The 40497-nt window shown below is 58.4% G+C and carries 34 protein-coding genes and 1 pseudogene (1 of these 35 cut by a window edge); 7 read left to right on the top strand and 28 right to left on the bottom strand.

The genetic code is table 11. The annotated features are described in order from the left end of the window. The 9 genes from P9230_RS22370 to P9230_RS22410 form a co-directional block, all read right to left on the bottom strand. Positions 1–902 carry the 5' portion of a branched-chain amino acid ABC transporter substrate-binding protein gene (locus P9230_RS22370; RefSeq protein ID WP_278055761.1) on the bottom strand. It extends 217 nt beyond the left edge of the window, so only the first 902 of its 1119 coding nucleotides appear in the window; the start codon lies at positions 900–902; the stop codon falls past the left edge of the window. A 31-nt stretch (positions 903–933) separates the two neighbouring features. After that, positions 934–2112 (bottom strand): ArgE/DapE family deacylase, encoded by a 1179-nt coding sequence (locus P9230_RS22375; RefSeq protein WP_278055762.1) that lies wholly within the window; start codon positions 2110–2112, stop codon positions 934–936. A gap of 239 nt (positions 2113–2351) precedes the next feature. Continuing rightward, positions 2352–4604, bottom strand: coding sequence for a xanthine dehydrogenase family protein molybdopterin-binding subunit (locus P9230_RS22380; RefSeq protein ID WP_278055764.1), 2253 nt, complete (start codon positions 4602–4604; stop codon positions 2352–2354). Beyond that, on the bottom strand, positions 4601–5092 hold the full coding sequence (locus P9230_RS22385) for a (2Fe-2S)-binding protein (RefSeq protein WP_278055765.1): 492 nt from the start codon (positions 5090–5092) through the stop codon (positions 4601–4603). The genes P9230_RS22380 and P9230_RS22385 overlap by 4 nt, the downstream gene beginning before the upstream one ends. Next, a complete protein-coding gene (locus tag P9230_RS22390) occupies positions 5089–5964 on the bottom strand; it encodes a xanthine dehydrogenase family protein subunit M (RefSeq protein WP_278055767.1) in 876 nt (291 codons plus the stop codon). Before P9230_RS22390 ends, P9230_RS22385 begins: the two co-directional genes overlap by 4 nt. Before the next feature lie 143 nt (positions 5965–6107). Then, positions 6108–6458, bottom strand: a complete 351-nt coding sequence (locus P9230_RS22395) for a RidA family protein (RefSeq protein WP_278055768.1) — start codon at positions 6456–6458, stop codon at positions 6108–6110. A gap of 225 nt (positions 6459–6683) precedes the next feature. Beyond that, on the bottom strand, positions 6684–7943 hold the full coding sequence (locus P9230_RS22400) for an FAD-binding oxidoreductase (protein WP_278055770.1): 1260 nt from the start codon (positions 7941–7943) through the stop codon (positions 6684–6686). Next, positions 7940–8437 (bottom strand): type II 3-dehydroquinate dehydratase, encoded by a 498-nt coding sequence (locus P9230_RS22405; RefSeq protein WP_278055771.1) that lies wholly within the window; start codon positions 8435–8437, stop codon positions 7940–7942. Before P9230_RS22405 ends, P9230_RS22400 begins: the two co-directional genes overlap by 4 nt. Before the next feature lie 23 nt (positions 8438–8460). Then, complete coding sequence (locus tag P9230_RS22410; RefSeq protein WP_278055773.1) at positions 8461–8958, bottom strand: type II 3-dehydroquinate dehydratase; 498 nt, start codon at positions 8956–8958, stop codon at positions 8461–8463. A gap of 211 nt (positions 8959–9169) precedes the next feature. Between P9230_RS22410 and P9230_RS22415 the strand changes: the two genes are divergently transcribed. From P9230_RS22415 to P9230_RS22425, 3 genes and pseudogenes are all read left to right on the top strand, one after another. Continuing rightward, positions 9170–9538 (top strand): hypothetical protein, encoded by a 369-nt coding sequence (locus tag P9230_RS22415; protein WP_278088325.1) that lies wholly within the window; start codon positions 9170–9172, stop codon positions 9536–9538. Between the two features lie 116 nt (positions 9539–9654). Next, positions 9655–11019, top strand: a pseudogene (locus P9230_RS22420) (NAD-dependent succinate-semialdehyde dehydrogenase); the annotation flags it as partial. A 30-nt stretch (positions 11020–11049) separates the two neighbouring features. Continuing rightward, positions 11050–11730 carry an aspartate/glutamate racemase family protein gene (locus tag P9230_RS22425; protein ID WP_278055777.1) on the top strand — a complete coding sequence of 227 codons (681 nt, stop codon included), beginning with the start codon at positions 11050–11052 and terminating at the stop codon, positions 11728–11730. Positions 11731–11769: 39 nt separating this feature from the next. Here P9230_RS22425 and P9230_RS22430 read toward each other — a convergent pair whose 3' ends face one another. Next, positions 11770–12444, bottom strand: coding sequence for a GntR family transcriptional regulator (locus P9230_RS22430; protein ID WP_278055779.1), 675 nt, complete (start codon positions 12442–12444; stop codon positions 11770–11772). A 98-nt stretch (positions 12445–12542) separates the two neighbouring features. Between P9230_RS22430 and P9230_RS22435 the strand changes: the two genes are divergently transcribed. Then, a complete protein-coding gene (locus P9230_RS22435; RefSeq protein WP_278055780.1) occupies positions 12543–13181 on the top strand; it encodes an amino acid synthesis family protein in 639 nt (212 codons plus the stop codon). 7 nt (positions 13182–13188) lie between these two features. Further along, positions 13189–14385 carry an amidohydrolase family protein gene (locus P9230_RS22440; RefSeq protein WP_278055782.1) on the top strand — a complete coding sequence of 399 codons (1197 nt, stop codon included), beginning with the start codon at positions 13189–13191 and terminating at the stop codon, positions 14383–14385. Between the two features lie 1083 nt (positions 14386–15468). Here the strand turns inward: P9230_RS22440 and P9230_RS22445 are convergent. From P9230_RS22445 to P9230_RS22530, 18 genes are all read right to left on the bottom strand, one after another. After that, positions 15469–16587 carry a branched-chain amino acid ABC transporter substrate-binding protein gene (locus P9230_RS22445; protein WP_278055783.1) on the bottom strand — a complete coding sequence of 373 codons (1119 nt, stop codon included), beginning with the start codon at positions 16585–16587 and terminating at the stop codon, positions 15469–15471. Positions 16588–17144: 557 nt separating this feature from the next. Beyond that, the gene (locus tag P9230_RS22450) at positions 17145–17489 is read right to left on the bottom strand and encodes a DUF6867 family protein (protein WP_278055784.1); all 345 of its coding nucleotides are present in this window, start codon (positions 17487–17489) and stop codon (positions 17145–17147) included. Between the two features lie 15 nt (positions 17490–17504). Next, a complete protein-coding gene (locus tag P9230_RS22455; protein WP_278055785.1) occupies positions 17505–18233 on the bottom strand; it encodes an ABC transporter ATP-binding protein in 729 nt (242 codons plus the stop codon). Then, positions 18233–19300, bottom strand: a complete 1068-nt coding sequence (locus P9230_RS22460; RefSeq protein WP_278055788.1) for an ABC transporter ATP-binding protein — start codon at positions 19298–19300, stop codon at positions 18233–18235. The genes P9230_RS22455 and P9230_RS22460 overlap by 1 nt, the downstream gene beginning before the upstream one ends. A gap of 29 nt (positions 19301–19329) precedes the next feature. Continuing rightward, positions 19330–20718: a high-affinity branched-chain amino acid ABC transporter permease LivM gene (livM, locus tag P9230_RS22465; protein WP_278055790.1), complete on the bottom strand. Its 1389-nt coding sequence runs from the start codon at positions 20716–20718 to the stop codon at positions 19330–19332. A 10-nt stretch (positions 20719–20728) separates the two neighbouring features. Beyond that, the gene (locus tag P9230_RS22470) at positions 20729–21634 is read right to left on the bottom strand and encodes a branched-chain amino acid ABC transporter permease LivH (protein ID WP_278055792.1); all 906 of its coding nucleotides are present in this window, start codon (positions 21632–21634) and stop codon (positions 20729–20731) included. Between the two features lie 513 nt (positions 21635–22147). Beyond that, the gene (locus P9230_RS22475) at positions 22148–23032 is read right to left on the bottom strand and encodes a carbohydrate ABC transporter permease (RefSeq protein ID WP_278055794.1); all 885 of its coding nucleotides are present in this window, start codon (positions 23030–23032) and stop codon (positions 22148–22150) included. A 20-nt stretch (positions 23033–23052) separates the two neighbouring features. Continuing rightward, on the bottom strand, positions 23053–23985 hold the full coding sequence (locus tag P9230_RS22480; protein WP_278055796.1) for a sugar ABC transporter permease: 933 nt from the start codon (positions 23983–23985) through the stop codon (positions 23053–23055). Positions 23986–24024: 39 nt separating this feature from the next. After that, the gene (locus tag P9230_RS22485; protein WP_278055798.1) at positions 24025–25398 is read right to left on the bottom strand and encodes an extracellular solute-binding protein; all 1374 of its coding nucleotides are present in this window, start codon (positions 25396–25398) and stop codon (positions 24025–24027) included. Between the two features lie 10 nt (positions 25399–25408). Continuing rightward, complete coding sequence (locus P9230_RS22490; RefSeq protein ID WP_278055800.1) at positions 25409–26578, bottom strand: ABC transporter ATP-binding protein; 1170 nt, start codon at positions 26576–26578, stop codon at positions 25409–25411. Between the two features lie 393 nt (positions 26579–26971). Further along, positions 26972–29161, bottom strand: a complete 2190-nt coding sequence (locus P9230_RS22495) for a N,N-dimethylformamidase beta subunit family domain-containing protein (protein ID WP_278055802.1) — start codon at positions 29159–29161, stop codon at positions 26972–26974. Between the two features lie 55 nt (positions 29162–29216). After that, on the bottom strand, positions 29217–30398 hold the full coding sequence (locus P9230_RS22500) for an extracellular solute-binding protein (RefSeq protein ID WP_278055803.1): 1182 nt from the start codon (positions 30396–30398) through the stop codon (positions 29217–29219). Between the two features lie 109 nt (positions 30399–30507). Then, entirely contained in the window at positions 30508–31893 is a 1386-nt protein-coding gene (locus P9230_RS22505; protein WP_278055805.1) for an aminotransferase, read from the bottom strand. A 39-nt stretch (positions 31894–31932) separates the two neighbouring features. Beyond that, entirely contained in the window at positions 31933–33510 is a 1578-nt protein-coding gene (gene gcvPB, locus P9230_RS22510; RefSeq protein WP_278055860.1) for an aminomethyl-transferring glycine dehydrogenase subunit GcvPB, read from the bottom strand. Continuing rightward, positions 33510–34997: an aminomethyl-transferring glycine dehydrogenase subunit GcvPA gene (gcvPA, locus tag P9230_RS22515; protein WP_278055807.1), complete on the bottom strand. Its 1488-nt coding sequence runs from the start codon at positions 34995–34997 to the stop codon at positions 33510–33512. Before gcvPA ends, gcvPB begins: the two co-directional genes overlap by 1 nt. Positions 34998–35026: 29 nt before the next feature. Next, complete coding sequence (locus P9230_RS22520; protein ID WP_278055809.1) at positions 35027–36166, bottom strand: ATP-NAD kinase family protein; 1140 nt, start codon at positions 36164–36166, stop codon at positions 35027–35029. A 24-nt stretch (positions 36167–36190) separates the two neighbouring features. Continuing rightward, positions 36191–36964, bottom strand: a complete 774-nt coding sequence (locus tag P9230_RS22525; RefSeq protein ID WP_278055811.1) for an SDR family NAD(P)-dependent oxidoreductase — start codon at positions 36962–36964, stop codon at positions 36191–36193. A gap of 3 nt (positions 36965–36967) precedes the next feature. After that, a complete protein-coding gene (locus tag P9230_RS22530; RefSeq protein WP_278055813.1) occupies positions 36968–38188 on the bottom strand; it encodes an aminotransferase class I/II-fold pyridoxal phosphate-dependent enzyme in 1221 nt (406 codons plus the stop codon). Positions 38189–38423: 235 nt separating this feature from the next. On the opposite strand from P9230_RS22530, the gene P9230_RS22535 reads away from it, so the two are divergent. After that, positions 38424–39626, top strand: a complete 1203-nt coding sequence (locus P9230_RS22535) for a Xaa-Pro peptidase family protein (RefSeq protein WP_278055815.1) — start codon at positions 38424–38426, stop codon at positions 39624–39626. A gap of 408 nt (positions 39627–40034) precedes the next feature. Next, positions 40035–40497: IclR family transcriptional regulator C-terminal domain-containing protein (locus P9230_RS22540; protein ID WP_278120819.1), on the top strand; the 463-nt coding region annotated here is incomplete at its 3' end.

The raw sequence follows: 40497 nt of genomic DNA on the forward strand, positions 1-40497 counted from the left end.
GAGTAAAGGGTGTAGGATTCCGGCTCGAACCCTGATTCACGAAATTTCTTGACGATTCCGGATGCAGCTGGATTTTGGCGCGGATCCGGCGGAAAAGTCATTAGCGTGCCGTCGGCGGCGTCGCCGACAATGGCGGCGAACTCGTCGGTGGCGATAGCGTCTCCCGCCATCAGGTTCGCCTTCATACCTTGATCAGCCATTTGTCGAGTTATCAAAGCGGCTTCGGTATGATCGCCGCCATAGTAGACAAGCGAAACGCCATCCTGCTTGAGCTTGGAAACAAGTGCCGAGAAATCCTTGTCCCCGACGTTGATTCCTTCGTAGGCGACGTCTTGCAATCCACCGGCATTTATCTGTTTTCTCACTGCATCGACCATCCCTTGTCCGACAGGCGTCTTATTGTGGACAAAGGCAATCTTTGCATCCTTGAAGTGTTTCAACAGATAGGAGCTGGCAACCGCTCCCTGCTGATCCGCACGGCCGCACGTACGAAATACATTCCAGAGGCCCCGGTCAGTAAGATCCGGGTTGATTGAGGACGGACTGACCTGGAGAATCCCGTTTTCCGCATAGACATCCGAAGCGGGAATTGAAACGCCGGAATTGTAATGGCCGACTACGAACTTAATGCCGTCGGCAACAAACTTGTTCGCCACAGAGATGCCCTGCTTGGGGTCAGCTACGTCATCACCAATTTCGAGGGTGATTTTCTCGCCGTTCATTCCGCCCGACGCATTGATGTCATCGACGGCTTGCTTGGCGCCTCTTTGCAATTGCGCGCCGAAAGCCGCTCCCGGACCAGTAATGGGACCGGCAACCCCCATAAGCACATCTGCCCAGGCACTACTGCCAAATCCGAAAACCGTAGCCATGGCTACCGCCACCAATAGAGATTTTTTCATTTTCGTTCCCCTTTTCGTTAGTGTAGTTTCGTTATTCGCAGAACTCGACGGCAGTATCTGTAAGAATATCGCAAAGACGTTCGACAGACTTGATATCAACCCATTCGGTCGGCGCATGCGCACCGCCTCCAGCCGCTCCAAACATCACGCTGGGGATGCCGGCAGCTTGTAGAATGGCGCAATCTGTCCAGAAGGGCTCACCTCGACGGATTGGCTTTTCGCCCATCACGCGTGTTGCGGCACGATCGAGCGTAACCACGACTGGTTCCGCCTCAGCTACCGCGAAGGGAGGACGGTCGAGGCCAACGGTCAATGCGGCGCGAAAATCGGGATCGATCGATGCAAGATTGTCCAGTATCTGCTGGAGCTCGGTCGTCACCGAAGCCGCGGTCTCGCCAGGAATCGTGCGACGCTCCAGGGACATGCGGCACTCAGCCGGGTAGCTGGAGATTTCTTTTCCACCCTCGATCAACGAGGCGTGCACGGATCCGGATTTCAGAGTTGGGTGCGTGGGTGCTGCTCGAAGGCGCTTATCGTAGTCCTCTAGTGCGGATAGGAATTTTCCGGCCTTGGCGATTGCGTCGATGCCCAAATCCGGGCGTGAGCCGTGGGCCGCGCGACCGTAGACTGTCACGTAGCACCACGTGAAACCACGATGCGCAACGGTGAGCTCCAAATGGCTGGGCTCGGTGACAATGGCCGCGTCTGCCGTAAACTTGGCAACGACTTGTTCCGTGCCGAAAGAGGCAAATTCCTCATCGGCGACACAGGCCACGAGGATATCCCCCCGCAGGCCGCTCGCCTTCGCGCGCACCGCCGCAACCATCATTGCGGCAACTCCGCCTTTCATATCAAAGGAGCCACGACCGAAGAGCCGGTCATCGCGAACAACCGGGGTTAGCGCATCTCCATCATAGCCTGAGATCGAGACCGTATCGATATGTCCGTTGAACATAAGCGACCGGCCGCCGCCTGACCCGCGCGCGATACCGACAATCGAAGGCCGTCCTGGACGCTCCTCAACCCGGTGAACCTCAAACCCGCGCGCCGATAGCCAATCGGCACAGAAGGCCGCGATCTTTGCCTCACCCTCTCCTTCAACGACCAGGTCAGGATTGACGGAGTTGATGGCGATCAGCTGTTTCAACAGCTCGACCGGATCGTCAAGAACGGGCTCGTCTACCGGAACTGTCTGGCAGCCGATCGCCATCAGCGGCTCTCCTCCCGCAACGGCCTAGGGTGTTAATCCAAGCTCTGCATCGAAACTGTTTTGATGACATTATGAGTGTCAGACATTTTGTCAATAGTCAGAGCCCTCAATCCCAACGAACATCGATCAGGCCAGGCGGCTGGATTGGGCGGCCGGGCTGGCAAGAGGCGAACTGTGCTCGATAAGGTTCTTGCTGCTGTTGACCATGCGCCGGAAAAAGCCGCCGCATACGGACCCAGCTAGGGATGATCAAGGAACTCCGCGATATATCCCGCATCGAAGGGAAGGCGCATAGGCTGTCGTCCCAGAATATCACGCAGTGCCGACCCGATGGCTGCGGCGGGTATGATCACGGGAGGCTCACCGATTCCCTTTGCCCCGAAAGGCCCAGTGGCGCTCTCGTTTGTCTCGATGAATATGGTTTCGATTGACTTCGGAACGTCAGCGATGGTCGGCATGCGGTAATCGTGGAAATTGTCGTTGCGGACTGCGCCGTCCTTGTCGATTTCCAGGTTCTCATAAAGCGCATAGCCTATACCCTGGACGACACCGCCCTCGACCTGTCCACGGGCAGCGAGCGGATTGAGGATGCGCCCGACGTCATGGACGGCAACATAGCGGAGCACCTCTATTCGTCCGGTCTCGTCGTCCAAGGCTATTTCAACGGCATGACAATGGAACGTCGCCTCCCCCAGTCGAGCGAAGCGCGCGTTCTCCAACTGCGAACCCTCGATCTCGGAAGGCCTTTCCCGATAACGCGCGGATGCTACGACCGGGCCAGACCGCATCCTGGCCGACGACACCACGTCGGCCAACGGCAGCGATGCGTTTGACTGGCCGACACCCTCAACCCTGCCTTCGCGCAGAACCAGGTTCTCGGGCGGGACGCCCAGCATCTCTGATGCCTCATCCTTGATCTGGCCAACGACTTCTTCCAGGGCACGCAGCGTCGCATTGCCGGTAGAAAAAAGCGTCCGACTTCCTCTGGAGCCGGATTCGAACGGGGCGTCGCGGGTACTGCCATTGTTCAGTGCCACTCGCTCAGGGTCGATTCCCAGCACCTCGGAAACCATCGCCGGCAACGTCGTAGAGATCACACTTGTACCAATCTCGGTACCGCCTGATGACACAGTTGCGCTTCCATCGTCATGCACTTGCACGACCGCCGATGACGGCGTTCCCAGTGACGACCACCATGTACAGGCAAAGCCGTAGCCGCGTCGCCGGATGTCTCCGGCAGGCCGCTCCTCTGAACGGAATGCTCGTAGGCGTTCCAGCGCCAGGTCCATGCATTGTTCGATACTCACGTCCGACATCAGTTCGCCACCTGGACCTCGCTGCCCCTTCCTAATGAAGTTGCGGCGGCGGACCTCGACGGGATCAAGGCCTAGTATTTGGGCAATCTCATCGAGATGTGCCTCGCCGGCATAGACGAGCTGCGGTCCGGTGGGTCCACGAAATGAGCCGGTTGGACAAGTATTGGTGTAGACGGCTCGCGACGATAGATCGATATTTTCGATGTGGTAGGGCCCGGTAGCGTAGAAGGCAGCCATAGAATTCAATGCCTGGATATCAAGCGCATAGGCGCCCGAATCCAGGAGAATGCTACATTTCCTTCCAAGCAGATGGCCATCGGGATCGACCGCGCTCGAGATTTCCACGATCGAATTCTCGCGAGGGCTGCCGTTGCGCATATCTTCGCCCCGCTCGCAAATCAGTTGCACTGGGCGACCTGTTGCAAGGGCCAGCGCCGACGCGTGCGGCGCGTAGCCGACATGCAGCTTACCTCCAAATCCTCCGCCTACTGCGGGAACCCGGATTTCGATTTTGCCGATCGGTATATCAAACAACTCGCTAAGCACCATACGCACGCCAAACGGCTGCTGGGTGCTCATGATGAGTGACAGTCCGTCTGCGCAGGGCATGGCAGTCACTCCCCGCGGCTCGAGATAGCCCTGATGCACGCGATGGGTTTCGACCCGCGTCGTGACAATTTTGTGCGCCAGTTGAAATGTGGCGTCCACATCGCCCCTTACGATGCGGGCGGTGTCGAGTACGTTCTTAGCAATTCCATGGACGAGAGGTGCTTGTGGCTCCACAGCCGCGGCAAGATCCACAACGAACGGCAGCGGATCAATCTGTACCTCGACAAGCCTTGATGCCCGGCGAGCTGCGCTCAAACTCGTGGCGGCGATCATTGCTAGTGGTTCGCCCACAAAACGTACGACATGCCTGGCAAGCACCGGCTGATCGTGCAAGTAGTTACCGTACGTCCGATCGGGCAGATCTTCAGCGGTCAGGACGCAAACCACGCCATCCATTCCTCGCGCGGCATCGACGCTGATTTGCCTTATGGTTCCGGCCGCCACTGGCGACCGCACCAGAACAGCGTAGAGCATGTCCGGCACGGAAATATCTTCAGTGTACTTTATGGCACCAGTGATCCGTTCCCTGGCGTCCCGGCGAAGGAATTTGGTCCCGAGAAGGTTCACAGCTGTTCCCCTCCGTTCGCCAGTTTCGCCAGGGCGGCTTGCAGCGCCTGTCGTATGGGCAGATAGCCCGTGCAACGGCACAGATTGCCGGCCAGCGCAGTTGCGATCTGAGATTCAGTCACGTCCCGACCACATGATTGCTTCGCAAGAGCGCAAGCCGTGACGACAATGCCTGGCGTACAGAAACCGCACTGCGCTGCATCGGTATCGATCATTTCCTCGACGATAAGTCGACCGGCAGGTGTAGCGACCACGCCCTCAATCGTTTCGATGCGGGCGCCCTCGCATTCAAGGGCGTAGACCAGACAAGAATTCACCGGCCGTCCATCCAGAAGAACGGTGCAGGCACCGCAGTCGCCGGTGCCGCAGCCAAGCTTGGTTCCGGTTAATCCAAAGGCGTAACGGATCACGTCGATCAAGAGGGTATCCGCGTCGGCTTGCAAGCACCGCTGTTCGCCGTTGATGTCGACATTTATTGCCGCTGTCATGAGGAGCTGTCCTTGTTCCATTGGCGAGCCCTGCTTAGAGCTTCTGCCGCGACGGAAACGACCAGGGGACGCAAAACGTGCAGCCGGTGCTTGCGGCTGCCACGCACATCATCGATAGGTCTGGCGGCGGCAACGACAGCAGCGGCCGCGGCCGCGACGGCGCCACTGTCTACTGTCGAGCCTATCAGTTCGCTGGCCGCCTCCGGCACGAGCAAGGGCGTCGGACCACATGCCCCGACGGCAACCCGTGCATGCGTGCATCGGTCTCCGTTCAATTGCAGGAAGATCGCCACCCCTGCAACTGACAGGTCCATCGAATTGCGATAGGTGAAGCGACGGTAGGCCGACCCACCGCCGTCGAATGGAATCACAATGCGGGTAAGCAGTTCGCCTGGACGCATTGCGGTTCTGCCCGGCCCCTTGAAGAAGGCGTCTGCTGAAATCGACCGCTCGCCACCCAAGGAGGCAACCTCAAGTTCGCACCCGAGGACCAACAAGCCGCACAGCGTATCCGCTGCCGGAGAGGCTCGACAAATATTGCCGCCTATCGTCGCGCGACAACGGGTTTGCCAACCACCAACAACACTCGCGCCGTCACTGATTGCGTTCAGGCCAAGGCCCTTGTGGTAGGAAAGCGTATCAAGGCTTGTGCACGCGCCGATGCTGATCCCACGCCCCCCGACGTTGACATCGGTAAGGGCTTCAATCCCCTTGATATCAACCAGGCTATCGGCACTGACGACAGACTGAGCGCGCATCACGACGAGGTCTGTACCTCCTGCGAGGACGCATGCTTTCTCGTTGGCGATCAAGGCTAGCGCCTCAGAAACGAGTTTCGGTTTCGCATATGGCACTGACGTCAAATTCGACATTGAGCAAACTCATCCAGTACGCGCGTCACTTTGGTAGCTACCTGCTCGATCCCCGGGAGAAATGCTCTCACGTGGCAACGCAAACCTTAAAGAGCCACTTCCCGGCGGCACTCCACGATAGCGACGCGTTTCGAGCACCGTAACTACTGGGGCAGCGCAGCAACGACGGTGATCTCGACCTTCTGTCCGGGAACGAGCAAATCGACCTGCGCGGTCGAACGTACGGGCGGATTGGATTTATCGACCCATTCGTCCCACACGGTGTTCATGCCGGGGAAATCATTGCGATCCGCCAACCAGATCGTGGCTTGGATCACGTTTGATTTGTCGGTCCCGGCAAGCGCAAGCAACCGGTCGATCGAGGCCAGCACGGAGCGCGTCTGTTCCCCAAGGGTGTCCGCCTCCGAGCCCACTTGACCCGTCAGATAGACGGTGTTGCCGAACACGGCCGCCTGGGAAAGTCTGTGATTGGCCTCGAGACGCTTTACGTTCATGTCTTACCCTCTAAGAAATCCGCATGCCGGACTGCATGCGCGCATTTGTTCTGTTTTGAACTACTGGCAAAATGAGCGCTGCCTGCGACATGCATTTGCGCCCCTCGCACCCCGCAGATCAGCCTTCCGGACAAAACCAGGATTGCACGAGACTACTGGTGTTTCCGCAGACCTAGCTTGTTGGTCTCAAACCCCCGACAGCCGTTAAATTCGACGTGAATCCGATTATCCAGCGTGCGTGCCGCTCGCTGGGGCACCGTAGCCCCTGACATACCCCGCAGTTTCAGCGTCGCGATATATGCTCTCGTATTCCGCCAGGGCCTTCTGCCGGATTTCATCCGACGACAAGTCCTGATCCGCGAATCGTCTGATCGAGAAGCCTTCCAAGACCTCTGGTCTCTGCCCGGTAGCCAGCCATGAGGCCAGTTCCTCGCCCAGAGCTGGAGCGCAGGACAGACCCATCACGTTGCAGCCGGTAGCGAAATAGAGACCGCTCGCGTCTGCGACCTCGTCGATCAGGTAACTACCATCTGGCGTCATGGTCGTGACACCTCCGCGCAGTTCGACGACGCTGGCGTCTGCGAGCCCGCGAAACACTGCGCTGACCTTTTGCAGTGCGGTCTCTATCGCCGCACCATCGAGCGGGACATCTTCCGCGCTTTTGGGAACGGCTTTGAATTCGAGCGGATGCGGCTCATACGTCCCAAACATCAAATTGACGCCTTCGGGTCGCGCATAAACCGCGTGGTCCACTATGCGAACAGACGGCAAACCGGGATGAATGCCGGGAACGCCGGAGCGAATTGAATACTGGTGGCGTACGTACAGTGCCGGCAAGATCGCGCCGGTTCGCGCCAGAAGCTCCTTCGTCCAAGGCCCTGCTGTTATCACCACGGCGCCGGCGTCGACCTTGCCAGTTCGCGTCACAACGCCAACGACCTTGCCAGCGTCGATTACGATGTCAGCGACGTCCTCGCCGAACTGGAATTCCACGCCTGCCTTTTTGGCCGCCAAATAGAACGCCGCCAGCATATCGGGTGGGCGGAAATAGAGGTCATTCGGGGCGTGCCAGGCAGCCAAGGCGGCATCGGCATTGGTATGCGGAGCGATCCGTTGCGCATCGTCGAGCGCAATCATCGAAACATCAGCGCCAAGCAGGCTTGCCCGCTCGACTTCACGCTTCAGTTGCGCCGCCGACCAATCGGCAAGCGCATACCGAATGCTGCCAACCTGATGGTATTTGAAAGCAACTCCAGCGCTCTTTTCAAAACCTGTAATGATGTCGATGCTACGGTGCATGAGCTCGCCCATCGCCGGGTCGGTCTGAGCGATGACCGACTGACCCGCCGCTCTCGCCGACGTCTGGGCACCAGGTCCCACGCGATCGACGGCAAGCACCCGCATTCCTCTTATCGCGAGATTGTACGCGACGCTCAATCCAACTGCGCCGCAACCGACAACGAGGACGTCAGGCTTGGGCATCATGACGCCTCGTCTTTCGCCAGCCGACCGGCCTTCAACTCCTCGACCAGAGCGACCAGTGCGCCAAGGTAGCCAAAATGCCTGAACCCCATCACCGTGCCAGTGGCTACCGATGTAAAGACCGAGTCGTGACCGGTTGCGTAGATATTGGCGAAGTGAACTTCCACAAAGGGTTTGCGGGACTGATGTAGCGCCAGCTTCGTGGGCTCGCCAAACGCCCACAACCCGCCCGGGTTGATCAGGAAGGCATCAATGTCGGTCTGCGCCTCGATGAAGTCCACGAGGTCGCCCTCGTGATTCGAGTGATAGGGGACAACCTCGACACCGAGTTTCAGACCGAGATCACGCACGACATCTTCAAGTTCTTGCAGCGAGCCGATCGTTCCGTAGATGTTTTTGTCGCGTCGGCCCAGGCTCGTCATGTTGAGCCCGTTCAGCAAGCCAACCCGGATTGGGTGCGTCAATTGCGGCGAATGCGAAATTTCTTGTGCAGTCATGACTTTGGCCCTCCAATCGGCAATCAAGTATAAAGCGACCGCGGCGCGCCGTGGGAGCGATTGAGAGGACCAGTCCCTTCCGGATGCAGGAAGTCGACATCGTCGAGCGCGAGCACCAGTGCCGTCATAGCGCCGACATAGCTGGAACGCCCAAGCCCAGAAAAGATCGTCAACACGCTCGGAGCGAAAATCGACTGCTGGCGTAGCTCCCCATTGTCGAGATGGACTTCGACGCAGGGCTTCTTCGCATCCTTCAACGTATGGCGAAGCGATTCGCCGACTCTGACGAGCCCGCCCGGATTCACCAGATAGGCGCTTGCCCGATCTCGACTGGAATGGACAAACTCCAGCAATCTGCCTTCGTGATTTGACTGGAAATGCTCAATCTCAATTCCAAGCTGCGACGCCCACTCTTCAAGCGCTTTCTCGAATTCACCCATATCGCCCAGGGTGGCTCGGACGCCAGGGCCGCCGAGTACGACGATATGCCACTTGGTATTGCCCTTTCTGAGATCAGACAATCGCACCTTCATCTCCTTCCGTTAGCTCATCAAGCGCGGTAGCCTTTTTTCCCAGGCGCAGCGTCCGCAAATCGTCTCGATATTAGGCGACACCACCAAAATTGACAAGCCATCTGACATACATTAAGAGTGTCAGACAATATTTTTCGACCTTACTCCTCTGAATGGCATGACAAATGGTGCTCGCGATTTCGACGCAGTGGGAGCCGAATTGAAGGATTTTTTTGCGATAGCCGCTACCTTGGCGCGACGCGCCGCGCAGACTCCGATCGATTGTCAACGGGTTCCGTTCGAGCATCGACCGGTGCGTCGCTTCAAGAATATTCCAGTGCGGCAACGGGGTACCGACGGTCTCAACTGTTTCTATTGGGGCGTAGAGGGAACCTCTCTCGTACTCGTCTATGATGACGAGATCGTCGAATATGAATTCGACGACGCGTCAATGCTGCGCACGCAAGCCCGGCAACTGGAAGCCCTGAAAATTCGCCGCGTTGATTTCGCCGAAGGCCTGGCGAAAATCATCGCAACCCTGGCTGTGCTTGTCGTGTTTCTTCAGTTCATCGTCTGGCTTACCAGCTGACGACACCGACAGCATTCGAGACATTTCCGCCCATGATTTCTCTAAAAGATCCTTCCCTGTTGGGTCCGCACGCTGCCGAGCCCGGTCGACAGGACACGCTCGGAGCATGTTTCGCCGTCAGAGATCCCGCGACCGGAACGGCCATAATGTGTGTCTCCGATTTCAATGTCGCCCGTTCTCGCGAAGCCATCGATATTGCGTATGCCGCTCGCTCGGAATGGGCTGCGAGAACCGCTGACGAACGATGTTCGATCATGCTTCGCTGGTCGCGGCTGATGCTCGAGAACATCGAAGATCTCAGCGTCATCTTGACGTCGGAGATGGGCAAGCCATTGACAGAGGCGCGCGCGGAAATCACCTACGCCGCAAGCTATATCGAGTGGTTTGCCGAAGAGGGACGGCGCGTTTATGGAGACGTCATCCCCGCGCATGGGCAAAGCAAGCGGATTTTCGTTCTCAAGCAACCTGTCGGCGTAGCCGCGCTGATTACGCCTTGGAATTTTCCCTCCGCCATGATCGCTCGCAAGGCGGCGCCTGCGCTGGCCGCGGGTTGCAGCATTGTCGCGCGGCCGTCAGAGCTAACGCCATTGTCAGCGCTTGCAATGGGCGTGCTGGCGGAGCGAGCCGGTATCCCCTCGGAGATCTTTCATATCCTCCCAAGCACCGATGCGGCAGGCATAGGCCTGGAGTTGTGCAGCAATACGAAAGTGCGGAAGCTGTCCTTTACCGGCTCGACCCGCGTTGGCTCCCTGCTGATGCGGCAAGCGGCGGGCGATATCAAAAGGCTGAGTCTCGAATTGGGCGGGAATGCGCCATTCGTCGTCTTTGACGACGCCGATCTCGATAAGGCGGTGGCAGGCGCAATTATCGCCAAGTTTCGCAATGCCGGCCAAACGTGCGTGTGCGCGAATAGAATTTACGTACAGAAAAATGTGCTCGACGCCTTTGCGGACAAGTTGTGCCAGGCGGTTGCCGAATTGAATGTCGGCAATGGCTTGTCCGGAGACACTCAAATCGGCCCCTTGATCAGCCCGCAGGCCCTGGCGAAGGTTGAGGAGCATATCCAAGACGCCATGCAGCACGGTGCGAAGGTCCGGTTGGGAGGCCGCCGCCATGCACGTGGAGGTCAGTTCTTCGAGCCGACCGTGCTGACGGACGTTTCACACGATATGAAGGTCGCCCGAGAGGAAACGTTTGGCCCTGTCGCACCGCTTTTCGCGTTTGACACCGTCGAGGAGGTCATCGACCGGGCCAACGATTCTGAATATGGGCTCGCTGCCTACTTCTATACGCGCGACCTAAGCCGCGCCTGGAAGTTTGCCGAGGCTCTCGAATTCGGAATGGTCGGAATCAATACCGCTGCCATTTCGACCGCCCAAGCCCCATTCGGGGGCGTAAAGCAATCAGGAGTTGGCCGCGAGGGTTCCAGATACGGCATCAACGAGTACCTCGAATTGAAATATCTCTGTTTGGAAACCTAGAAGAGGCCTTTGCCTGGATCGGACTGAAGAATGAAAGACCGCATGCCTCGTGTCGGGTTAATGGTGCCCTCATCGAATACTGTGATGGAGGTCGACTTCAACCGCGAATTGGGCGGCCGATGCAGCGTGCACACGGCTCGCATGTATATGGTCGAGACCACAAGGTCCGCCGAAATTGCCATGGTGGAGACATACGCTCCGGAGGCAGCTCGAGACCTTGGCACCCTCAACCCGGATCTCGTGGTGTTTGGATGCACATCGGCCGGGTCGCTGTTCGGAGCAGCCTATGACGCAGAAGTCTGCGACAAGCTTGGCGGGATCGCCAATGCGCCGGCGCTTGGCGTTCTCACGGCGGTCGGCCAAGAGCTGGATGCAACACCGGGACAACGCCTAGCCGTCATCACGCCCTATGTGGAGGACCTTACAACTTCGGTGGCTCGCGCCGCAGAGTCGGCCAATCGCCGCGTAGTAGCCGCCGCGGGCATGGGGATCAGCGACAATGTCAAGCTTTGTGAGCCGACACCAAAAGAGATCGTCGAATTCACCCGTAAGAATTTGACGGGAGTTGACTTCGATTTGTTGTTGGTATCGTGCACGAATTTTCGCGCCCTGGAGGCCAAACCACTGTTGGAACGCGAATTCAAAGTGCCTGTGGTGACCAGCAACAGTGCAGTGATTGCCTCTATTCGACGGCTGCTCACGATCCATTGAGCCGCCAGATGGCCTCGGTTCCGAGTGGTCTTTGTTGAATCACTCCAATTGTTCGCGCTTGTAGGCCTCATGTGCGGAGGCATAGGCCTGTTCAACGTGATGGATAGCTGCACGCCGAGCAGCCTCGCTGTCGCGGGCTTCAATGCTGTCAAGGATGGATTTCATTTCCTTGAGGCTTACTTTTGCCCTTCCCGGCATGGACATCGACCGGGCGCGCAGGAAATTGACGCGGGCCAGCAAGCCGCCCAGTACTTCCTCTATAATGCTGTTGTTGCAGGACCGGAGGATCTCCGCATAGAAATCGGCCGTCGAATTCACCTCGGCTGCCGCGTCTGCCCCACGTGCCGCCTTCTCGAACACGCTCAGCGCAACGCGCATTTTTTTGATCGACTCGTCCGTTGCATTCTGCGCTGCCAAGGATGCAGCTTCGCCTTCCAGCAACGCACGCACCTTGTAGATTTCCGTAGCCTGATCCCAGGTCAGACGCGGAATGTGCGGGCCTTTGTTGGGGACGATCGCTACAAGACGCTCGGCCTCCAGGCTCCTCAATGCTTCGCGGACGGAAGGTCGACTCACTCCAAGAAGCTCGCAAAGCTCCGCCTCGAGAAGACGGTCACCAGGCTTGAACACTCCGGTTATGATTGCCTGACGCAGCTTTTCGACCGTCACCTGCTGCACCGTTTTGGGCGAGACGCGAAAATCGATGAGAGTCATCCTAAACAGCCTCCGTTGCACGCTGAGCCTTAGCTGATTTGTGTCAGCCTTGCATCAACTAAGATTGACAGAATGTCTGACGATTTGATACTAGGGAAATGACGAATGAAGTTTTTTTGGAGGCATATACCGTGCACAATTTGCGTATCCGCCGGACCTATACGGTTATTGAAGACAAGTTCGAGGAAGCAGGTCAGCCGGCTCCGGCGCCCGTCCGCAAAGTCGCTGTAGTCACGGTGCTGCAGAACCCATACGCTTCGGCGGGATATGTGAAAGATCTTTCGCCCTTGACTGAAGAGAGCGTTGCGCTTGGGCGACGCATGGGGGAAATGGCCTTGGATGCACTCGGCGACTACACCGCTCAGGGATATGGCAAAGGCGGGCTGGTAGGTCTTAATGGCGAACAGGAGCATGCCAACGCGTTGCTCACTACAGTCTTTGCGAACCCGATCCGAGATGCGATCGGCGGGGGAGTTGCGTGGATTTCCTCAATGCAAAAGGTGGTGCCACCAGGAACCACGATCGACATTCCGATGAATCACAAGGACGATGTTTACGTTAGGTCACATTATGACGGGATGACGATTACGCTGCAAGGAACCCCGATGCCTGATGAGATCGCGATCATATTCTGTCTGGTGAGTCATGGGCGTATCAACGCACGCGTCGGCGGTCTTACGCACGAGGAAGTTTCAGCAAGGCGGCAACCCGCCGGCAGCGAGGTCGCCGGAGCGTAGGTGAGTGATGAAAGTCGCGATCGTTAACATCGGGTCGATTTTGACCGGGGACCTGTCGACCCCTTTTGTCGACGGAGACACGATTATCACGGCAGACGGCCTGATAGAAGCAGTAGGCAACATTGGTGCCGCCAATGTCGAACAGTGCGATGTCATAATCGATGCCAATGGGACCATGGCAATACCCGGACTGATCGACTCGCACGTCCACATTACGTTCGGTGACTACACACCCCGCCAAAAGACCGTCGGTTTTCTTGAAAGCTACGTTCACGGCGGGGTAACGACGTCCATCAGCGCGTCCGAAGTTCATGTTCCCGGGCGCCCGAAGGATGTGACCGGTGTGAAAGCGCTCGCGATCGCCGCGGCCAAGTGCTTTCAGCAATACCGGCCGGGCGGTATGAGAGTTCATGCAGGGTCGCTTATCCTCGAGCCCGGGCTCACCGACGCGGACTTTGCCGAGCTCAAAGCGGCCGGAATCTGGATGGTGAAAGCGGGGTTTGGAGCATTCGCAACGCCATATGAGTATGCCCCGCTCGTTGCATTGGCACGACGTCACGGTATGATTTCGATGGTTCATACGGGGGGAGCGTCGATCCCCGGCTCATCTGGGATTTGGGCCGACCATCTGCTTCGCATGCAGCCGGATGTCTCCTACCATGTAAATGGCGGGCCAATCGCAATGCCTGATGAAGATTTTCCCAGGCTGGTCAACGAGTCCGACATGGCGCTGCAGATCTGCACCGCCGGCAATCTTCGCACGACGCTGCTGGTCTCCGAGCTTCTCACTCGCGCAAATCGGCTCGAACGATTGCTGATTGCAACTGATACGCCCACCGGCAGCGGCATCATGCCGCTCGGAATGCTCTACACGATCAGCCATCTCGCTTCCTTAGGAAAGATGGCTCCGGAAATTGCCATCGCCGCGGCATGTGGCAACAACGCCAGGGTGTACCGTCTCAACAGCGGTACGATCGCACACCGCCGTGACGCCGATATCGTACTGATCGATTCTTGCATGGGAGGCTCCAAGTCCGACGCTCTGTCTGCGCTGAGGAACGGGGACATCCCTGCTGTCGGTGCAGTGGTTACCGGTGGAATTCCACGCTTTGTGGGTCGCAGCCGGAACACTCCCGAAACGATGCGGCGCGTTCGTGTGGCTAAGAGCAATGTTATGCAGGATTTTTCCGGCACAGCTCACTGAATGCCAATAGGTCGGTATGTGCCGGTGAAGGCATTTGGATTTTTGCGTACCGCCTCAATCCCAGCGCCCGCAATCTCCGCAGAACTGATCGGATCAGCCAGAGGACAGAATGCTCGTCGGGATCGCCAGGCCAAAAGGCGCTACCGTGCCGGGAGGGTGCAAAAAGACCTTGCACCTTGCCAGTGTTCAAACTCACCTGCTCCAGTTTGGTTCAGATAGGCTTTCATTGCCTCAGCGAGGGCGAAGGCCCCTCGCCAGCCCAGTTTCACGAATTCGGTGACGGCGTCGCGAAAGCCAAGGCGAACGCAATGGATGGACAGATTCGTTGTCGAGCGCAAAATCCTAGGCCGCCGTCCAGCCGGACGTCTTGAGCTATCTCGTCCGTCCACGTCTTTGCCCACTCGCTGAATGAGCTCAACCATCTTCGGCGCGTTCAACGCCGGCGCCTTCCATGTTGGAGGTCCACCTTGACGTAGCGCCATCGATGTAACGGCGCCCTCGAGGGCAGCGTCGCCAGGTCTATGCTGTGTTTCCTTGCCATCGAGCAGGCGACTGCAACCGCGCGCCTATCCTGCCCGGGGGCTTTGCCGCATGGGACCGAGTTGCTTGTCCGACAGCATCGGATACTTCGCAGGTAAAATGCCGATTGCGTCGATATCGTCGAGAAGGCCTTCCCGCGAAGTCGCGCCGGCCGCCAAGTGGGCCTGCCTCCTCGGCGGGCTGAAAGACTAAGACGAAGTGCCGAAGAAGACCTGCTCCCACCAATTCAGGGGAACTGCGGCGGCAAAGCCCATCAAGGCACGAGTATCGTGGCCGCCGGCATGCAGGAATGCCTAGCCGCGCTGATGCGAACGGCACGACTGAGGTATCTGCGATGTCGATTGAAAGCCCAAGCTGACGCCGGTCCGATGCCTCAAGCCCGCCCTCTTTAGCATGTGTTCAAGTCCGCGTTTCGAGTTTGTCGTTCGACAGCTCGGGATTGCGACGCAGGCGGCCTGTCAAGCGCAAGCGCCGAGCAACGTATATGTTGCTCGGCGCGGGCCCTGTCCGATGGGAGGTTTCGAAGGTTAGGGCCGGAAGGGATCAGTTGACTTCTACGTAGCTGTAGTTCCCGTCGCTACCTTTTCCCCAGCGGTAGACGACATAGTCGGCGCGCGTGATGTCACCCTTGGAGTCATAACCAATGTCACCGATTACGGTTTGGAATGGCCCTTTCGAATGGATGGCTTCGGCGACAGCTTGGGGATCCAAGCTATTTGCCGCCTTTGCAGCCTGGGCAATGATTTGGACAGCTGCATAAGTGTAGAGCGTGTATGCCTCAGGTTCAAAGCCGTCGTCCCGGAACTTTTTCACGATGTCCGCGGCCTTGGGGTTCTTGCGAGGATCCGGCGCAAACGTGAACAAGGCTCCTTCCGCCGCATCGCTCGCAACCGCCGCGAACTCAGCTGTGGCGAGATCGTCGCTACCCATCAAGGTTGCCTTGAGGCCCTGGTCAGCCAACTGGCGCGAGATAAGGCCAGCTTCAGCATAATAGCCGGCGTAGTAAATCACTGTGACACCGCGCGCTTTCATCTTGGAAATCAGTGCCGAAAAGTCCTTTTCACCGACGTTGACGGCATCGTACATCACCTCTGTGACGCCACCAGCATTGATTGCCTTCTTGACCTGAGCAGCCATGCCTTGGCCAAAAGCCGACTTGTCATTGATGATCGCGATTTTCCCATCTTTGAAATGGGAGGCGAGATAGTCGCCGGCTACCTTGCCCTGCTGATCGTCACGCCCGCAGGTGCGGAACACATTCCAGAGTCCCCGCTCGGTAAATTCAGGGATCGTGGATGACGGGCTGATCTCCAGAATGCCGTTCTCCGAGTAAACCTCAGAGGCTGGCATCGAAACTCCAGAGTTATAGTGTCCCACGACAAACTTGATGTTGTCGGCGACAAACTTGTTGGCAACTGAGATGCCTTGTTTTGGATCGGAGGCGTCATCGCCGATCTCGAGCGAGATCTTTTCGCCATTTATGCCGCCCGCCGCATTGATGTCGGCAACGGCCCTTTCGGCTCCACGCTTGAGCTGCGCTCCGAAGGCAGCACCTGCCCCAGTAATGGGACCTGCAACACCCATCAAAACGTCTGCGAACGCTTGGCCAGTTAGTGCGACAAGCGCACCGGCTGCGACCGCGGAAAGTAGCATTTTCCTCATTGCATAGTTCCCTCTATTTAAGCCTACCTGCAGGTCGTTGCACCTGCAACGGACCATCCGACCGTTGCCCTCAGCGGGCATACCGTTGACAGATTGAGTTACATTAATAATGTCTGACACTTTGTCAATCAGTGAAATCGACTGCCCGCTCTCAACGAGCTCACTCAAGCGAGTCGGCGTTGCGACGCACAGACGCCTTGCTGAACCTATGGAACTTGCGAAGGCTGGAACTCACATTTGGCGGATACCGCGGTGACTAAATGAATCGGGCGCAGCCGAGCTGAAGGATCGACACGCCAGGGCGTGCGCGGTGTGGATTTGGTGTCAATAATTCCGGAGGCCAAATTGAGTTGAGCGAGTCATCACGGTAAACGCTAAACGAGATTGCCGGCCTTCACTCAAACATCCGAACACATCGACCCTACGCGTCGTTCGTTCTTCTGTTCCCAGGCCAGAAATCTCTATGGGTCAGAACCCGCTCTCTAGAGGTTTCAGACTTCGAAGCGTGAGTCACTTGTCACGCCGATTCGTCCCCGAGCCGGCGTTAATCATGAACGTCAGGTCTTTGGCTTCCAGCTCAATAAGGAAGCTCTTTCATAGAGCCAGTTATACTGTGTGACCATCTGGTTGGTGCGCGTGTATTGATAGCCGAGGAAGCCCAGGATCATCAGCACGATGGTGTCGACGATATAGTAATGCAGCGAGAACATCGTGCCGTCGAACAGGGCATGATGGATGAACCTGATGCCGATGCCGAGGCCCAGCATGTAGAAGAACAGCTGCACATACGTGCTCCAGGTCTGTGCCGCCGCCTTGCCGGTCATCCATGCCGCCCAGCCGCCGAGCAGGCAGGTGACGAACAGGAACTGCCAGACCGAGGCTTCTTCGTAGATGATGCCCATTGGTGAAGACCCCTCTTAGTGATGTCCGCCTTCGAGATAGGCGGCGCGCACTTCCGGATTGGCGAGCAGTTCCTTGCCGGTGCCGCTCATCGTCACATTGCCATTGACCATGACATAGCCGCGCGTGGCGAGCTTGAGCGCGCCGAAGGCATTCTGCTCGACCAGGAACACGGTCAGCCCTTGCGTCTTGTTGAGCTCACGGATGGCGTCGAAGATCTGCTTGACGATCAGCGGCGCAAGACCAAGTGACGGCTCGTCGAGCAGGAGCAGCTTGGGCCGCGCCATCAGCGCGCGTCCGATCGACAGCATCTGCTGCTCGCCGCCCGACAGCGTGCCGCCGCGCTGGCCGATGCGTTCCTTTAGCCGCGGGAACAGCGTGAACACCTTCTCGACGTCCTCGTCATAGTGCTTCAGGTTGTCGAGGCTGGCGCCCATCTGCAGGTTTTCCATCACCGTCATGCGCGGGAAGATGCGGCGTCCCTCCGGCGACTGGGCGATGCGCAGGCGGGCGATCTCATGCGTCGGCAACTGGGTGATGTCGGTTCCGGCGAAGGTGATGGTGCCGGCGCGGGCGCGCGGCGCGCCGAAGATGGTCATCATCAGCGTCGACTTGCCGGCGCCATTGGCGCCGATCAGCGCCACGATCTCACCCTGGTTGACCTGGACGTTGACGCCGTTGAGCGCCCGGATGTTGCCGTAATAGGTCTCGACGCCCTTGATATCGAGCAGCGTTGTGCCGGCCATTATTTGCGCCCTCCGCGTAGCTTGGCCGTCGAGGACGCTGGGGCCGGCTTGCTCTTCGTCGAACTCGTGCGCGCATCGATCTGCGCCGCCTTCGACGCCCCCTTCGACACGGTGACCCGCTCGCCCTCGTCGGCGTGTTCGACGCTGTCGGAAACCGGTCCCGCCATCATCGAAGCGGAATTGCCGGGCCCGTGCGCTGCGTCCGGCCCGGTATCGAGTTGCTCGATGACATCCTCGTCGCCGACTTCGGTCAGCACCTCCTGCACCTCTTCGTCGTCGACGCCGAGATAGGCGGCGATGACGCGCGGATCGGTGCGCACCGATTGCGGATTGCCGTCGGAAATCTTGCGGCCGTATTCGAGCACGACGACATGGTCGGAGATCTGCATCACCACCGACATGTCGTGTTCGATGAGCAGGATCGACGTGCCGGTGTTGTTCTTGATGTCGATCAAGAGTTCGTTGAGCGCCGACGATTCCTTCGGATTGAGGCCGGCGGCAGGCTCGTCCAGGCACAGGAGTTCCGGCCCGGTGCACATGGCGCGCGCGATCTCAAGACGGCGTTGCGCGCCATAGGGCAGGTCCCCGGCCGGATCGTCGGCGCGATGGACGAGGTCCGCCTTCTCCAGCCAATGCCTGGCGAGCTCGATTGATTCCGCTGAAGCCTGGCGATAGCCGGAGAAGCCAAACAGCCCAAGCATCGTATAGCCCGACGCCTTCATAAGCTTGTTGTGCTGCGCGACCAGAAGGTTCTCGAGCAACGTCATGCCCGAGAACAGGCGGATGTTCTGGAAGGTGCGCGCCACCTTGGCGCGTCCCGGTATCTCATGGTTGGGCAGACGCTCAAGCATGAGGCTCGAACCGTCGGCCCGGCTGAGCGTGATCATGCCCACCGACGGTTTGTAAAAGCCGGTGATGCAGTTGAACACGGTGGTCTTGCCTGCGCCGTTGGGGCCGATCAGCGCTGTAATCTCGCGGCGCCTTGCCTGGAAGGACAGATCGCTGATGGCGAGCAGCCCGCCGAACCTCATCGACAGGTGCTCGACGTTGAGTATGATGTCGCTCATGGAAGTGTGTGCACTCGTGTTCATGCTCGTTAGCCGTGACCTTCCTTAGTGAAAGAACCCGACACTGATTTGCGCTCTTTCAGGAACGCGGTGGGCTCCCGGCTGCCGACGAAACCGCGCGGCTTCCAAAGCATGACGACGACCATGGCGATGCCGAACAGCAGCATTCGGTAAAGCTCTGGCGTAAAGTCTGAACCAAAGATCACTTTCAGGAAGCTGAGTTCACGTAAGATTTCGGTGCCGCCAATCATTACGAATGCAGCAACTGCGATACCCCCAAGCGATCCCATGCCCCCAAGGACGACGATCGCGAGCACGATTGCCGACTCCAGATATACGAAGGATTCGGGAGACACGAAGCCCTGGCGAGCTGCGAAGAACGAACCCGCAAAACCTGCGAACATGGCGCCGGTGGCAAAGGCCGTTAGTTTCGTAGTCGTGGTGTTGATGCCAAGAGAACGGCAGGCGATCTCGTCCTCGCGCAGTGCCTCCCACGCGCGGCCGACCGGCAAGCGACGCAGGCGGATGGTGACAAAGGCCGTGAGCAAGCACAGAAGCAGGATCAGATAATAAAGAAAGATTTTATAGTACGCCCCCGATGGAGCCAGGTGCAGCAGCTTACCGATGTAGTTCGCGTCACCAACGTTGAACGTGGCCAAACCGAAGAAGGATACTTTCGGGATGCCGGAGAGTCCGGCGGCTCCGTTGGTGACCTCCCGCCAATTGATTAGCACCAGCCGGATGATCTCTCCAAACGCCAGCGTAACGATGGCAAGATAGTCGCCACGCAGACGCAGCACCGGAAAGCCTAGCATCACGCCCCATGTAGCCGCCATGATTCCAGCACACGGGAGCAGGATCCAGAATGACAGGCCATAATGTGTGCCAAGCAAGGCGTAGGCATAGGCTCCGACAGCGTAGAAAGCGACGTAACCGAGGTCAAGCAAGCCCGCGAGTCCGATGACAATGTTTAAACCCCAACCCAGCATCACATAGATCAATATCTGAATGCCGAAATTGTCGACCCACTTCAAAGAGCCTTGGAAGCCGAAGGCCATTACTGAGACGATCGGAAACAGAAACAGCATGGTGATACCGATCGAACTAGAATTCCGAGCGATGAATCCTGGTACGACGGCTCCGTGCTGCGCACTGCTTGCGACGGCCTTTCGGCGCTCGAGGGCTGGATGAATGAAACCGACATAGACAAAACGGCCAGTCATCACCAGCAATACGATTGCCGCAAGCGCGCCCCATCGCTGGATAAGAACGAGCTCGTTGCGGATGTTCTGGTCAGTTTTTAGTCCAATCAGCAGTACGAACAAGCCGAACGAAATCACGCCGGCATAAAGCGCCTCTCGAAAAGCGCGCTTTAGTGGATGGACGACGATGACGCCGCCTGCGGTGGTAGCAGCCATTGTCATCAATTCAGACCTTCTCGACTTCAGGATGGCCAAGCATCCCGGTTGGCAAGAAGATCAGCACGATCGCCAGGATCGAGAAGGCGGCGACGTCCTTGTAGTCGATTGAAAAATACGCCGACCACATGCTCTCGATAAGACCAATCGCTAAGCCGCCAAGGACCGCGCCCGGCAGCGAGCCGATGCCGCCCAGAACGGCGGCGGTGAACGCCTTCACACCCGGCACGAAGCCATCAGAAAAGGAAACAACGCCGTAGTACATTAGGAACAGGGTGCCGGCGACGGCTGCGAGCGCGGCACCCATAACGAAGGTAATGGAGATTGTCCGATCGACATCGACCCCGAGCAATGCCGCCATCTTGCGGTCCTGTTCGCATGACCTTTGCGCACGCCCCAGGGATGTGTGGTTAACCAGGTACCAGAAGATAACCAGCAGCACGGCAGTTACGACGACAACGATGATCTGTTTAAGCGATATCGCAATGCCGCCTAGGTCGTATACTTCGGTAAACAACCGAGGAATTGGCTTGTTGCGCGGACCCTGTGCGACCTGCACGAAATTGGAGAGGGAGATTGACATACCGATAGCCGTGATCAGTGGCGCCAGGCGGAACGAGCCCCGCAGCGGCCGATAGGCCACCTTTTCGATCGTCCAATTGTAGAGGCTCGTCAGCAGCATCGCGAGGATCATCATGATCAGCAGCGCGAGCACGATTGGCACCGAAGAGAACAGCGCGCCAAGGATGAGGAATACGATCAAAGCCGCAAACGCGCCGACCATGAATATGTCGCCATGGGCGAAATTGATCATGCCGATGATGCCATAGACCATCGTGTAGCCGATTGCGATCAGCCCATAGATCGATCCCAGTGTCAGCCCATTGATAAGCTGCTGGATGAAATATCCCGCCAACTGCCGGTCCTCCTCCACCAAAAAGTCGATTCCGCAGCAGACCCATGGGCCTCTTGCAGCGGATAAGATTGTCTTACATTAAGGACGTAAGACTAAATGTCAATGTGCGAAATCCGGACGCCATTCCGGGTACGAGGCGCCCAGAGCGACTCTCTCGGCTTAAGAGGGCGAGGCGAGAATATCAAAGACACCATGGGCCTCCCCTGAGAACGACCTCTCTGGGATGAGGGCGTATAGTTCCAACAAGGCGTAATGACCGCCTCGCTGACACTAACGAAATCCGGCGCCGCGCGGTGGGCTTGTCGGCGTGAAACTCCAACCTTCGCTTGCCCACCAGTTGCTTTAATGCGGATTAATCGCAACGCCCGCCGCATATTGTGCGCTCAAGAACCCCGTAGATAGTGATCGTTCCCACATCGTGAGCGTCAGGAAGATTTCGCCAGCGAAGAAAAATGAGCCGCCCAACGAGGTAGTTGGACGGCTCCAGTTGCTGGGAGGTGAACGGTAATTTGCTTAGCCTCGAACTGCGCCGCCTAAGACAAAGCCCTTACGGAACACGCGGTTCAGCAGCAAATAGAGGATCACAACTGGCGCCGAGTAGACGATTGAGTAGGCCGCTATCCCCCCATACCGCGTGACGTTGGCAGCCAGGAACGAGAAGATCTTGACTGGACTCGGCTGCATGTCTGACGATGTGATGAGAACCAGTGGAGCCAGGAAGTTCCCCCAGGTATTCACGAACGCGAAGATCGCACCGGCGGCGATGCCGGGCATAGCCAGCGGCACGACGACACGCCACAAGATCTGCGCGGTGTTCGCGCCCTCGATGCGGGCGGACTCTTCCAGGTCGAGCGGAATGGCATCGATGGCGTTCTTGACGATGAAGAGAACAAACGGAAGCGATGTCACGCCCAGGAACACCGCGGTCGGTATCATCGACAGCCAGTTGAGCGATGCAAATATCTGGTAGACCGGCACGATAACGATATTGATCGGCACGCCTGATAGGAACAGAACAATCAAGAGCGTCGCGCTTTTGAACGGAATGTAGCGTCGCGAGAAGGCATAGCCCGCAAAAATGGACGGAACCGTCGCGACGATCGTGGCAATCAGCGAGATAATGATGCTATTCAAGATTCCCTGCAGCCGCCCGGGCTCGGCGACAGAATAGAAATTGTCCATCGTCAGCGTCGGGAGATGGACCTGGCGGCTCGCCGTGGCATCCACCGACGCAACGACCAGCCAGGTGAGCGGCAGGACGAAAAGCATGCCGCAGAAAAGCAGAGCCACGTTGACGGCCGCGCGATCTGCCGTGAAACGGCGTTCCTTTACCTTGGGCGCGCCGTCCAAAACCGCACCGCCGGGCCTGAAGCGACGTTCATCAGCAGTGATGCTCATTTGATGGTTTCCTCAAATGTCTAGGCGGCTTTTTGAGCCCGGTTCAACCAGCGGTCGATGCCGACGAAAGCAAGCCCGAGCAACGCGGCCATGAGGACAATGACGTTCCCGAGCAGGGCGCCATAGGCCAGATTGCTGAAGCTGAAGCCTTGCAGGTAGGAGTAGACGGGCAAGATGTTGGTTTTCCCGCCTGGGCCGCCGCCTGTCATCATGAAGACGAGCGTAAAGTTCCCGAAGGACAGCAGCGTCATCATCAGCACCGAAGTCATGATCGTCGGGCGCAACATGGGCAGGGTGATACGCCACAATCGCTGTGCGCCCGAGGCATTCTCGAGCATGGCGGCCTCGATCATGTCCCGGGGTATGTTCTTTAGTGCCGCGGCGAACATGAGCATGGATAGGCCGCACAGGGACCAAGCGTTGGCAGCGGACACGATTGTCATCGGAAACTTGAACAGTAGGTCGGAGCCGGGCACGCCCAGAACCGTAGGAAGGACACCGCCCGCGGTTGATACCGCAAACCAGACAACGGCAACTGTCGCCGGCGGGAGAATGCAGGCGAGCATCGCTAGAGCGCCGACTATTGTTCCGAAAGCCGGGAGAGCCTTTTCCATCAACAATGCGAGGATCAAGCCCACAACGGTCGAGGCTATCGCGCCAGCCCCGACCACAAAGTAGATAGTCAGGAGGACGGAGTGATAGAACTCCTTGTCGCGCAGCATGTACTGAATGTTGTACGCGCCTGTGAACCGATAGTGGAGAGCATTGGCTCCGATGAGCTGCAGATTGGTTAGCCCCAAATAGAACGCATAGGCTATTGGAACCAAAAACAGACCCGCCAGAAGCAGCGCCGCCGGCGAAAGCAGGAGGGCGCTGCTCCATTCATAACGTTGCCGATCAAACCGAGGCGTCACCATAACAACTACCTTCTTGGGTTTGGGACTTGTTCCCACGGCTTGATCCTTGCAACTGTCACCCGACCGGCAGGTGGGTTACTTCTTGACCATTACCTGGTCCGGCCCCAACTGGTTGGCGACGTAGTCGCTCATTTTCTGCACGGCGTCGTCGACCGTTACGGTCGGGTCCAGGACCACAGCCTCGGTAGCGGTGATGAAGCCCATGGCCCAGACCGGATAGCCCGCTTTGAGGGGTATGCCGACCGACAGCGGCAGGATCTTCTGGAAGCCTTCCTGGAAAGGATCGGTGGCCAGCCAGTCCTTGTCGTTGGAGGCTTCAGGCGTGGGCGGAGTCCATCCGTTGAAGGCCGCCATCAGAAGATTGTCCTTGGTCATCTGGAGCTCGATGAACTTCCAGGCGATGTCCTTGTTCTTGGAATTGGCGTAGATTGAGCTGCCCCAGCCGCTGAGCGCGGATCCAACGCCGGGTGCCTGGCCATTGACGGTGGGCAAGGGAGCATACCCCACCTCGTCCTTGGCGTTCGGAGAGTAGGGCGCAGAAACCTTTTTGACCCATTGCAGGCTGAACCAGTTACCGGCCAGCGTGATGCCGATATGATGGTTGGGAATCTCTGTGGGCGGTGTCGCGATGGCGGTGGCGTTCAGGAGTTGGGACGCCGGCGCCAGCAGTCCTTCGGCCGACGCGGTCCGGTACGCATCGATCACCTCACGGATTCCCTTGCTGTCTACCACCCACTTCTGGCTGGAGGCATCGTAGATGGTCGGATCGGATGACCCAAGCAACAGGCTGTTCGGACCGTAGGATGCCGCACTTGCACCCTGCGCAGTGCCAGTAGACAGCCAGAGAGGCCAGGCGTCAGGGCTCGACGACTTGATCTTGCGGGCGGCGTCGAGAACATCCTTCCAGGTCTTCGGCTCCCAGGGCATTGCAATGCCGGCCTTCTTGAAGAGGGTCTTGTCATAAAGCAGACCCATCTCGTTCTCGCCGTGACTGATCCCATATGTTTTGCCGTCGAGCGTGTACTCGGCCTTCACGGAATCCGGGATCGTCTTGTACCAGTCGGCCTTGGCCGCATATTCGCTCAGGTCAGCCAGATAGCCGCTTTCGATCCACTGGACGATGTTCTGGTTCGACAGTTCCGCCAAGTCAGGAGCCGTATCGGGCGAGCGATAGAGCAAACCCATCTTGTTTTCGAAGTCCTTGTAGCTGCCGGGGACCGGGATGGCTTCGATGGTGACGTTAGGATTTGCCTTCTGGAACTGGTCAATTATGCTTGCCCAATAGGCTTTCCCCAGCTCGGGAGTAAGCGGAACGAAGTCCTGGGAATAGGCGACCCTGAGGGTGATCTTTTCCTGTGCGGTGGCCGGCGCCAGAAAAGCAATCATTGTTGCCGTGATCGCAAGAGACCCAAGAATAACCGACTTCGACATTTTATTTCGATTGCGCATGCTTTTCCCCTTATTTGTGCTGCACGGTTAGAGATGGATCGGAGGGCGACAGGTTGCGCGATTTGGTGGCACTGACGTCGGTCGTCAGCAGCGCGTCGCCAGTTTCTGGGTCGAATAGGTGCAGGTCGTGGACGTCGAACGCCAAATCGACGGTGTCGTCCACTTTCACGGGAGCAAAGCTTGGGAACTTTGCATTCACCAGATCCTCGTCGATCTTGACCATGACGAAGGATTCGGCGCCCGTGGTCTCGATGCTGACGACCCGGCCCGAAATGCGCTGATCGCAGCGCGACGGGGCGTCCTGCATCCAATGCAGGTCTTGGGGTCTGATGCCGCCCTGCACTTTGGGTTTCGCCTTCGACGAGAGGGCCGCGACCTGGACGTCCGACAGCTTGAAAGAACCGCCGAGCAGCCGAACGGAAGCGCGCGATTCGATCCCGAAGAGATCGCCATCCACGATATTCATCTTCGGAGAACCGATGAAACTGGCGACTTCGCGGTTCATCGGGTTGCGGAATAGCTCTTGCGGCGTGCCGATCTGCATGAGGTGACCGCGAGCAAACACGGCAATGCGATGACCCATGGTCATTGCCTCGACCTGATCGTGCGTCACATAGACGGTCGGGACCCCTAACCTCTTCTGTAGGTCGGAGATTTCAAACCGCATCTGGGTGCGAAGCGCGGCATCCAGGTTGGAGAGCGGCTCATCCAAGAGAAAGAGCTTCGGCTCATGGATCATGGCGCGGCCGAGAGCCACACGCTGCCTCTGTCCGCCGGAGAGCGCGGCAGGCTTTCGATCCAGCATGGAAGTGAGGCCAAGCATCTCGGCAACGCGCCGCACTCGCACGGCGCGTTCAGCCTTCGGCTCATGCCTGACTTCCATGCCGAATGACAGGTTCTTCGCGACCGTCATATGCGGATAGAGGGCATAACTCTGGAAGACCATTGAGATGCCCCGCTCGCCAGGAGGAAGCAGTGTCACGTCCTTGTCGTCTATCCAGATACGCCCATAGGACGGCGTCTCCAGCCCCGCGAGCATTCTCAAGGTGGTTGTCTTGCCGCAACCCGAAGGGCCAACGAGCACAAGAAACTCGCCGTCGTTGATCTCGAAATTGAGTTCTTGTACCGCGGTGTAGTCTCCAAACATCTTGGAGACACGCTCAAAGCGAACTTTCGTCATCGGCTTCGCAGTTCCCCTTTCGCTCTCAGGGAGCAGTTACCCAAGCCATGCATTATGCATGCCAGATTTTTGGAGAACCATTAAGCAATTGAAATATATAAATTTTATCGACAACGTCTCAGCATCTGAGACGCTCGGTGAGACGGCTTTCGAGATTAGGCCGTCGTCTCACTTGCGAGACTAGCCCGCCTGAAGACAGGTCCACGCAACCCCAAGATGGGATCAGCTGGCAGGAAAATCTCTAACGACTTCGGCTGACTTAGCGCCGTCTTGCCCATCAGCCACGCGCAACGCAGTTTGATACATTTGCTATCTTATCGGCATCCCTCATGGCGAATCACGGCGAAAGCGCCGGACCAACCACCAAAACCCAAAACCACCACAGCGCGCGTCCTAGCCGCGGGTCGGCGGTGCGCCCCCCAGCATCTTCCTGAACACGTTCTCGGTGATCTGCGAAACTGAGTTTTTATAGTCATCGTGATAGAGCGCGCTGAACCACTGCATGGTTCCGACCGAAAAGACGAAACCACCTGTGCGCGTCTCGAACGCCACGATGTCCGACCGAACGCTCCGATAGGGTGGCGGTAGCGCGAGTTGATTGGATTCGCGCAGGTCCTCGATCACCGGCTGGTACATGGGCGCAAACCCCTCGGCGCGGGCCAACAAGGTTGCGTGTGATGGGCTACCAAGGGCGTAGTCGAGACGGTCTATCTCATCCCCTGCCGCGCCAATGCCAATGCCGAGCGTTCGGAAGTCGCCAATTCGAATGCCTTCGGGCACGCCTTCGAAAAGCTCGCGTGCGATGGGAACCGCACGATCCGCGACTTGATTGTGGGGCCGGGGAGGTCCGGCATGATCGTTCGCATCATATCCTTGTGCCGTGAAGCCGACGCCGACCAGTTGTTGCGGCGGCCTGCCTCTCAAACGCCAAAGCCCCGCGATTTCTCCAGTAAGTGCGTTGTGGCCCTCGCCCGGCCGTGACGTCCAGTTACGCGAACCGTTCGGCCGGCGCACTTCGATGAAGGAGCCGCCCGGGGCGACGGAGGTGACCCAGTAAAAGCCATTGCCGCCCATGTAGGCCAGGCTGCCACCTGTGTCGCGATAACGCTCCAATGCATTGAGCATCTGTTCTGACACGTATTCGGGGTGCGATCCGGTGAACACGCCTTTGTACGGCTTCAGCAGGTCTAGCCCGAACTCATGCAGATCGTGATCGGTAATGACGTCGATCGCCAGATCGCGTTCGTTCGCCCAATCGAGGAAATAGAGATCGGCGCTTAGATGGCGCGCAAAGGGGATGCCCTCCGTCGTAAGGACGAATCCTCTATGGGGCCGGATCGTCGGAATCGGGTGCAAACCGGATGCGTGAGGAACCCCGGTGCTATCCTCGTAGAGATCATAAAGGCACTTGATGCCATCGATGCCGCGGCTGGGATAGTTTCCATAGGCGAGGTAAGTGAAGGTCGGCACCAACAATGCGACGTCCGCTTGCCTTTGCCCTAGAGGCGGCGAAACAACGAACGGAATATCATCGTATTCGTCGCCCGCGGTAATGCGCACGATGTAGATACCGCTCGTCAGGTTTTCAGGCACGGTGAAGGAAAAGCTTTCGTTCCAATTCGCATCGGTGAGGCCATCCCGATGAAAATGGATCGCCGAGTATCCGTTTCGGTCAAACCGGAAATCGTCGATCGCGCCGGTCCAGTGCGGCCCCGTGATCGCGCGCATCGGCCTTTGCCTGGTTGTCCCGTGAAGCGCGTTCGCGGAGGCGTCGTGAATCAGGGTGCCTTCATGGCCGATGTTGAAATCCCAAGCCGCGAGGCAATCGGCGATGGACACAAACTCGGAGTGATCGCCAATCAGCGCGAGAGCGTCGATTTCATGGTTCGGAAGGCAGCGACCGTAGACAACCGGACTGGCGATCCTGCCGTTGAAGCTATCTTGCGCATAGCCTGCCTGTCCCCTACCTGCAAGGAACAGCGCCACGTCCATGGACGGCGATTGAACGACCAGTTGCAAGGTCGTCGGCGCGACCGTTTCCAGGGTCGGATCTTTAAAATGGCGTCCAGAGTGGATGGTCAAACCATACGTGCTTGCCAAGTAGGAAACGCCGATCCACTGCCATCGGCCGGTCTCCAACTGATGGCATGCAGTGACGCGCCGCTCACCCGACTGAAAGAAGGTTCGGCCACTGCTGTCCAGTCCCAGGCGATAGCCCCGACCAGCGTCATCCTCCCGCGATAGCAGCACCTGTTCCCTGCCGTTCTGGAGGGTCGGAAACACCCAGAGGAACACCGTGAAATCGCCGTGGAGCGCCAGATGGTTGCTGGCCGCGATTTCGATGTATGAGCCTGGCCTGATTTGCTGCTCGCCGCCCTCGTAGGAACCGTTTAGCGAAACATCGATTGGCAGGAGTTTTTCGCCCGGCCCTGCCGGATCCCTGTCGCCCTGGAAAATGCGATAGAGTTGGGCATGATATGCGCCCGAAGGGGAACTCACCATGAAGGACAGGGCCTCGCCCGGCCTCGCAGTCAAACGGTTTGTATAGCCTGTGAGCATGCTGGTCTTTGTCTCGCCGTCCATGACCGGAACCAGGGTGTGGGGTGCGGCCAGTCTGCAGCCGCACCCCTTATGATGGTTAGAAACCCGACTTGAAGCTCGACCAGGCCTGCAGCCAGTCGTCATAAGTGGCGAACTTGTCAGATTTGCGGGGTGGCTGGCCGTAGATCTTGGCGGAGCCGAACTTCGCATCGAAGTTATCGTAGTCGAAGAGCTTGCGCGTGTTTGCGTCCATCAGCGGCGGCGCCTTTTTTGATACCGAGCAAACCGCGTTGTTCTTGGCACAAGCGGCCTGCACCTCGGGAGTAAGCAACTGGTTGATGTAGGCGTGGGCGGTGTCGACGTTTTCCGCGGTCTTGGTGATGAACCATGCGTCCACCCACACCGCCGGACCCTCTACCGGGAAGATCGCGACCGTGTTCACGTTCTGCTTTGCCAGCTCGATCGGAAGCGCGGTCCACACGTTGAAGCATGCGGCGATCTCGCCATTGGCGAAAAGAGAGACCATGTCGCCGGCTGATGTCGCGAACACCTTCGATTGCTCACGGTATGGCTGCAACTTCGCGAAGACATCCGCGACCTCTTCCTTGGTGAGGTTCGGGAACTTGTCGCGGTATCCGGCGATCTTGGCCATCTGGGGCCACGCGGTGAGCGGGCTGTCCATGAACGCGATCTTGCCCTTCAATTCCGGCCGCAAAAGGTCCTTGTAGCTGGTCACCTCGAACCCGACGGCGCTCGGATTGAGGACGATCGTATCGACGCCCCAGGTCCACGGGATACCCCACTGCTTGTTGTCCCATTTCCACATTTCGCCGTTGAAGAACGGGGGATACACGTCGTTGGCGTTGAAGTTCGGGATCTTGGACAGATCGATTTCCTTCAGGATACCCATGCCACTGAAGAGGTCGTTATAGCCGTTGGAATACTCGGCCAGATCCAGCCTGACCGGGTCGCCCACGAACTTAGCGGTGACATCATCCTGGCTCGCGATAACAGTCGAGCGCATGTTGACATTGTGCGCCTTGCGCCAGGCTTCAGTCTCCTTTTCCATTGCATAGCCTTCATAGGCCATGATTTCGAGCTGGCCCCCGACTTCGGCATGTGCGGGTGGCGCCCAGGACGCCAGAGTAGCTCCGGCTGCGAGAGCGCCGGACGCGAAAAGGAACTGTCTTCGGTCGAGCCCGGCCGACCGAAAAATGTAGTCCCTGCGCTCCTCAGCGATATTGTCGCTGTTATCGAATAGTTTGTTCTTGTCAGACATTTCATTCCCCTTTCATTTTGAGTTGGATTGTCTACGGCCTCCTAGCCAAGCCCGCGTCGCTCTGCGCTTTCTGAAGCGAACGATTGGGCTTGGCGTTCCTTTGCCCGGCTCACGCCGGAAAACTGAACTCTTCAATCGCGTCGCGGGTCGCACCCACGATGATGTCCGCCTCGGATTTGGTCAGGCATAGTGGCGGTGCGTAGCCGATCACGTCCGCTTGCGGCATCGGCCTGGCAATCACACCCTTTCGGCCGATCTCGGCGACGATGCGCGGAACGACAGTGTCGCTTGGGTTGAATGCCGACTTGCCATCTTTAAGGGAAGCGAGTTCGACAGCGCACATCAACCCTTCACCCCGTACCTCCACCACCGCGGGGTGGTTGACGAGAGCGGAGGTGAGTTCGGCCTTCAGGTAGCCACCGACCTCGCGGGCATTGGCTACCAGCCCCATTTCATCGATAAGCTTGAGGTTCGCGACGCCCGCGGCCGCGCAAAGCGGGTGGGCGGAGTATGTCCATCCGTGCCCAAAGGGCCCATGTGTGTTGGTGCCGTCGCGGATAACGCTCCAGACATCTTCAGATACGATAGACCCGGACAGGGGCGCGTAGGCCGACGTCAACCCCTTGGCGATGGTTATGATATCGGGCCGGATGTTATAGTGCTCGCTTCCGAACATCGAACCCAGTCGACCGAAACCTGTCACCACTTCGTCGGCAATGAGAAGGATGTCGTACTTCTTCAGAATGGGCTGAATACGATCCCAATAGCCTGCCGGTGGCGGCACGATCCCTCCGGTTCCAAGCACTGGTTCGCCGATGAAAGCCGCGATGGTGTCGGCGCCTTCCTTAGCGATCAGTTCCTCGAGCCGTTGCGCGAGGTAGTCCACGAAGGCCTCGTCGCTCATCTCTGGGTCGGGCCGACGCAGACCGTAAGGCGCCTCGGTGTGTTTGACATATTCCAACGGCAGGCCGAACTGCTTGTGGAAGAGCGGTAGTCCAGTCAGCGAACCACTGATCAGCCCAGAGCCGTGATATGCCCGCCAGCGGCTGATGATCTTCTTCTTCTCAGGGCGTCCCTTCACCTCGTTGTAGTACCAAACGAGTTTGATGTTGGTTTCGTTGGCATCCGATCCGCTGAGGCCGAAATACACTTTGGACATGTGTTTGGGAGCACGGTCCAGTATCATCTTGGCCAGTGTGATGGATGCTTCGGTGCCGTGGCCGCCATAGGCATGAAAGTATGCCAGTTTGCGGGCCTGTTCGGCGATGGCATCCGCGATCTCTGTCCGGCCGTAACCGACGTTGACGCAGTAAAGCCCGGCAAAGGCATCCAACTTCTTGCGGCCGTCGCGGTCCTCGACGAACACACCCTCGCCTCTCGACATGACAGTGCTAGTAACTTCTTGCCGTTCGAACGCGCCGTAGGCCGTAATCGGGTGCATGAAGTTTTGCCGATCCCATTCGGCAAGCTGATCGTTTGAAATTCGAGCGTCCAATTTCGTGTCCTCTTCCTTAGTCGGGGGCAGCCAGCGTCCTCAGGCCGCCGTGTTTCCTTCGAGCTCAGCGCCCCGGTGCTTCCGCACATAAGCGCGCCAAGTCATCGCCCATCTGTCCGGATCGCCCGGCCAGGTTCCCTTCGCCTTCGAAATCGGCTGGTTGTAGGGAGCATTCAGAATGATTGCCGGGTCGGAATAGGCTTCGTCCGATATTCGCTGTACCGCCGCGATCCACTGATCAATGTCGTCCTTCGACCAGAGTTCTCCCGCCTCTGGCGTAAACGGTTCGTCGAGAATCCAAGGCTCGTGGCTCATCCACCAGGGATCGATTCCGAAATCAGCCAGTCTGTTTGCCGCCGCGGCGGTACCGACACCAGTGTCCAGCTTCATCGGGCCAAGTCCCCAGCGCGTCATTTCCATGCGCCATTTCTTGATCTCGGGATGGGACTTCTGGAGACCGCGAATGGAGGAAAGCTTGTGATCGATGTAGTTGTTGGCGACGACCGAGATATCGGACGCAAGGTCAATGCCTTCGGCACCCAGGGACCTTGTCCAGGCATATGCTCGCACCATCAGCGGCACGTTGCCCCAAAATTCCCGGATCTTCCCGCATGATTGCGGACGATCCATATCGGCATGATACTTGTCGCCTACCTTGACGACGACCGGAGCCGGAAGGAACGGCGCAAGCTCCGGGGAGCATCCGAAGGCCCCCACGGCCGGTCCGCCGCCGCCCTTTGCGCCGCCGAAGGTCTTGTGCAGCATGAACATGCATGCGTCGAAGCCAAGCTCCCGCGCAGCGAGTTTGCCCATGACGCCGTTGAAGTTGGCGTGGTCATAGAAGCTCAAACCTCCGGCCTCTTTGACGATGCGCACCCACTCTTTGATCTGCGGATTGTAGATGCCCATGTCGTCGGGATTGCCGATCATCAACATGGCGGTGCGCTCGCTGACTGCAGCCTTGAGCGCCTCAAGGGACGGGTAGCCGGTCTCGGTGAGAGGAAGATTGATGACCTTGAACCCTGCGGCGGCGGCCGTTGCGGGATTGCACGGATGGGCCTGCACCGATGTTATGACCTCATCACGTACATCCAGCTCTCCCTTCGCCTGGAAATAGGCGCGCGCCACGGCGCACATCGTATAAGCAGCGTCCGCTCCACCGCCGGCCTGGAAGACGAACTGGTCCATGCCGGACAGGACGCGCAGGGTCCTGTCGAGGTCGTGAATGACTTCCAGGGTTCCCTGAAGTGTATCCCCATGCTGGTAGGGATGGGTTTCGGAGACCTGAGCACGCACTGTCTCGGCCTCAGCCATCTTGCTGGAGTACTTCATCGTGCAGGTGCCGAACAGGCTGATGCCCATCATGCCGAGCGTCTGCTGGCTTAAGTGGAGGAAATGCCGCTGCACCTCGAACTCGGTGAGCTCGGGCATGTCGGGGGAACGCTTGCGCACCAATTCCGGGGGGATCAGATCGCGTGTGTCACCCACCGTCTTGCTGACAACCGCCTCCGGCTGCCCATAGACCTGACCTCGCGCACCCGGCCGCCCAAGCTCCATGACGATGGGTTCGTTCCACCTGGCCGCATGAAACTGCCGAAGTTCGTTCTGTTTGCGCATCAAAGGATTCTTTCCAGGCTGGTCACGAGACGCTCGATGTCGGCCGCGCCGTGAATTTCCGTCACGCAGAAAAGCGAGGACTGGCCGAATTGGGGCAATTCGTTTGAGATGTCCTTGCCGCCGAAAATGCCATCGGCTCTCAGCGCGTCGTTGATCTCTCGCACCGATTTGCCCGTGCCGTCGAAGTTGACGACGAATTCCTTGAAATGGTTTTCGGGCCAAAGGATTCGCACACCGCGAACCGCGCCAAGCCGCCTGGCAGCAAAGCGTGCGCGAGCCAGGATCAGGGCGCCGAGTTCCTCGAACCCTTTGGGACCGAGCAGGCTCATATAGGCGGCGTTCGCTACCGCCCACAAATAGACCGAGGTACCGGTCCAATCATTTCCCGACTCTCGTGAGCCATAGGACGTTTGATGAAAATGAGAGAGGCCGAATGCATATTCTCCGGCAGTAATGGTCTCGTCGATCGACACGAGGAAGCCGTTGTACTGGCGTACATAGCGTTCATTGTCGTGCGTTGCGATGAAGCCGCCTGTGCCACCGCCGCCGTTCATGTGGACGCCGAGCGGTTGAGTAGGGCCGACCACGATGTCGGCGCCGTAGTCGGCAGGTGGCGCGAAGATCCCCAATGAGAGCGGATCAACGCCGACGATGGTCTCTGCCTCAACCTTGCGGGCGGCGGCTGCAATCGCGGCCGCCCGCGTCTCGAGAGTGCCAAGATAAGCGGGGTTCTCGAAATAGACCGCCGCGACCGACCGGTCGAGCTTCGCGTTGAGATCCTTGATGTCCAGACGACCGTCTTTCGGATCGCACGCCACCGTTACCAGTTCGATGTTGCGTTCCATGTCGCGCGGGCCGCAATATGTGCGGATCACGGCCAGCCGCTCAGGATCGGACAGGGCGCTCACCAGGATTTTGTTGCGTCCCGTCATCCTGGCGGCCATGCGTATAGCGTGGCCGGCGGCGCACCCCCACGAATAGACAGGCAACTGAACCACATCCATGTTCAGGAGCGCGCCAAGTTGGCTGCTGAATTCGAACCAGGCCTGGTTGCGGCCGACATCCGACTGTGCCGAACCCCAGATGTTGGTGGAGAACTCAGTGCGAGAGACGATTTCGTCGACGACGCCCGGGACGAAATGTTGCCACACGCCGGCGCCCAGAAAGCTAAGGTTCTGCTCGCAGTCCCGGTTCTTGGAAAGTTTGGACCGAAGCACGCGACGCAGCTCCACTTCCGAAGTGATAGGCGCCGGCAGCTCAAGGGGTGCTTTGCGGAAGTGGTCTGCCGGAATCTGTTCAAAAAGCTCGCGTGGGCTGGCCGCCCCGATCTCGCGCAGCATCGCTTCCAACTGACCCGGCGCAGAGCTTGCCATCCAAGGATGCGACGTTCTGGAGGACGTGCCCGCAAATCTGTTCGGATACGGGAGCGCGTCGGAGCGCATTTCGCTCGTGCGATCGTTTTGGCCTTTGTTATCTTCCTGGATCATTTCCATGTTCAGCCGTTTTGCAGTTTCGGTTAGACGAGTTGCATGATCATCGATCGCTTCGGACCGGTGCGAACGCGGGCGTAGCCGCGCATCCCGGCGTCCAATTCCGCGCAGCCGGTATCCAGGATGAGCTCAGGTCTACGCAGTTTTTGGAGTTTCTCTGCACCTGCGAGCATGGTGAAGCGATGCGGCCAAACCTTCCTGATAAGGTCCGGTCCAATCTGCTGGTTGCCGCGTCCGCAAACGAAACCCTGACCGCCGGTGATACCGACGATGACGCCGACGGGCCCTTGCCTTGCGAGACTGATCGCTTGATCTGAGGTGAGATCGGTGCCAACGAGCTGCCGGTCCCTTACAGCATCCACTCCAAGCAGGGTTCCACCGAGACCCATCGCATCAAGCGGACGTTTGGCGGTCGTGCCTGGCCCGATGAGATAGGTAACCGCTGGTTCCATTTCGCCAGCGATTTCGCGCCCCAGCAATCTCAGCTGTAGGTCGTCGGTTGAGAATCCTGATGACTTCGCCGTTTGGACGAGCCCGCGTACACGGGGCACGTTCATGTACCCGAACAATCGCGCGTTCAGGTGTCCAGCGCGAAGCAGATCCTCGTCGATATCCATGACCTCAGCTTCGTCGAAGTCCCGTCGAGCACTGTCCTGGATCGCCAAGTCGACAAGCAGTCTGCCAGCCGCTTCGGGGGTCAGGGCAAAAACGCCGGAATGCATCTTGACGCCGGCCGGAATACCTATGACGGGCAGTTCCCTGCCGATTACTTCCAGGATGTCGCGGGCCGTGCCGTCGCCGCCGGCGAAGACCAACAAGTCCACATGTGCTTCGAGAAGCTTCTGCGCCGCTGCCTTGGTGGAACCAGGAGAGAAACCCGACCCCAACTCGAAGAGGTCCGAGATCAATCCGCTCGCCGCCAGGGTGTCTCCTCCCATTTCACCGCCTGGTGCGAGGAAACGGACAGGCAGGTTTGCATCGGCCAGTATCCGAAGAGCACGAAGAGCACGTTTGGCGGCGATGCGCGCCGCGCCCAGTTCTTGTGCACGCTTGAGCATCGCGTCTCCGTCAGTGCCCTTAAGGCCGACGGAGCCGCCCATCCCTGCAACCGGATTGATGATCAGGCCAATCCTCATCGTGCTTATTCGGCCCAGGTGATCAAACAAGATCGACCTGGCCTTTCCTCCCTCTTATTCCTTGACCGGAACCGTGTAGTTGAGCGCCAACCGGCCGCCATCGGCATAGATGACCTCGCCCGTCACGTAGGAAGAGTCATCCGAGGCAAGAAAGAGCGCGACACGCGCGATCTCCTCGGCCTCTCCCATCCGGCCCAGAGGCGTGCGAGAGAGTTGCATGCGCTTGCTTTCCGGCGTCGCCCTTGCCGTGACCATTTCGGTGCTGATGGTGCCAGGGCCGATGGCGTTGACCCGGATACCCTGGCTGGCGAGGGCGAGAGACATGGCCTTGGTCAGTTGGTTCACGCCGCCCTTGCTGGCGCAGTAAGGAGCGATCCCCTCGATGGCCACGACCGCGTTAATCGAAGACATATTGATGATTGAGCCAGCACGGTTGGCCGCCACCATCGTTCTGGCGGCTGCCTGACCTAGCAGGAAGGCTCCGCCCAAGTTGATTTTGAGGGTAAGGTCCCATTCCTCCGGGGTGAGTTCGAGAAATGGTTTCGGCCGACTGACTCCAGCATTGCATACACAGATGTCGATGCCGCCGAAGTGTTCGTTCGCCAAGCCAACGAAGCGCTGAACCGAGACTGGATCGCTTACGTCGAGATGAGCTCCAACGGCACTGCCGTCACCCTGATTTATCGATGCCGCGATGCGTTCGATCAAATCACCTTGGATGTCGCCCAGGACCACATGCGCGCCCTCTTTTGCAAAGACACGCGCGCAAGCCTCGCCGATGCCTTGGGCGGCGCCGGAGATGATCGCAACTTTTCCTGCCAACCGCATGACCTACTCCCGATTTGACGCGATCAATGTTCTTGAGGACGCATGATGTTTAAGGACATGATCCAGCATCTGCTCCAGGTCGGCCCAAAGATCGCTTGCCGCTTCCAGGCCGACGCTTACCCGCAGATAGGTCGCGGCACCTTCGCGCTGCTTCAGGTGCCGATCAGCGCCGATCTCCATCGGAGCAATGATGCTTCTGGTGCCACCCCATGAGGCTCCAATGGCAAAGGTTTTCACACGGTCGATTGCTTCATCGATTCGATCGGCGGCCACATCGGGCAGCTGGATGCTGAAAACACCGGCACTTCCTCTGAAATCGCGCTTCCAGACGTAATGTCCCGCGCATTCGGGAAGAGCTGGATGCAAGACTTTGAAGGGATAGCGGTTGGCTATGCGCGCAGCGAACTGGAGTGCCTTGTCACCAGCATGCTGCAGGCGGACGGCCATGGTCTGTATGCCTCTGATTGCGAGGGAGCATTCATCGGGTGAAACCCCGACACCCAAGATGCTCAACGAGCGCCGTATGCGCTCGTGGAGGCCGGGCTCGTTGGTTACAATTGCGCCCAGCAAAAGGTCGGAATGACCGCCGCAATACTTTGTCAGGGCTTCAGACACCAAGTCGGCGCCAAGCTCGAGCGGCCTGCACAGAAGGCCTGTCGCCCAGGTGTTGTCGCAACCAACGAACGCGCCCGAAGCCTTCGCAAGCCGGGAGAGCTCGGGAATGTCGGCGACTTCCATCGTGGTCGAGCCAGGAGACTCCAGCCAGACAAGCTTCGTGCGGCCAGGTTGGATGCGTGCCTGCATATCCTGCGGATCTGCCGGATCAAACAGCTCGGCTTCGATGCCGAGTGTCGACAAGATCTCACGGCAAAACTGCTTGACTGGCGGATAGACGTTGTCAGCAACAAGAAGGTGGTCACCCGTCGAAAGGATGGCCAGCATCGCAAACGTGATTGCCGCCTGACCAGAGGGAACAACGATAGACCGGCGAGCGCCGTGGAGCGAGGCGATTTGTTCTTCCAGGGCCCTGGTGGTCGGCGTTCCGGACAGGCCGTACGTGTACCCGTCGGGGGCACGGTCTGCACGGTGACGATAGTCGGAGGCGGTTGGGAAAAGGATCGTCGAGGCGCGATAGACAGGTGTTGACAGGCTGGCGAAGCCATCGAGATGGGCTGCGGGCGAGATCACGCACAGCGTCTCACGGTGAGCCTGACTTGGCGACATGTTGCGCTCCGCAGCTGGCTCGTAACCCCGATTGGAACCACTGAGCCCGTTTTGAAAAGGCGCCTTAGGTGGCAGCTACTGTTCCTTTTATCGGAACGGTGATATTAAAAACGGAACGATTTGGCATGTCAAGCCTCTTTCACCCAAACGAATCGGCGTTTTTCGCATTTGACACAGAGGGCGCACTGCATCAAAAATACATGGTATTGTTGCAAATATAGGAACATTTTCACTAATGACCCCCTTGCTGCGCGAACAAAGCGTATTGGGACGGCAATGCCGGGATAGATTTTTCACGTTGAATCCGGACCTCGATGCCGTCGTCACTGATGACCCGGTCCACATCGGCTATCTTTCAGGATACCGGTCCGTCTTGCAGGACATGCCGCCATACACGCAGATGCTCGTTGCTACCCGCGACAGCATCTTTCTCGTCACCGGGGCGAGTGACGCACCAGCGGCATTGGAGGTGTTGTCCGACCCCAACTCAATATGGAGGTATGGAGCCTTCTTCGTCTTCGAGTCGGAAGGCGATGCGACCTTCGCAAGCTTGCCGCCACCTAGCGCGTCCCCGGCCCTTGCATTGGCGACTGTGCTGTCAAATCTAAACAGTGTGAAGCGTATCGGACATGACCTCGGCAGATTGGAGCTGAACGCGGTTGTCGAGACGGCACTGCCGGATGCGGGCCAATGCCCGATAGCCGAGCGCCTGCGGCGTTGCAGGGCCGTCAAGCTGCCGGGCGAGCTTGAGGTCATGCGCTATGTGTCCAAACTGACGGACACGGCGATAACGTCCATCATCGATTTGGTGCGACCAGGAACAACCGAGGTCGAAATCGCCGCTGAGATATCGAGGCATGTCACGCTCGGCGCCGGCGTGCCCAGGTTCCTTGTTGTCACGTCGGGCGAACGCGGGTCGCGAGTCGATGCCTACGCCAGCGATCGCGTCCTGCAGCTGGGCGACATTGTTCGGTTGGACATTGGTGTGTCAGTCAATGGCTATTACTCGGACATGGCTCGCACATACGCTGTGGGAGATCCCGGCTTCCTAGCCGTCGAAAGATATGAAGCGTTGTTGCGTGGTGAACTGGCGGAATTGGACATTGTGCGCGCCGGCATCCCTGCCAAGACGGTCTTCGAGGTAGCAATGCGAGAGGTTAGGGCCGGTGCCTTGCCCAACTATCAACGCAACCACTGCGGTCACGGGCTAGGGCTTCGTCCACATGAATTCCCGCTCATTGGACCGGCCAGCGAAACCATTCTCGAGGAGGGCATGGTTCTCTGTCTGGAGACACCTTATTACGAGATCGGATGGGGAGGGATGATGGTCGAGGACACGGTGATCGTTACTGCTACCGGCAGCGAACTGCTTACAAACTCGCCTCGCACCCTTTGTCTTACCCCCGAGCCAAGTCGCCAGCGCAAAATACGTCGATAAAACCAGTGGCACCATCGAATGTCTAAAAGCCAGTCGCTTGAACGTGGTTTGGAACTCCTGGAAGCCGTTAATCAGGCAGAACGCCCGATCGGCACAAGGGAACTTGCCCGGTTACTGGATTTGAGCCCTGCAATCGTCCAGCGGCTCGTGAACACGCTCGCGGAACGGCACTATTTGAGGCGGGACCCCGAAACCAGACGTTATACGATCGGCTATCAAACGCTTGCTTTCGGCGCGTCGTTGAGCAGACGCGATCAACTGCTGATAGAGGCACGTAAAGAGCTCAACGAGGTTTCGCGCAAACTTCGTGTCGATTCGTTTATGGCCTCCTTGCAGGGGCGCCGCGCCATTTACCTGATGTGCCTGACAGGATTGGCACCTATCACCGTACCGGTCGAGCCCGGCGACATGATCCCCCTGCACTCGACGGCAATCGGAAAGTGTCTTCTTTCATCTTTGCCCGAGTCCGAAGCCCTTGAAATCCTTGGTACCGGTCCCCTGCCCGCCATAACGAAGAAAACGATCACCGACCCATCAGTGCTGCTGCGGGATCTGCAACTGACCCGGGAACGCGGATACGCGATCGTTCAAGACGAAAACATCGAAGGCATGACGTCGGTGGGTGCCTTGATCAAGCAATCCGAGCACGCGCCTCTGACGGCAATTAGCCTGTCGTTTTCACCGTATTTTTCCAAAGATATCGACGTCGAAGAAGCGGCGGCTATCATCACTGCCGCGGCGCCGCGCCCCCCCCCCCCCTGCCCCCCCCCCCCCCCAACCCCCAAACCCCCCCCCCCCCACCCCCCCCCCCCGGGGGGGGAAAAAGAGGGCCAACCCCGGCGGAAAAATATAAGGCCCCCCCCCCACGAGA

Origin of the sequence: Mesorhizobium sp. WSM4887, from assembly GCF_029625865.1 — a bacterium.
GTDB lineage: Bacteria > Pseudomonadota > Alphaproteobacteria > Rhizobiales > Rhizobiaceae > Mesorhizobium.

Excerpts from the sequence above, each read along its gene's own strand:
- P9230_RS22455 (WP_278055785.1), bottom strand. The coding sequence starts at position 18,233 with ATGGCCGGCACAACGCTGCTCGATATCAAGGGCGTCGAGACCTATTAC.
- P9230_RS22535 (WP_278055815.1), top strand. The coding sequence starts at position 38,424 with ATGACCCCCTTGCTGCGCGAACAAAGCGTATTGGGACGGCAATGCCGG.
- P9230_RS22450 (WP_278055784.1), bottom strand. The coding sequence starts at position 17,489 with ATGGGCATCATCTACGAAGAAGCCTCGGTCTGGCAGTTCCTGTTCGTC.
- P9230_RS22495 (WP_278055802.1), bottom strand. The coding sequence starts at position 29,161 with ATGGACGGCGAGACAAAGACCAGCATGCTCACAGGCTATACAAACCGT.
- P9230_RS22445 (WP_278055783.1), bottom strand. The coding sequence starts at position 16,587 with ATGAGGAAAATGCTACTTTCCGCGGTCGCAGCCGGTGCGCTTGTCGCA.
- livM (WP_278055790.1), bottom strand. The coding sequence starts at position 20,718 with ATGGCTGCTACCACCGCAGGCGGCGTCATCGTCGTCCATCCACTAAAG.
- P9230_RS22385 (WP_278055765.1), bottom strand. The coding sequence starts at position 5,092 with ATGACAGCGGCAATAAATGTCGACATCAACGGCGAACAGCGGTGCTTG.
- P9230_RS22395 (WP_278055768.1), bottom strand. The coding sequence starts at position 6,458 with ATGAACGTAAAGCGTCTCGAGGCCAATCACAGACTTTCCCAGGCGGCC.
- P9230_RS22475 (WP_278055794.1), bottom strand. The coding sequence starts at position 23,032 with ATGAGCATCACTGCTGATGAACGTCGCTTCAGGCCCGGCGGTGCGGTT.
- gcvPB (WP_278055860.1), bottom strand. The coding sequence starts at position 33,510 with ATGCGCAAACAGAACGAACTTCGGCAGTTTCATGCGGCCAGGTGGAAC.
- P9230_RS22430 (WP_278055779.1), bottom strand. The coding sequence starts at position 12,444 with ATGACTCTCATCGATTTTCGCGTCTCGCCCAAAACGGTGCAGCAGGTG.
- P9230_RS22390 (WP_278055767.1), bottom strand. The coding sequence starts at position 5,964 with ATGTCGAATTTGACGTCAGTGCCATATGCGAAACCGAAACTCGTTTCT.
- P9230_RS22405 (WP_278055771.1), bottom strand. The coding sequence starts at position 8,437 with ATGACTGCACAAGAAATTTCGCATTCGCCGCAATTGACGCACCCAATC.
- P9230_RS22375 (WP_278055762.1), bottom strand. The coding sequence starts at position 2,112 with ATGGCGATCGGCTGCCAGACAGTTCCGGTAGACGAGCCCGTTCTTGAC.
- gcvPA (WP_278055807.1), bottom strand. The coding sequence starts at position 34,997 with ATGATCCAGGAAGATAACAAAGGCCAAAACGATCGCACGAGCGAAATG.
- P9230_RS22400 (WP_278055770.1), bottom strand. The coding sequence starts at position 7,943 with ATGATGCCCAAGCCTGACGTCCTCGTTGTCGGTTGCGGCGCAGTTGGA.
- P9230_RS22460 (WP_278055788.1), bottom strand. The coding sequence starts at position 19,300 with ATGAGCGACATCATACTCAACGTCGAGCACCTGTCGATGAGGTTCGGC.
- P9230_RS22435 (WP_278055780.1), top strand. The coding sequence starts at position 12,543 with ATGACGAATGAAGTTTTTTTGGAGGCATATACCGTGCACAATTTGCGT.
- P9230_RS22440 (WP_278055782.1), top strand. The coding sequence starts at position 13,189 with ATGAAAGTCGCGATCGTTAACATCGGGTCGATTTTGACCGGGGACCTG.
- P9230_RS22525 (WP_278055811.1), bottom strand. The coding sequence starts at position 36,964 with ATGCGGTTGGCAGGAAAAGTTGCGATCATCTCCGGCGCCGCCCAAGGC.
- P9230_RS22425 (WP_278055777.1), top strand. The coding sequence starts at position 11,050 with ATGAAAGACCGCATGCCTCGTGTCGGGTTAATGGTGCCCTCATCGAAT.
- P9230_RS22500 (WP_278055803.1), bottom strand. The coding sequence starts at position 30,398 with ATGTCTGACAAGAACAAACTATTCGATAACAGCGACAATATCGCTGAG.
- P9230_RS22530 (WP_278055813.1), bottom strand. The coding sequence starts at position 38,188 with ATGTCGCCAAGTCAGGCTCACCGTGAGACGCTGTGCGTGATCTCGCCC.
- P9230_RS22485 (WP_278055798.1), bottom strand. The coding sequence starts at position 25,398 with ATGCGCAATCGAAATAAAATGTCGAAGTCGGTTATTCTTGGGTCTCTT.
- P9230_RS22490 (WP_278055800.1), bottom strand. The coding sequence starts at position 26,578 with ATGACGAAAGTTCGCTTTGAGCGTGTCTCCAAGATGTTTGGAGACTAC.